Source organism: Alteraurantiacibacter buctensis, assembly GCF_009827655.1.
GTDB classification, from domain to species: Bacteria; Pseudomonadota; Alphaproteobacteria; order Sphingomonadales; family Sphingomonadaceae; genus Alteraurantiacibacter; species Alteraurantiacibacter buctensis.
On the sequence record NZ_WTYV01000002.1, the window covers coordinates 840,583 to 882,306 of the forward strand.

Genomic DNA, 41,724 nt, shown 5'->3' on the forward strand with positions numbered 1-41,724 from the left:
GACGAATGCCCGCGCGCCGACCGGCCGCGTGACGAGATTGCCGCCAGCATGGAACTGTCGATGCGCTGGGCCAGGCGCAGCCGTGACGGGTTCGACAGCGGCGGCGAGCACGCGGCGAACTCCGCCCTGTTCGGCATCCAGCAGGGCGCGCTGGACGAAGACCTGCGGCGCATCAGCGCCCAGAAGCTGACCGAAATCGGATTCGACGGCTATGCCATCGGCGGCCTGGCCGTGGGCGAGGGGCAGGAGGCAATGTTCGCCACGCTCGACTTCGCCCCCGGGATGCTGCCGCAGGATCGCCCGCGCTACCTGATGGGTGTGGGCAAGCCCGACGACCTGGTGGGCGCGGTGGAGCGCGGGGTCGACATGTTCGATTGCGTCCTGCCCACAAGGTCTGGCCGCAATGGGCAGGCGTTCACCTGGTCCGGCCCGCTCAACATCCGCAATGCACGGCACGCCGAGGATACCGGCCCGCTCGATCCGCGCTGCACCTGCCCCACCTGCGGCACCTATAGCCGGGCCTATCTCCACCACCTCAACAAGGCGGGTGAGATGCTGGGGGCCATGCTGATGACCGAGCACAACCTGAGCTTCTACCAGCAATTGATGGCCGCCATGCGCGAGGCGATCGCAGCAGGCACTTTCGCCGCTTTTGCCGCCCGCTTCCGCGCTGATTACCTGCAAGCCTGAGGCATAAAAGAAAAGGGCGGCCCTTGCGGACCGCCCCTTCGTGTCAGGCTGATGCCGGACCTTAGCGCGAGTAGAACTCGACCACCAGGTTCGGTTCCATCTGCACCGGATAGGGCACTTCATCCAGCGTCGGCACGCGGCTGAAGGTCACCTTGTCGGTGCCATCGACCACCACGTAGTCGGGGATGTCGCGCTCGGGCAGGCTCTGGGCTTCGATCACCAGGGCCATGTTCTTGGCCTTGTCACCCAGGCTGATCACGTCACCCACGTCAACCCGGCGGCTGGCGATGTTGCACTTCACGCCGTTCACGCGGATGTGGCCGTGCGACACGATCTGGCGCGCAGCGAACACGGTGGGGGCGAACTTGGCGCGATAGACCACCATGGCCAGGCGGCGTTCCAGCAGGCCGATCAGGTTCTGGCTGGCGTCACCCTTCATCGCGGTGGCTTCTTCATAGGTGCGGCGGAACTGCTTTTCCGTCACATCGCCGTAATAGCCCTTCAGCTTCTGCTTGGCGCGCAGCTGCAGGCCGAAGTCGGACATCTTGCCCTTGCGGCGCTGGCCGTGCTGGCCGGGGCCATAGGACCGCTTGTTGACCGGCGAGCTGGGACGGCCCCAGATGTTCTCGCCCATGCGGCGGTCGAGTTTGTGCTTGGCGCTTTGGCGCTTCGACATAGGTCTTCTCCAATTTGCGGGCCCGGCCCCAGTGGCAAGGCTTCAACCCGGCATCGCACCGCCCAACCGATCTGTCGGGCGCGGCCACCGCTTCACCGGGATGCGGGGCCAATCGAAAGCTCGCCTTGCGATAAGGCGGACGGTCGAAGTGAAGGCGCGCGATTAGACGATACGCCGCACAAGTCAACCCTCAGGAGTCGGACTGGCGCGGTGGCTTGACCAGGTAGCGCATGATCCCGCGCATGGTGCGCACTTCCAGGTGGTTCCAGCCGGGCCGGGTCAGCACGTTGCGCATGGTCAGGCGGCTGGCTTCGGCGCGGGCGGCGGGGCGGAAATAGCCACGCTGGTCCAGCGCTTCCTCCATCTGGATGATCAGGCCTTCCAGTTCCTCCTGCGGCGCGGGAGGCAGGATGTCCTCCACCGTCGGCTGCACCAGGGCCTGTCGCTTCGACCATTCGTAGGCGCACAGGATCACCGCCTGGGCCAGGTTCAGGCTGCCGAATTCCGGGTTGATCGGCACGGTCAGGATCTTGCGGGCGAGGGCCACGTCGGCCGTCTCCAGGCCGGAGCGTTCCGGGCCGAACAGGAAGGCACTGCGGCCAGGCTGCGTGGCCACTTCCTGCGCGGCCTGCTCTGGCGTCACGACCTCCTTGGTGACCCCGCGCTTGCGCACCGTGGTGGCATAGACATTGGCGCAATCGGCCACGGCCTCGGCAGTCGTCTCGAACACCTGTGCCCGTTCCAGCACCACGTCCGCGCCCGAAGCGGCGGGACCGGCGGCAGGGTTGGGCCAGCCATCGCGCGGGGCCACCAGGCGCATTTCGGTGAGGCCGAAGTTCAGCATGGCCCGCGCCGCCTTGCCGATGTTCTCGCCAAGCTGCGGGCGCACCAGCACGACGACCGGAGCCTTAGTCTCCACCGACATCGCGCACCTGGCTGGCGAATTCCTCGAAATCGCGCGCCTCGCTGAAGTCGCGATAGACACTGGCGAAGCGGATGTAGGCCACCGAATCGATCTGCCGCAGCCCGTCCATCACCATGCCGCCGATGCGCGAGGAGGGGACTTCGGCATCGCCTGACGTTTCCACCTGCCGCTGGATGCCGGAGACGAGCTGGTCGATCCGTTCCTGCTCGATCCCGCGCTTGCGGCAGGCAAGGCCGATGGCCTGCTCGATCTTGGCGCGGTCGAACGGCTCGCGCTTGCCGCCGGTCTTCACCACGGTGACATCGCGCAACTGCACGCGCTCGAAGGTGGTGAAGCGCCCGCCGCAGCTTTCGCACTGGCGCCGGCGGCGGATCGAGGTGTTGTCCTCAGTCGGCCGGCTGTCCTTCACCTGGCTGTCGTCATGGGCACAGAACGGGCATCTCATGGATTACGGACGGATTCGCTTGTAGAGCATGATCGTGGCCCCGGCGAGCAGGCCGATCGGCCAGGTGACCACGGGCAGCAGTGCGGCGGCTACCGCACCGGCACCGGCTGCCACCAGCACCGGCTTGGTCGACGGGTGGGCCATGCCTTCGCGGCCCATGTCCTTCACTTCGGCGATGGCATCCACCAGGATGCGGCTGTCGATCGGCTTTTCGGGATCGTTCATGGGCACTTACCTTCCGGGATAGACGGGGAAGGCGGCGCACAGTTCGGCAACCTGCCGGCGCACGCGCTCTTCCACCTGGGCGTCACCCTCATCGCCATTGCGGCTCATGCCATCGACCACTTCGGCGATCATCTGTCCCACCCGGCGGAACTCCGCCGGTCCGAACCCGCGGGTGGTGCCCGCGGGGGTGCCCAGCCTGACCCCCGAGGTGACAAACGGGGAGGCCGGATCAAACGGTATCGCATTCTTGTTACAGGTGAGGAAGGCGCGGTCGAGGCCCTTCTCCGCCGCCTTGCCGCTGACGCCCTTGGCCGACAGGTCGACCAGCATCAGGTGGTTGTCCGTGCCGCCCGAGACGATGTTGACGCCGCTTTCCATCAGGCTGGCGGCCAGCGCCTTGGCGTTTTCCGCGATCGAGGCGGCATAGGCCTTGAACTCAGGGCGCAGCGCCTCGCCAAAGGCCACGGCCTTGGCGGCGATCACGTGGACCAGCGGGCCGCCCTGCATGCCGGGGAACACGGCCATGTTGATCGGCTTGGTGAACTTCTCGTCATTCCACATGATGATGCCGGAACGCGGGCCGCGCAGGCTCTTGTGCGTGGTGCTGGTCACGATGTGGGCGTGCGGGAAGGGGTTGGGATGCGCGCCGCCGGCGACGAGGCCGGAGAAGTGCGACATGTCGGCCAGCAGCACGGCGCCAACCTCGTCAGCGATCTCGCGAAAGGCGGCAAAGTCCCACAGGCGGGGATAGGCGGTGGCGCCGCTGATGATCAGCTTGGGCTTGTGCTGGTGGGCCAGGGCGCGGACCTGGTCCATGTCGATCAGGCTGTCCTCGCGCCGCACGCCATAGGGCACGGCATTGAACCACTTGCCGCTCATGTTGACCGGGCTGCCATGGGTCAGGTGGCCGCCGCTGGCCAGGTCCAGGCCCATGAAGGTATCGCCCGGGTTGAGCAGGGCCAGGAACACCGCCTGGTTCATCTGGCTGCCGCTGTTGGGCTGCACGTTGGCGAAATTGGCGCCGAACAGCTGCTTGGCGCGTTCGATGGCCAGCGTCTCCACCTCGTCCGCATAGTCGCAGCCTCCGTAATAGCGCTTGCCCGGATAGCCTTCGGCATACTTGTTGGTGAACACGCTGCCGGTGGCCTCCAGCACGGCCGGGCTGGCGATGTTCTCCGACGCGATCAGTTCGATCCGGTCCCGCTGGCGGCCCAGTTCGCGGCCGATGATGGCGCACACTTCCGGATCGGCTTGTTCCAGCGTGTCATGCCAGAAGCGGTTGAGCGCGTCGGACTGGGCATGGGGAAGGGAAGACATCAGGCAATTTCCTGCGACTGGGGGAACTGGGGACTGGTGAGCTTGTCCACGCGGCCGGCATGGCGGCCGCCTTCGAACTCGGCGGCGAGGAAGGTCTCAAGGCAGGTGCGCGCCATGTCCGGCCCGATCAGCCGGGCGCCCATGGCGATCACGTTGGCATCGTTGTGCTCGCGCGCCAGGGCGGCGGCATAAGGCTCGTTGACCAGGGCGCAGCGCACCGCGGGGTGGCGGTTGACGGCGATCGAGATGCCGATGCCCGATCCGCACAGCACCACGCCGCGCTGGGCCGAACCATCGGCAATCGCCTGGGCCAGCTTGTAACCGTAATCGGGATAGTCGACCCGGTCGGCGTTGTCCGGCCCCAGGTCCAGCACATCGTGGCCCCAGTCTCGCAGCGCCTGCGCCAGGTCGGCCTTCAGCGCGAATGCGGCATGGTCGGAGGCGATGGCGATGCGCAAGGAATCTGTCCTGTTAGTGATCCGGGGATTCGTTCTGGGGTGCACTTAGGCCCGACCACCGGCCAATTCCACCCCTGCTAAGCTGTCAGGTGGCCAAGCCAGCCTTTTTGCCGTGTCCAGCTTGCCATCATTTGATTAGTCAGACAAATAGCTCTGCGAGGAGCCGCCGGGAACATGCGGCCGGGAGTGGGGAGAATTGACGATGGATGGCACGGGTCTGGCAGCATCGCGCCGGGTGTTCCTGGCAGGCTTTTCGGCACTTGCCGCCTCCGTGCCTCTGGGCGGTCTGCGCGCGGCTGATGGGGCTATGGTCCAGACCACTGCCGGCAGGGTGAGGGGCGGGATGGACCGGGGTGTCCACGTGTTTCGGGGCGTTCCCTACGGCGCGCCGACCGGCGGGGCCAACCGCTGGCGCGCGCCGCAGCCGCGTGCGCCGTGGCGCGGCGTGCGCGATGCCAGCATCTACGGCCCGGCTGCCCCGCAACATCCCGACCAGGCGTTCGACGACCGGCCCGATGCCGCGCGCCCGTCCGAGGATTGTCTGGTGGTCAACATCTGGACCCCCGGCCCCGATCCGCAGGCCCGCCGCCCCGTAATGGTGTGGCTGCACGGCGGCGGCACGGCGGTCGGCTCGGGCCAGGAATACGTCAACGACGGGACCAACCTGGCGAGCCGGCAGGACGTGGTACTGGTGACGGTCAACCACCGCCTCAACGCCTTCGGCTACCTGTGGTTCGATGATCTGGCCCCCGCCGGATCGGTGGACGCCAACGTGGGCCAGCTTGACCTGGTGGCGGCACTGGCCTGGGTGCGCGATAACATCGCGAACTTCGGCGGCGATCCGGGCAACGTGACCATCTTCGGCCAGTCGGGCGGGGGCGGCAAGGTCTCGGCCCTGCTCGCCATGCCGGCGGCGCGCGGCCTGTTCCACAAGGCCATCCTGCAAAGCGGCTTTTCGGTCACCGGGGGCAACAAGCTGGCTTTTCGCGAGGTCACAGCGAAACTATTTGACGCCGCCGGAGTGGCGCGGGGCAACGTCGATGGCCTGCGGGCACTGACCACCGAGCAGGTGCAGGCTGCGTACTGGACCGCCAGCAACGGCGTGCCCCTGCGCGGCAGCGGGATCGTGACCGACGGCGTGGTGCTGCCGCGCGATCCGTTCGATCCGAACCTGCCGGTGCCATCGCCCGACATCCCGCTGCTGCTGGGCCACACGGCGCAGGAGACCACGGTGCTGTTCCCGCCGCCCGAGGCCTTTACGGTTAGCTGGGAAGGCCTTCCTGCTCTGCTGGGCGGGGGCAATGCACTGAACCTCTACGGAGCTGCGCGCGAGGCCGGGCCGCTGGTCGAGGGATTCCGCCGCCTGCATCCGCAAACCTCGCCCAGCGACATCTATTTCGCCATCACCACAGCCGGGGGCATGGGCCGCAACGCCCGCATCGTGCTCGACAAGCGCCTGGCGGGGGCCACCGCCCCCACGTACCAGTACCTGATGGCGTGGAAGACCCACGTGCAGGATGGCCGCCTGGGGGCCACCCACGGCACCGAGCTGCCGATGGTGTTCGATACCGCGCAGCAGCGTTTCGGCCTGATCGGGAATGACCAGGCCCAGTTCCAGGCGATGGCCGATGTGGTCAGCCCCATGTGGGCGCAGTTTGCCCGCACCGGTAATCCCAACAGGCCGGGCCTGCCCGAATGGCCCGAATACCGGCGCGGCGAGCGGGCGGCGATGGTGTTCGACGTGCAATCGCAGGCATTCAGCGATCCACTGGGGCCGGAACTGGCACTGATCGAACGCTATTATTGAGAGGGACCAGGATGGACCGCAGGACTTTCATCGCCGGCAGCATGGCCGCAGGATCGCTGGCGGTGGCGGGGCATGCGGCGGCGGCCACGCGCGACTGGTCGGGCCTTTCGCCCGTCCGCTATCCCGACCCGGACGTGCTGGTGCTCGATCCGCGCTTCGGCAAGTACAAGCTGGGCAACGCCGCGATCGAACGGGTCCATACCGGCAACCGCTGGGCGGAAGGGCCGGCGTGGAATGGCGCGGGGCAGTTCCTGGTGTGGAGCGACGTGGCTGAAAACGTGCAGCGCCGTTGGCTGGCAGACGACGGGCGGGTGACAACCTTCCGCAACCCGTCAGGCTATTCCAACGGCAACACCTTTGATTTCGAGGGTCGGCAGATCACCTTCGAGCACGGCGGGCGGCGGGTTCTGCGCTTCGAGCACAGCGGCGCGGTGACGGTGCTAGCCGACAGCTTCAACGGCAAGCCTTTCAACGCCCCCAACGACGGCGTGGTCACGCCCGATGGCGCGCTGTGGTTCACCGATCCCGGCTATGGCAGCATGGTCGATTATGAGGGCTATGCCCGGCCGCTGGAACTGAAGGAGGCAGTCTATCGGCTGGACCTGGCAACGGGTAACCTGCGGGTGGCGACCGATGCCCTGCTGAAGCCCAATGGCCTGTGCTTCAGCCCGGATTACCGTACGCTCTATGTGGTGGACACCGGCGGCGATGTGCCCAAGCCGATCTACGCCTTCGATGTCGGCAGCGACGGGCGGCTGTCCCGCCAGCGCGTGTTCGCCACCATGGCCTACAACGGCATGGCCGGCGGGTCTGACGGGGTACGCGCCGATGTCGACGGCAACATCTGGGCGGCGGCGGGCTGGGCGGGCGAGGGGTTCGACGGGGTCCACGTGTTTGCGTCCGACGGCACCCGGATCGGGGCGATCATGCTGCCCGAGATCTGCAGCAACCTCACGTTCGGCGGCCCGCGCCGCAACCGGCTATTCATGACCGCCAGCCAGTCGGTCTATGCGCTTTATGTTGAGACGCGCGGGGCGCACGTCTGCTGACGGGTCACTGGTTCGCGCGGATCATGTCGGCCGCCTTTTCGCCGATCATCATGCAGGCGAGGTTGGGGTTGCCGCGCGGCAGGCTGGGCATCACCGAGGCATCGGCAATCCTCAGCCCGTCGATGCCGTGAACCCGCAGGCGGGCATCGACCACGGCCATGGCATCGTTGCCCATGCGGCACGAGCAGCCCGGGTGCGCGCGGTGGGTGGCGGTGCGGCGGATGAAGGCCGTAATGTCGGCATCGCTGCGCACCGCCTCGCCCGGCAGGTTCTCGCGCGCGATCAGCCGGGCCAGCGGCTCTTGCCGGTAGATCTCGCGCGTCAGCCGGACCGATTGCACCATGCCCTCCATATCTCCGGGGGCGGAAAACATGTTGAGGAAAATGCGCGGCGGGCTGGCCGGATCGGCATCGCGCAAGCGCACCCAACCGCGCGATTTCAGCGGCAGGTAGCCGGTGCGGACCGAGATGCGGCTCACCGGTTTGCGGAAGCCTGGCAGCCACAGCCGCGCATCGCCCGATAGCGGCAGGCACATCATCTGCACGTCTGGCCGATCCGCATCGGGGCGTAGGCGGGTGAAGATATTGGCCAGGGTGCCGGTAAAGGCGAAGGGGCCGGTGCCGTTGGCAAACCAGCGCGCGGCGGCAAGGGCCGCGCGGTCCAGCCGCAGGTGGCGGGTGAGGCCTCCATCCTCCTTCAGGTCCCACTCGTTGATCACCACCGGATGATCGGCCAGGTCATTGCCCACGCCGGGCAGGGCATGGACCGGCTCCACGCCCGCCTCGCGCAGGTGATCGGGGTTGCCGATGCCACTCAGCATCAGGATATGCGGGCTGCCATAGGCCCCGGCGGAGAGCACGATTTCGCTGACCGCACGGGCCCGCTCGCTGCGGCCCTGGCGGACATAGTCGACAGCCACCGCGCGGGTGCCGTCCAGCACGATGCGGGTGACCAGCGCGCCGGTGACAACGGACAGGTTGGTCCGGCCCATCGCGGGTTGCAGATAGGCGCGGGCGGAACTGGCGCGGCGGCCGCCAGCCACGGTCGATTCCATGCGGCTGATGCCGTCCTGCTCCCGCCCGTTAGGGTCTTCGTTGACCGGAATGCCCGCCGCCAGTGCCGCGTCGCGGTGGGCGTCCCACAGCAGATCGTCCCCCACCATCCGCGTGATGCCAACCGGACCGTGTCCGCCGTGCAGGTCGCTGGCCCCCCGCCAGTGGCTTTCCAGCTTCCGGAAATATGGGAGCACGTCCTCATAGCTCCACCCGGGCAGTTGCCCAGCGGCCCAGTCATCGAAATCGCGCCGGTTGCCGCGCACGGCGATCATCGCGTTGATAGATGAGGTTCCGCCCAGTGTGCGACCGCGCGGGATGCCCAGTGTTCGCCCATCCAGCGCCGGTTCGGGCTCGCTTGCGAATTGCCAGGTGCCGATCCTCCCCAGCGCCACGCGCGGGAAGGCCAGCGGCATCAGTTGCAGGGGATGGCGGTTTGGCCCGCCCGCCTCCAGCAGCAAAACCCGACATGCCGGATCCTCGCTCAACCGCGCCGCCACCACGGCCCCGGACGAACCGGCACCGATCACGATATAGTCGTAATCCCTCTCCACGCGCGGAACATGGCAGGCGGACCGGCATCGTGTCCATCGCGATGCGGCCCTGAAAGCAGTACTCAGCCTGTTTGCGGAGTAAACTGCGGTGCCGCTTCGGGATGGGACGCCAGGTAATCAGCGACTTGCTGGCGAAGGCGGCCGGACATTTGCCGGTTCAGTTCCTGGACCTGGCCGAAGTATTCGGAATTGGTTGCCGCAACGGCCGGATCGCCCACCAGCGATGTCGCGCTCGACAGGTAGCGACGGCCGCTTGGCGTGCGAGCAAAGGCATGGATGTCCTGCAGCTCAGCCAGCGTGAAGCGATTGACATAGGCCACGGCGGTTGCGCCAAGCAGGTTGGGCAGGTGATCGTTGACCGTCGGCCGCAACATTTCGGGAATGTTTGCCATGTAGTTTTCGAGGATGGCGCGCAGGCCGGCATCCTCGATCGTCTCGAGCCTGATCGATGCGGCGAACTGGCTGACCATTTCCGCCATCATGTCCTGCATCATTTCCTCGCGCTTTTCAGGCGGGAACATGACGTCGATGATGGCGCGCGCCTCGGCCATCTCCTGTGGGTCGAGGCTGGCCGATGCATCCCGCGCCGTGGCTGCCATGGCAAAAGCGGGCAGGGCGGCCAGAGCCAACCCTGCCGCCATCGGCAACAGGCGGGTGAAGAGCATCGGTCCTACTGGTCGAGGAAAGAGCGCATTTTGCGGCTGCGGCTGGGGTGCTTCAGCTTGCGCAGCGCCTTGGCCTCGATCTGCCGGATGCGTTCGCGGGTGACCGAGAACTGCTGGCCCACTTCCTCCAGCGTGTGATCGGTGTTCATGCCGATACCGAAGCGCATGCGCAGCACGCGTTCCTCGCGCGGGGTCAGGCTGGCGAGGACGCGGGTGACCGTTTCCTTGAGGTTGGCCTGGATCGCCGCGTCCACCGGGATCACGGCGTTCTTGTCCTCGATGAAATCGCCCAGGTGACTGTCCTCCTCGTCGCCGATCGGCGTTTCGAGGGAGATCGGCTCCTTGGCGATCTTCATCACCTTGCGGACCTTCTCCAACGGCATGGAGAGGCGTTCGGCCATTTCCTCCGGGGTCGGTTCGCGGCCCTGCTCGTGCAGGAACTGGCGGCTGGTGCGCACCAGCTTGTTGATCGTCTCGATCATGTGCACCGGGATGCGGATGGTGCGCGCCTGGTCGGCGATCGAGCGGGTGATCGCCTGCCGGATCCACCACGTGGCATAGGTGCTGAACTTGTAGCCGCGGCGGTACTCGAACTTGTCGACTGCCTTCATCAGGCCGATGTTGCCTTCCTGGATCAGGTCCAGGAACTGCAGGCCGCGGTTGGTGTACTTCTTGGCGATGGAGATCACCAGCCGCAGGTTCGCCTCGACCATTTCCTTCTTGGCAATGCGCGCCTCGCGCTCGCCCTTCTGCACCATGTTCACGATGCGGCGGAATTCGTTGAGGCTCATGCCGGTGGCAGCGGCAATATCGGAAATCTCGGCGCGGATGCGCTCCACCGCGTCGGCTTCCTTCTCGGCGAAGGCGGCCCACTTCTTGTCCTTGCCGGCCATGTTGGCCAGCCAGGCATCGTCCAGTTCGTTGCCGACGTAGGTTTCCAGGAAGTCCACCCGCTTCACCTTGTGCCGTTCGGCCAGGCGCAGCATCTGCCCGCCCAGCGTGGTCAACCGGCGGTTGAAGGCATAGAGGTTGTCCACCAGGTATTCGATCTTGGTGGCGTGGAACTGCACGCTCTCCACCTCGGCGGTGAGCTGTTCGCGCAGGTCCTCGTACTTCTTTTCCTTGGCCTTGGGGAATTCCTCGCCCCGGCCCAGCACGTCGACCCGCTCGGCCTGCAGGCGCTCGAAGGTCTTGAACAGGTCGGTGATGCGGGCAAAGCGCTCCAGCGCCTCGGGCTTGAGGGCCGCTTCCATCTGGGCGAGGGACATGGTGTTGTCCTCCTCGTCCTCTTCCTCGCGGCGGCGGGTGCGGGGCTCGCCGTCCTCGTCCAGTTCCTCCTCTTCCTCTTCCTCCTCTGGCTCCTCTTCCTCCTTGAAGGTGGGACCGGCGGTGGCTTCGGAGATCTCGGGCTCCTCATCGTCGTCCTCGGCGCCTTCCTCCATCTTGTCGACGGGCGGCTCCTTCGAGAGCATGGCGTCAAGGTCGAGGATTTCGCGCAGCTGCATCTCGCCGCTGTTGAGCGCTTCGGACCAGGTGATGATGGCGTGGAAGGTGATCGGGCTTTCGCACAGCCCCATGATCATCGTGTCGCGGCCGGCCTCGATGCGCTTGGCGATGGCGATTTCGCCCTCGCGGCTGAGCAGTTCCACCGCGCCCATCTCGCGCAGGTACATCCGCACCGGGTCATCCGTGCGCTCGCCCACGCCGGCGGCGCGCTTCTTTTCGGGGACGTTGGTGTCTTCGGCGGATTCGCTGCCATCATCGTCATCGGCGGCGTCGTCGGCTTCCTTCTCGCCGTCCTCGTCGGCGGCATCCTCGTCACTCTCGACGATCTGCACGCCCATTTCGGAGATGGCGGCCTGGATGTCCTCGATCTGGTCGGACGACATCTCGCCCTGGGGCAGGGCGTCGTTCAGCTCATCATAGGTGATGTAGCCCTTGCGCTTTGCCTTTGCGATCAGCTTCTTGATGGACGCTTCGTTGAGGTCGATCAGCGGGGCATCGTCGTTCTTGCCGGTGGTATCGTCAGACGCCATCTTGTTTGTTTCATTCCGTTTCTGGAGCACCGGAAGCGTCTGCGCCGCCCCCTGCCATATTGTCCTGCCGTTCCGCCGCGGCGGCACGTTTGCGAGCCATTTGCCCGAGTCGCGACTCGATTTCCAGCTTTCGTTTGCGCAGCCGCTGCTGCTCGGCGAAAGCGCCTTCGGGATCGGTAGCAAAGCGGGCGGTGGCCGCAGCTATAGCCTCTTCCAGCTCGGGCCTTTCGACCAGCAGGGCAACAGCTTCGGCCAGGTCCTGTCGCGCGTCGTCCGGGTGGGCGCCTTCATCAAGGAAGGAGAAACGGGTTTTGCCCGGCGGCGGTGGCAGGATGCCTGGCGGCAATATGGGGGGCGGCGCGCCGGGGTCAAGGGCGTGGGCCATGTCGAGCAGCGCATCGACTGAGGGGGCCGTATCCGGCACGGCGGCGGCGAGGCGCATAAGGTGCTCGGCGTGGCGGTCGATCTGGTCCGGATGGCGGGCCAGGCCGTTGAGCACTGCGGCGGTCAGCATGTCGCGGAAGGAACCTGTGGCAGCTTCCTTCAGCCGCGCCGTCATCTGCGGGCTTTGCGCCGGGGCGGGGGCGGGACCGCCGCGCTTGCCCGGTTGCCACTCGCGCTTGACGAATTCGCGTTTTGGAAAAGCGAAGGCCGAGAAGCGGTCCATCAGGTCGCGCCGATAGAGCGCCTTGATATCGGGGTGCTGGATGGCCTCGATATGGGCGTTGAGGCGTTCCTTCAGGCCCGCCTTGTCTTCCGGCGAGGCAAGGGGAAGGGCGGCCTGCTCGTGCTCCCACACCAGGTCCAGCATCGGCTTGGGACTGGCGAGCAGCGCTTCCATCGCCTTCGCGCCCTGCTTTTTTACCACATCGTCCGGGTCCTGCCCTGCGGGGAGCTGGACGATCTGCAAGGAATGGCCAGGGCGCAGCAGGGGCAGGGCGCGGGCGACCGCTTTCATCGCCGCGCGCTGGCCGGCGGCATCGCCATCGAAGCACAGCACCGGCTTGTCGGCCATGCGCCACAGCAACTCGGTCTGTTGCTCGGTCAGCGCTGTGCCCATCGGGGCCACCACGTCCTCGATCCCCGCAGCTGCCAGGGCGATCACGTCCATGTAGCCTTCCACCACCACCACCCGGTTGGTGCGGCGCGAGGCAGGACCGGCGCGGTGCAGGTTGTAGAGGGTGCGGCCCTTGTCAAACAGCGGGGTGTCCGGGCTGTTGAGATACTTGGCCACGCCATCACGGCTTTCCAACACGCGGCCACCGAAGGCGATCACCCGTTCGCGCGCATCGTGGATCGGCAGCATCAGGCGGCCACGAAAGCGGTCGTACGGCGCCTTGTCGTCCACCTTGATCAGCAGGCCGGCTTCCACCAGCATCGGCTCCTCGAACCGGGCGAGGGCGGTTTTCAGCGCGGTGCGGTCATCGGGCGCGAAGCCGAAGCCGAAGCGTTCGATGGTGCGCTGGTTGAAGCCGCGCTGCTTCAGGTAGGCGCGCGCTGCCGCACCCGCAGGCGTTGCCAACTGCGCCACGAACCACTGCTGCGCCGCTTCCATCACATCGTGCAGCCCGGCGCGCTGCTGGGCGACTTCCGCCGCGCGCGGATCGGCGCGGGGGACTTCCATCCCCGCCTGCGCCGCCAGTTCCTTCACCGCATCCATGAAGGTCAGGCCGCGCTGGTCGGTCATCCAGCGGATCACGTCCCCGTGGGCCTGGCAGCCGAAGCAGTGGTAGAAGCCCTTCTGGTCGTTGACGTAGAAGCTGGGGCTCTTCTCGTTGTGGAACGGGCAGCAGGCCTTCCACTCACGCCCCGCCCGGATGAGCTTGGTAGTTCGCATGATCACGCTCGAAAGCGTGATGCGCGAGCGCAGTTCATCCAGCCATTGGGGTGAGAGGGCCATGCGCGACCCTATCCGTTCGGATCGAGCGAAGTCGAGAGATTTAGGCCAAAGCCGCCTTCACCAGCCCGCTGGCGATGCTCATGTCTAGCTGGCTGCCGTGGCGGGCCTTCAGTTCGGCCATCACCTTGCCCATGTCCTTGATGGACGACGCGCCGATTTCGGTCTTGATCGCCTCGATCGCGGCCACGGTGGCGGCCTGGTCCATGGTCTGCGGCAGGAATTCCTCGATCACCGCCAGCTCGGCCTTTTCCTGGTCGGCCAGTTCCTGCCGGCCGCCCTGTTCGTACAGCGCAACCGATTCGCGGCGCTGCTTGGCCATCTTGCGCAGCACGTCCACCACCAGGTCGTCGTCGTTGTCCGGGGCCTTGCCGGTGCGCAGCTCGATATCGCGGTCCTTGATCTTCGCGCCGATCAGGCGCAGCGCGGCGGTGCGGCCCTTGTCGCCGGCCTTCATGGCGGAGACGGTTTCGGTCTTGATGGTATCGCGCAGCATGGTCTGGTACTTTCGGTGGATAGATCGGTGGCACGCGCAATTAGCGCGATATTTCGCACTTGCACAGGTTGACGTGAAGGGTCCGCGTCTCTAGCGGCTGGGACTTAGCACGCATCGCTGGAAACCCTTGTAACGGAGCGCCCCCCATGGCCGACACCGCCTCTACGTCTGCGCAACCAAAAGGCGCGACGGGAGTCCTCGTACTCGCCGACGGAACGATTGTCTGGGGCAAGGGCTTTGGCGCCACCGGCTCCGCCGTGGGCGAGGTGTGCTTCAACACCGCGATGACCGGCTACCAGGAGGTGATGACCGATCCCTCCTACGCCGCGCAGATCGTCACCTTCACCTTCCCGCACATCGGCAACGTGGGCACCAATGCCGAGGACGTGGAAAGCGCGGTGGAAGGCGCGGTGGGCTGCGTTGTGCGCGAGGAAGTGACCCGGCAGTCCAACTTCCGGGCCGAGCGTGAATACGTGGAATGGATGAAGGACAACGGGAAGATCGGCCTTTCCGGCATCGACACCCGCGCGCTGACCCGCCGCATCCGCCAGTCCGGCGCCCCCAACGCGGTGATCGCGCATGAGCCTTCGGGCAAGTTCGATCTCGACGCGCTGCTGCAGCGGGCGATGGAATGGCCGGGGCTGGAAGGCATGGACCTGGCCCAGCGCGTGACCCGCACCAAGCACCACAATTGGGAAGGCGGCTCGTGGAAGCTGGGCCACGGCTATGGCCGCGCGGCTTTCGACGCCCGCCCGCACGTGGTGGCGATCGACTATGGCGCCAAGGACAACATCTTCCGCAACCTGGTGAAGGCGGGGGCGAAGGTGACGGTGGTGCCGGCCAGGACATCGCTGGAGGAAATCCTGGCGCTGAAGCCCGATGGCGTGTTCCTGTCCAACGGCCCCGGCGATCCGGCGGCCACGGGCGAATATGCCGTGCCGGTGATCAAGGCGCTGCTGGACATGGACATGCCGCTGTTCGGCATCTGCCTGGGCCACCAGATGCTGGCGCTGGCGGCGGGCGGCAAGACCACCAAGATGCACCAGGGCCACCGCGGCGCGAACCACCCGGTCCAGCGCGTGGGCGGCAACTGGGGCGCAACCGAGGGGCTGGTGGAGATCACCAGCATGAACCACGGCTTCGCGGTGGATGCGGCGACTTTGCCGGACAACGTGATCGAGACGCACCGCTCGCTGTTCGATGGCAGCAACTGCGGCATTTCGATCAGCGGCAGGAAGGCCTTCGGGGTGCAGTACCACCCGGAAGCCAGCCCGGGGCCGCAGGACAGCTTCTACTTGTTTGAAAAGTTTGTGGGGATGTTGGGGTGAGCGCGATGGATTATCAGCACTTTCGCGACACTTTGATCGTCGCGATTGCTGATGCTCAATCGGATGAGCGAGTCAGGCCGGTGGTCCTTTACACATTGTGCAAGAGCCTAGGACTCGCAGAGCATCACTCTTGGATAAATTCATTACCCGCAGATCTTGAAAGTCTAGGATATGGGAAAAACTGCTCAACTCTTTCAGATCCGAAATTTTTGATCAACGGCGCCGGACTTTCGCGAGCCGTTGAAATTCGGAAGGCTAGACGACCGTTGACTATCAGGGAGCGCATTAGCTCACTTCCCCTTGGCAAAGGCGCTTGGGACATTTTCAAGATTGGCCTCGGTGTAATCCTGGGCATCCTCGCAACGAAATATTTTGGACAGGCATAAATGCCCAAACGCACTGACATCTCCTCGATCCTCGTCATTGGCGCCGGCCCGATCATCATCGGCCAGGCGTGCGAGTTCGACTATTCCGGCACGCAGGCGATCAAGGCGCTAAGGGAGGAGGGTTACCGGGTGATCCTGGTCAACTCCAACCCCGCCACGATCATGACCGATCCGGAATTTGCCGACGCCACCTATATCGAGCCGATCACGCCCGATATCGTGGCCAAGATCATCGAGAAGGAGCGGCCCGATGCGCTGCTGCCCACGATGGGCGGGCAGACCGCGCTCAACTGCGCGCTGAAGCTGGAGGAGATGGGCGTCCTCGCCAAGTACGGCGTGGAGATGATCGGCGCCAAGGCCGATGCCATCGACAAGGCCGAGAACCGCCAGCGGTTCCGCCAGGCGATGGACAAGATCGGGCTGGAGAGCGCCCGCAGCGGCGTGGCCCATACGCTGGAGGAAGCCTACGAGATCCTTGAGCGCACCGGCCTGCCCAGCATCATCCGCCCCAGCTTCACGCTTGGCGGCACCGGCGGCGGCGTGGCCTATAACAAGGCCGAGTTCGAGCACATCGTCCGCAGCGGCCTGGATGCCAGCCCCACCACCGAGGTGCTGATCGAGGAATCGCTGCTCGGCTGGAAAGAGTTCGAGATGGAAGTGGTCCGCGATCGCAAGGACAACTGCATCATCGTCTGCTCGATCGAAAACGTCGATCCGATGGGTGTCCACACCGGCGATTCCATCACCGTCGCTCCGGCGCTGACGCTGACCGACAAGGAATACCAGATCATGCGCAACGCCAGCATCGCGGTGCTGCGCGAGATCGGCGTGGAGACGGGCGGTTCCAACGTGCAGTTTGCGGTCAACCCCAATGATGGCCGCCTGATCGTGATCGAGATGAACCCGCGCGTGTCGCGGTCTTCCGCGCTCGCTTCCAAGGCCACCGGCTTCCCCATCGCCCGCGTCGCGGCCAAGCTGGCCGTTGGCTATACGCTGGACGAGATCACCAACGAGATCACCGGGGCCACCCCGGCCAGCTTCGAGCCGACCATCGATTATGTGGTCACCAAGATCCCGCGCTTTGCCTTCGAGAAGTTCAAGGGCGCCGAGCCGCTGCTGTCCACCGCGATGAAGTCGGTCGGCGAGGTCATGGCCATCGGCCGCAACTTCAAGGAATCGCTGCAGAAGGCCCTGCGCGGGCTGGAGACGGGCCTGGACGGGTTCAACCGCGTGCTGGAGCTGGAGGGCGCCCAGCGCGACGTGATCACCGCCGCGCTCAGCAAGGCCACGCCGGACCGGCTGCTGAAAGTGGGCCAGGCCTTCCGCGAAGGGTTCACCGTGGACGAGATCCACGCCATCACCCACTATGACAAGTGGTTCCTGCGCCACATCTGCGAGATTATCGACGAGGAGCGCAAGCTGGGCGAGGAGGGGCTGCCGAACGATGCGGCGGGCCTGCGCCGCCTCAAGGCGATGGGCTTCTCCGACAAGCGCCTGGCAACGCTGGCCGTGCGCTCCGTGGGTGTGGCGGGTGGTCTTGCGGAAACGCAGGCCAAGCGGTCCGGCCTGCTGCACGACGCCCTGCGCGCCATGGCCGGGGCTACCAGCGAGCAGGAAGTGCGCGAACTGCGCCACAAGCTGGGCGTGTTCCCGGTGTTCAAGCGCATCGACAGCTGCGCGGCGGAGTTCGAGGCGATCACGCCCTACATGTACTCGACTTACGAAGCGCCCAGCTTCGGCGTGGCCGAGGACGAGGCGATGCCCAGCGACCGCACCAAGGTGGTGATCCTGGGTGGCGGCCCCAACCGCATCGGGCAAGGCATCGAGTTCGACTATTGCTGCGTCCACGCCTGCTTCGCGCTGGCCGAGGCCGGCTATGAGACGATCATGGTCAACTGCAACCCGGAGACGGTCAGCACCGACTATGACACCAGCGACCGCCTGTATTTCGAGCCGCTGACCGAGGAAGATGTGCTGGAGATCCTGCGCGTCGAGGTGTCGCGCGGCACCGTGCTGGGCGTGATCGTGCAGTTCGGCGGGCAGACCCCGCTGAAGCTGGCCAACGCGCTGGAGGAAGCGGGCATCCCGATCCTGGGCACCAGCCCCGATGCCATTGACCTTGCCGAGGACCGCGAGCGGTTTGCCAAGCTGGTCAACAAGCTGGGCCTGAAGCAGCCGAAGAACGGCATCGCCCGCAGCCGTGACGAGGCCGCCGCAGTGGCCGCGCGCATCGGCTATCCGGTGCTGCTGCGCCCCAGCTATGTGCTGGGTGGCCGCGCAATGGAGATCGTCGACAGCGAAGCGCAGCTCGACAACTACATCGCCACGGCGGTCAACGTGTCGGGTGACAGCCCGGTGCTGGTGGACCAGTACCTGCGCGATGCCATCGAGTGCGACGTGGACGCGCTGTGCGATGGCGAGCAGGTGGTGGTGGCTGGCGTCATGCAGCACATCGAGGAAGCCGGCATCCACTCCGGCGATTCGGCCTGCACCCTGCCGCCCTACAGCCTGCCGGCAGAGATTGTGGCCGAGATGGAACGCCAGGCCGAGGCGCTGGCCAACGGCCTTGGCGTGCGCGGGCTGATGAACGTGCAGTTCGCGGTGAAGGACGGCGAGGTTTACCTGATCGAGGTGAACCCGCGCGCCAGCCGCACCGTGCCCTTCGTCGCCAAGGCCATCGGCCAGCCGGTGGCCAAGATCGCCAGCCGGGTGATGGCGGGCGAGAAGCTGTCCACCTTCCCGCCGTTCAAGCGTGACCTGCCCTATATGGCGGTGAAGGAGGCCGTGTTCCCCTTCGCCCGTTTCCCCGGCAGCGATCCCGTGCTGACGCCGGAAATGAAGAGCACCGGCGAAGTGATGGGCATCGACCGCAACTTCGCCACTGCCTACGCCAAGTCGCAGATCGCCGAGGGGACTCAGTTGCCCGAAAGTGGCACCTTGTTCGTCTCGGTCAAAGATAGTGACAAGGTGCATATCCTTGAGCCGGTGAAGCAGCTTGCCGCCCACGGTTTCAAGGTGGTGGCCACCGGCGGCACCGCCAAGTACCTGGCCGATGCCGGCGTGATCGTGGACCGCGTGAACAAGGTCGCCGAAGGCCGCCGCCATATCGTGGACATGATCGTTGACGGGGATATCGCCCTGATCTTCAACACCACCGAAGGCTGGCAGAGCCACAAGGACAGCCAATCGATCCGCGCAACGGCGCTGACCGGCAAGGTGCCTTACTACACCACGGCCTCGGCGGCGGCGGCGGTGGCGCAGGCGATCATTACGGTCCGGGCGGCTGACCTTGCGGTTCGCGCAATGCAGGACTATTATAACGACTGAACCGATTTCGCTCCCCCGACATCGACAGGCGCCACAAGCCACCGCACAGCGCGGGGGCGCGGCGTTTCTGACAAGGTGGCCGGGTCAAGACAGGGAATGCTATGGAACGAGTGCCCATGCTGGCGGAAGGCTATGAAAAGCTGACTGCCGATCTGAATGCCCTGCGCAAGGAACGCCCCAAGATCGTCGACGCGATCGAGGAAGCGCGCGCGCATGGCGACCTGTCCGAAAATGCCGAGTACCACGCCGCCAAGGAACGCCAGGGCCAGGTGGAAGCGCAGATTGCCGAGCTGGAAGACAAGGTCAGCCGCGCGCAGATCATCGATCCCACCACGCTTTCGGGCGACCGGGTGGTGTTCGGCGCCACGGTGACCGTGCTGGACGAGGACGACAAGGAGCACCGCTACCAGATCGTCGGCCAGGCCGAGAGCGACGCCAAGAACGGCCGCATCTCGTATGACAGCCCGCTGGGCCGTGCCCTGATCGGCCGCTCGCTGGGTGATGAGGTTGAGGTTACCGTGCCTTCTGGCGACCGGTCCTACCTGATCGAGAAGGTCGAGTTCATCTGAGTTTCCGGCAGCCGCCGGGTAATCCCGCCGGCTGCCCCGGAACCCTCAGTTGCCGGCCAGTGACGGCTCCAGCAGCTTGTGCAGGTGCACGATCACGTATTTCATTTCGGCATCGTCCACCGTGCGCTGGGCCCAGCCGCGCCAGGCCTCCTCGGCCTCGGCATAGCTGGCGTAGAAGCCTACGACGTGGATATCCTTCAGGTCCTGGAATTCGACACCAGTGGTGTCGACCACCTTGCCGCCCATGACGAGGTGGAGGAGTTGCTGGGCCATCGATATTCCCTTCTTGGCTGCACCGGTTTCTTCCGCAAATTGCTGAAACCGCCACCCGCTGCAAGTGCGAAAAGGGCGTAGCGGGCAATCAGCCGCGGGTAAAACTGCGCGTGATGGCGCGGCCGATCTGGCGCGCGGCATCCCGGGTGCTGTCAGCCGCTTCGTCCAGCTTCTCGGCTCCGGCCTTGCGCGCCGTGGCCGTGGTCTCCAGCACCTGGCTGAGGAGCGAGGCGGCCACTTCGCTGCCCACGGCGGCGAGGCCGGCGGCCCGTTCCCCGGCATAGCGGCCGGCGCGGCGGGTGGGCGAGTTCTTGAACAGGGCGCTGATCAGCACGCCCAGCGCCAGGCCGCCGGCCACCGTGGCCACCGGATGCTGCTTGGCAAAATCGGCCACCTCGTCACGGGCGACGGCGGCCTTTTCACCGATGGTCTTCATCAGGCTGTTGGCGCGCTCGGCCTGTCGTTCCTGCGCGGCGGCGATGCGGTCCTTGATTTCCTGGCGCTTGTCGGCGGTGGTCTCTTCCATGGTCAGGTTTCCTGTTCTGTTCGAATTGCTGTTTCGTCCGCGCCGTCTTCGTCCGCCCCGTCGGTCTCGTCGTCGCCGGTCAGCCCGTCGATCATGCCCTGCACCAGGTCGCCCAGCCGGTCGCGGAACAGGAAGGCGGCCAGGCCCAGCGCGGCCACGGCCACGCCGCCGGACAGCTTGCCCTTGTTGTCGTGCACGAATTCGGCGGCACCATCGGCCACGGTGTGGGCATAATCGCTTGCGGTGGCAATCACGTGGTTGGCAAAGCCGGGCTCTCCGGCACCGGCCTTGAACCAGGCGACCTGCGCCCTGACAACGCCGCGCGCTTCATCACGCATGGCGCGGTCTTCTATCAGGCGGCGTTTCATCGGCGACATTGGCTCTACTCTTCGCTTTCCCTGATCGCGCCGGCTGCATCGCGCCAGCGGCCTGCGGCGGAACGGGTGATTAGCAGTGCCACCAGCAACAGGGCGGCGGTGACCAGCAGGGTCGATCCCAAGGCACCCAAAAGGGGCATCAGAGAAATGATCAGCCCCACCGTCAGGCCTATCAGGGCCACCAGCGCCAGCACTGCCGCCACGACCAAAAGTGCGATGGCCTGCTTCAGCGAGGCAGCGACAAATCCGGCCCGGGTCTTCTGATAGGCTACTTCGGCATCGAACCAGATGCGCGCGTCGACCAGCAGGTCTTCCACATCACCCAGCAGCGAGCGGCGCGCCGCCTCGCTCTCATCCGTCACCGGCGCCGCGTCGGGCGCCGGTGCGGCACTATGCTGTTCCCCCGTCAAGGGGGCTTACCGGCGCAGGAGGCGCGAGATCAGGAAGCCGGCAAGGGCCGCCAGCCCGATGGCCTTGCCCGGATTTTCGCGCACGAACTGGCGCGCGTCCTCGGTCAGTTCGTCGACGCTGCGATCCTGCAGGGTGGTGCCGGCGCCGCGCAGCTTCTGCGAGGCGGTGCGGGCATAGTCGCCGTACTTCTGGCCCAGCTTCTCGTCGATCACGGCGGTGTTGTCGTCCACCACGCGGGCGAGCGAGCCGAGCGCTTCCCCGGCCTTGTTTTTGCCCTCAACGGCCAGCTCCGCCACCTTCACCTTGGCCTCGGCAGCCCAATCCTCGCCCCGGGCCAATGCCTCGTCGGCATAGGTGGAGGCGCGCTGGCGGGCATCGGCGCGCAGGGCCACGGCCCCGGCGCGGGCTTCCTCCAGCGCGGCGTTGAAGCGCGAGCGCGCCTCTGACGAGGTAACGGGCGCTTCCGGGCTGGTCGAGCTGGTCGTGGCCGCAGTCACCGGAGCAACTTCGCCCGCTGTTTTCGCAGCGCCGGCCTTGGTGGTCTTGGTAGCCATGAATAAACCCCTTTCAATCGTCACGCCGCCTCTCGGGCGGCCGGAAGAACCAGCGATCCTGTGGCATAGTTACCGCAGGCATTCGAATAGCTCAACGTCGCTTGCACCCTGCCGTTCCCCGGAATAGGAGGCAGCCACAGCCGATATGGGACACCCCCTGCCGTTTTCAACGCCGCCTTCCGGCGCACTTTCAGGAGCCCTTGCATGACCGCGATCCTCGACATCCACGGCCGCGAAATCCTCGACAGCCGGGGCAATCCCACGGTGGAGGTGGACGTGCTGCTGGAAGACGGCAGCTTCGGCCGTGCGGCCGTGCCCAGCGGCGCCAGCACGGGCGCGCACGAGGCGGTTGAACTGCGCGATGGCGACAAGAGCCGTTACCTTGGCAAGGGCGTGCTGAAGGCGGTGGACGCGGTCAACGGCCCGATTGCCGAGGCGCTGATCGACCTTGATGCCGAGGACCAGCGGTTCATCGACCAGGTGATGATCGAGCTGGACGGCTCGCCCAACAAGGCCAACCTTGGCGCCAACGCCATTCTGGGGACCAGCCTGGCCGTGGCCAAGGCGGCAGCCAATGCCCGCGGCCTGCCGCTCTATGCCTATGTCGGCGGGGTATCGGCCCACGTGCTGCCGGTGCCGATGATGAACATCATCAACGGCGGTGAACATGCCGACAACCCGATCGACTTCCAGGAATTCATGATCATGCCGGTGGGCGCGCCCACTCTGGCGGAAGCCGTGCGCTGGGGCGCCGAGGTGTTCCACACGCTGAAGAAGGGCCTGCACGAAAAGGGCCTGGCCACCGCCGTGGGGGACGAGGGCGGCTTTGCCCCGAACCTTGCCAGCACGCGCGATGCGCTGGATTTCATCATGGCCAGCATCGAGAAGGCCGGGTTCAAGCCGGGTGACGACATGGTGCTGGGGCTGGATTGCGCCGCCACCGAGTTCTTCAAGGCCGGAAAGTACGAGATCAGCGGCGAGGGGCTGTCTCTCAGCCCCGCCCAGATGGCCGAATACCTGGCCGACCTGACCCGCGCCTATCCCATCATGACCATCGAGGACGGCATGAGCGAGGACGATTTCGAGGGCTGGAAGGCGCTCACCGATGCCATCGGCGACAAGGTGCAACTGGTGGGTGATGACCTGTTCGTGACCAACCCGGCCCGCCTGAAGATGGGCATCGAGAAGGGGCTGGCCAATTCGCTGCTGGTCAAGGTCAACCAGATCGGCAGCCTGTCGGAAACGCTGCAGGCGGTCGATGTGGCGCACCGTGCGGGCTATACCAGCGTGATGAGCCACCGTTCGGGCGAAACCGAGGATGCCACCATTGCCGACCTGGCGGTGGCCACCAACTGCGGCCAGATCAAGACCGGCAGCCTCGCGCGCTCGGACCGGCTGGCCAAGTACAACCAGCTTATCCGCATCGAGGAAGAACTGGGCGACAGCGCGGTCTATGCCGGGCGCGGCTGCTTCGGTCGCCTGAGCCGCTGAGCTTACGGGCTGGGGCGGGTCACTCCCGCTCCATTTCCCGCTCTACCTCGCGTTCGACCTGCTCGGCCACAGGCTCCAGCCGCTCCATCACGCGGCGGTTCTTGCGGCTCAGCAGGTATTGCCACACGCCCCAGGCGTTGATCAGCAGCAGCACCGCGTTCATCGCGGCGATCGGCGTGGATCCGCTGGTGAGGCCCGAGACGATCCAGGTCAGCGATACCGCGCAGAACAGCACGAAGCCCCAGCCGGTGGCCTTGCGGCCCAAGTCTGCGGCGATAAGTCCGGCGGCCAGCATGGTGCCCAGCGCTGCGATCCATTCCAGGGGTCCATCCATCGCCTGACAGCGCAGCAGGGCGGGCGCGGTTCCCATTCGCTTGCCAAGTGGCGCTGTGCGCCGCACACTCCCGCCGGGGACATCGCGGGGGCTTGGGGGCATGGACGCAGCGGTTGATAAGGCGGGAGGTTCGGCCGAAACCGGCCGCGGCTTTCTGAACTGGGTGGAGCGGATGGGCAACCGCCTGCCCGATCCGGTGGCGATCTTCGTGGCGATGATCGGCGTGCTGGTTGCCGTCTCGGTAATCGGTTCGGCGCTAGGCTGGAGCGCGGTCCATCCGGTTACCGGTGAAGAGCTGGCGGTGAAGAGCCTGCTCTCGCAAGACTTGCTGCGCCAGCTGCTGTCGGAAATGCCCCGAACCTACACCGGTTTTGCCCCGCTGGGCATGGTGCTGGTGCTGCTGCTGGGCGCGGGCGTGGCTGAGCAGGCGGGCCTGTTCGCCGCCCTGCTGAAGAAGGCGATGGGGGGCGTGAACCAGCGCCTGCTGGTGCCATCGGTGATCCTGATCGGGATGCTGTCCAGCCATGTGGGCGATGCCGGGTTCATCATCTTCATCCCGCTGGCGGGAATGCTGTTCGCCAGCGCCGGGCGCAACCCGCTGCTGGGCCTGGTGCTGGGCTTTGCCGGGTGTTGCACGGGCCTTGCCGGCAACCTGCTGCCCGGCCAGTACGACGTGCTGATTTTCGGTGTCACGCAGACCGGCGCGCAACTGCTGGTGCCGGACTGGTCGATGAATCCGCTGGGCAATTGGTGGTTCCTGCTGGCCATCGCCGCCGCCAACGTGCTGACCGGCTGGCTGGTGGCGGTGAAGATCGTGGCTCCGCGCCTGCCATCGTGGCAGGGTAGTAGCATTCCCACTCCGGTGGTGGACGCAAGCCTGTCCGCAACCGAGCGGCGCGGCCTGCGCGCGGCAGGGATCGTGGCCCTGCTGGTGGCGCTGGCAGTAGCTTCGCTGATGGTGTTCCCGGGGTTCAGCCCGCTGTACGACCATGCCGGTGACGCCGACGTGCCGCTGCGCCCGTTATTTGGTGCGCTGGTGGGGATCCTCTTCGCGCTGATGCTGGGGGCTGGCTGGGCCTATGGCCGCGCGGCGGGCACGATTACCGGCCATCGTGACGTGATCGCCAAGATGGCCACTGGCCTTACGCCGATGCTGCCCTACCTGGTGCTGATCTTCTTCGCCTCGCACTTCGTGGCCATGTTCGGCTGGTCCAACCTGGGGCCGATCACCGCGATCGCCGGTGCGGGCCTGCTGCGCGAATCGGGCGCGCCGACGGCACTGATGCTGCCGATCCTGACCACGGCTTCGGCCTGGCTCGATTTCCTGATCGCCAGCGGCAGCGCCAAGTGGACCGCGATGGCCCCGGTGGCCGTGCCCATGCTGATGCTGCTGGACGTGTCGCCCGAGATGACGACCGCCGCCTATCGCGTGGGCGATACGGTGACCAACCTGATCAGCCCGCTCAACCCGTATTTCGTGATGACCCTGCTGTTCTGCCAGCGCTACCTGCCGCAGATGCGGATGGGCACGCTGCTGGCTGCCACCCTGCCGCTGGCCGTCGTGTTCTACCTGGCTGGCATGGCGATCACTGCCGGCTGGGTGGCGCTGGACCTGCCGCCCGGGCCGGGGGCGAGCGTGGGTTATGAGTTGCCGGCGGCGGTCAGCCGGGCCAACTGATCCTCCGCCAGGTCGAGCCGGGTGAATTCCAGCATCGCTTCCAGCTGTTCCACCGTGCGGGCGCTGGCGATGGGGGCGGGGATGCCGGGCTGGCGCACTAGCCAGGCCAGCGCGATGGCAGGCAGGCTGGCCCCGGTCTCGGCAGCTATGCGGTCCATTTCCGCCAGCACCGGGCGGCCGGCCTCGTCGAAGTCCTTCACCCGATGGCTGCGGTTGCCGTGGGTAAAGTCCTCCGGCTTGCGATACTTGCCGGTGAGGTAGCCCGAAGCGAGGCCGAAGAACGGCAGCATGGCTATTCCGCGCGCCACGCAGAAGGCCTGCAGGTCTGCGCCATAATCTGCGCGCGCCACCAGGTTATACTGGTTCTGCAGCACCGTGAACGGCGTCCGCCCCGCGGCCTCGGCTGCCGCGATCACCTCTGCCAGCCGTTCCGCCGTGAAGTTGGAGGCGCCGATCTCGCGCACCTGGCCGTTCGCGACAGGGCCGTGAAACGCCTCGGCTATCTGCGCAGGCGACACCTGCGGATAGTCGCGGTGGGCATAGTAGAGATCGATATAATCGGTCTGCAGCCGGTCGAGCGAAGCCTGCAGCGAAACCAGCACTTCGGCCGGTTCATAGAGCGTGGGATCGCCGTCCGCGCCGAAGCTGTGCTGGCCGCCGCCGCGAGGCAACATGCCGGTCTTGGTGTGGATGCGCATCTCTTCGCGCACCCCGCGCGAGGCCAGCCACTGGCCGATGAAGCTCTCCGATTCGCCGCCCTGGTGGCCGGGAATCCACGCGGAATAGACGTCTGCCGTGTCGATCATCCGCCCGCCTGCCTCATAGAAGGCGTCGAGCACGGCCAGCCCCTCGTCGCCGTGGGCGGTCCAGCCGAAGACGTTGCCGCCAAGGACCAGGGGAATGCCGGCGAGAGCTGGATGACTGGTCACGCGTACTTCTCCCTGAGGGCCAGCAGCGCCATCGCCGCCCGGGCAGCACCGGCACCCTTGTTAGCCTGTGCCGGATCGGCCCGATAGATTGCCTGCGCCTCGTTCTCGGTGGTGAGGATGCCGTTGCCGATGGCGAGGCCATCCATCGTCAGCGCCATGATCCCGCGCGCGCTTTCGCCGGCCACGATCTCGAAGTGATAGGTCTCGCCGCGGATTACCACGCCCAGCGCGACATAGCCGTCATACTCGCCGCTTTCAGACGCCAGCGCGATCGCGCCGGGGACTTCCAGCGCGCCGGGCACGGTCAGCACCTCGACCTTGTGGCCCGCCTCTTTCAGCGCGGCCCTGGCCCCGGCGATGAGCATGTCGTTGAGGTGGTCGTAGAAGCGAGCTTCGACGATCAGGAACCGGGCCATTACTGCACTCCTTCGATGGCGCGCTCGCCCACGATGGACAGGCCATAGCCCTCCAGCCCGACAAGCGAATGATGGGTATTGGTCAGCAGGATCATGTCGCGCACGCCCAGCTCGGCCAGGATCTGTGCGCCCACGCCATAGTCGCGCTGCTCGCTCGGTTCGTCGGAGGCGCCGGGGGCGGGGGCCGAGAGCGAGCGGACCGCGCGGCTGGCATAGTCCGCACCGGGGCGGCTGATCAGCACCACCACGCCCGCACCTTCCTGGCCGATGATCCGCATCGACTTTTCCAGCAGGCCGTGGCGCTCAGTATCCTGCGCATAGATGTCCTCGAACATCGACAGCGAATGCATCCGCACCAGCGTGGGGCGGGCCGGGTCGATATGGCCCTTCACCAGCGCCATCGTCTCGCTTTTCGTCGCCTTGTTCCAGAAGCTGATCGCCCGCCAGTCACCGCCCCAGTGACTGCGGAAGCGGGCTTCCTCGCGCTTTTCCACCAGGTGGTCGTGCTGGCGGCGATAGGCGATGAGGTCGCGGATGGTGCCGATCTTCAGGCCGTGCTTGCGGCCGAACTGCACCAGGTCGGCAAAGCGGGCCATGCTGCCGTCCTCGTTCATGATCTCGCAGATCACGCCGGAAGGGTTGAGGCCGGCCAGGCGGCTGATGTCCACCGCCGCTTCGGTGTGCCCGGCGCGCACCAGCACGCCGCCTTCGCGCGCCACCAGCGGGAACACGTGGCCGGGGGTGACGATATCGTCCGCCCCCTTGCTGGCATCGATGGCCACCGAGACGGTGCGTGCCCGGTCGGCCGCGCTGATTCCGGTGGTCACCCCCTCGCGCGCCTCGATCGCCACGGTGAAGGCGGTTTCGTGGCGGGTGCGGTTCTTGCGGCTCATCAGGTCCAGGCCCAGCGTGTCGACCCGCTGCTTGGTGAGCGCCAGGCAGATCAGGCCGCGGCCGTGGGTGGCCATGAAGTTGATGGCATCGGGCGTGGCCATCTGTGCGGGGATGATCAAGTCACCTTCGTTCTCGCGGTCCTCGTCATCCACCAGGATGAACATGCGGCCGTTACGCGCCTCGTCGATGATCTCCTCGATCCCCACCAGCACGGGGGTGTCATCGTTGCTGGCGATGAACCCGGCCAGCTTGGCCAGGGTTTCCGCCGTGGGGTTCCAGTCCGGCAGGGCGCAATCGCGCAGGGTGTTGAGGTGCAGCCCCGCAGCGCGGGCGAGGCCGGTGCGGGTCATCTTGCCGGAGTTCACAAGGTCGCGGACCTTGGCGATGGTATCGTCTAGCATGGTGCGCGCAATATCACATCATAATGTGATGGCAAGGTGTGTCCATCACATTGCTACATTCAGACCTTGCCCCTTGCGGTGGCGGGGCTTTGCCGCAAAGACGGGCGCGTGAGCGAATCCCAGACCCATGAAGAGCTGCTGCTCGCCTTCCGCAACGCCATGCGCCACGTGGCGGCCACGGTCTATGCCGTAACCACGCGCGACGGGGGGCAGCCCTTCGGCATCCTGGCCACTGCGGTCAGCTCGCTCAGCTTCGACCCGCCGTCCTTGCTGGTGTGCATCAACCGCACCGCCTCGCTGCACGATCCTTTGCTGCGGGCGGAGCGGTTCGCGGTCAACGTGCTGGCCGCCGGCAACCGTGACGTGGCCGAACATTTCATGGCCGCCACACCGGACCGGTTCGCGCTGGGCGACTGGGAGGATGTGCATGGCGTTCCGGTTCTGGCCTCGGCCCAGTCCAGCTTCGTCTGCACCACGGCGGGCAGCCACGAATTCGGCACCCATACCGTTGTCATCGGCACGCTGGTGGCCGCGCAGCACCGGATCGACGCCAAGCCGCTGACCTATTTCGACCGGCACTACATCGATATCAGCGAAGCGCCCCGGCAGTAGTCCACGCCAGTAATCAGCGCTCCGTGTAGGGCACCTCGCGCCCGGCCAGCAGGTGGTCCGCGCGCGAGGGCAGGGGCTTTCCCTGCAGGTGCGCGGCAATCTCGGCCTCCATCGCGGCGGCGCGCTGGCGAGGGGCGGAATAGGCGCCGCTGCGCAGGACTCCCGCATCCATCCTCTGCCCCGCCTCGGACCGCCAGAAGCGCGGGGCAAGGTATGGATCCAGGCCGGCATTGGCCAGCAGGTGGACCGAGAGCAGGTCAGCCTCGCTCTCCACCTGGCGGCGCAGGCGGCGGTTGCGGCCGAATTCGCCCAGAAAGCCGGTCTTCACGCCCGCTGCTTCCAGCCGGCGGCGGTGTTCCAGCACGCTGTGGGCCAGCTCATGCGCGACGATCGCGGCCAGTTCCTCGTCGGTCCACTGCGCCACGAAGCGCCAGCTTATCTGGATCACCCGACCATCGGAGCGGGCGATACCGTCCGCACCCGCCATCACCTCCACCAGCGCGCGGCAGCCGGGGGGCGGGGTCAGCGTGGCGGTGATATCCTGGCCAGCACGGCGCAGGCCCAGTTCCAGCGGGCGGCCGGGCCCGCTATCGGCGAGGCGGGCAAAGGCGGCATCACGCAGGGGATGGTCCTGCTCGGGCTCAAGCGCGGCCACCGCCTGTCCGTCGATCGCCACGATGGCGTCGTTGGCCTGTATCCCGGCGGCGTGGGCGGGGGAGCCGGGCAGCACCTGCGCCACCGCCAGCGGGCCATCGGCAAAGCGCACCGGATCGGGCCGACCATACTGGTCGGCGCTGAACAGGATCAGCCCGGTCAACGGCATGTGCTGGCGGCACAGTGCCACGTTGGCGGCCTGCAACCGCTCGGCCACCTGGGCCAGGCGGCGGTCGGCACTGTCGAGGCCCTGGTCCTGCGCCAGCACGGAAACAGTCGCGGGCAGGGCCGCGAGCAGCAGCAGGATCGGGGCAAGGCGGCGGATCATGGCTGCCTTGTGGGGATTGCGGCGCGCCCGATCAAGCGCCCAAGCTTGTCCTTGATGGCGCGGTAACCTGTTGCGCGGTATGGCGGCGGCAACAAGCGATGGAGCGATGATGCGGGTTCTGGTGACAGGTGTGGCGGGTTTCATCGGCTCGGCCGTGGCCGATGCGCTGCTGGCGCGGGGCGACAGCGTGCTGGGGATCGACAGCCTGAACGACTATTACCCCGTGGCGCTGAAGCAGGCCCGGCTTGACCGGGTGCGGGCCGGGGGTGGCGATCGGTTCGCCTTCAGGCAGGTGGATTTCTCCGAACACCTTGCGCTGGACGCGGCGCTGGCGGGGGAGTCGTTCGACCGCATCGTCCACCTGGGGGCGCAGCCCGGCGTGCGCTATTCGATCGAGAACCCGCGCGCCTACGTGGCGGCCAACCTGTCAGGTCATCTCAACCTGCTGGAGGTGGCCCGCCAGCGGCAGGTGGAACACATGGTCTATGCCAGCTCCAGTTCCGTCTATGGCGGGGCGGAGAAGGTGCCGTTTTCGGTGGATGACCGGGTGGACCACCCGCTGTCACTCTATGCCGCCACCAAGAAGGCGGACGAACTGATGAGCGAGACCTACGCCCATCTCTACCGCATACCGCTGACGGGCCTGCGGTTCTTCACCGTCTATGGCCCCTGGGGGCGGCCCGACATGATGGTGTGGCTGTTCACCGAAAAGGTGCTGCGGGGTGAGCCGATCCAGGTGTTCAACCACGGCGAGATGTGGCGCGATTTCACCTATATCGACGATATTGTGGCCGGCGTGGTTGCCTCGCTGGACCATCCGCCGGCGGATGATGGGGCCGAGAAGGCGGGCGGCAGCGTGAAACCGCACGCGATCTACAACATCGGCAACCACCGCTGCGAGCGGCTCCTGGACGTGATCGCCGTGCTGGAGGAAGCCTGCGGGTGCAAGGCCGAGCGGATCATGCTGCCGATGCAGCCGGGTGATGTGCCGCGCACCTATGCCAACATCGACGCCATCCGCCGCGACCTGGGCTATGAGCCGACGACCTCGGTGGATGTGGGCATCCCAAATTTCGTGCGCTGGTATCGCGGCTTCTACCGCGTGTGAATGCGCCGCTGGCCCGGCCAGCCTTGGGGCTGCCGGGGGGCGATGAGAGCAAATGACCGGCGCGGGGTTGCCGCATTCTGTGCCCGGACTCGACGACGCTTTTGGGTAGTTTAGGTACTCAGCATTCGCGTCGAGATTTGTTGCCGCCGGCCCGCGGCCATCCTCCAGCTATTGACGCGACGGAGGGCAGCACTCGCGTGGCGGCCATGCCTGGTGCGAACGTTCGACATAATGCCGGGACGCCCGCGCCGGTCATTTCCTCCGCATTCCGAAGAACCGGAGGATGGCCCATCCGCTGCACCGGCCGGATACTGCGGACGCGAATCGGGCTGCACTAAATTAGGTGCTGTAGGAAAGTGTTTTCTGCCCAAAAGCCCTCTACTTTTGGAAGAGGGTTGGGTGAGGGTGTGCTAACGCAAGCGGTGCCTTGCGGCTTTTCACCCGCCCCCCGGCTCCCTTCCATTGGAAGGAGCACACTTACGCTAATTCAATTACCTGCCGCCAATACCTGCGGCCCGACCTCATCCCAGTTGCGCGCCCCCAGCATCCCCATGGTCCGCACCACCTCTTCGCGCAGCAGGTCCAGCGTCCGCGTCACGCCAGCCTCACCCCCAGCGGACAATCCGTAAAGTGCCGCGCGGCCAACCAGCACCATGTCTGCCCCCAGCGCGCGCGCCTTCACAATGTCGCTGCCGCGCCGCACGCCGCTGTCCAGGAACACGGTCATCCGCCCGCCCACGGCCTCGACGATCGCGGGCAGGGCATCGATCGCCGCCAGCGAATGATCCAGCGCGCGGCCGCCGTGGTTGGAGACGACCACCCCGTCTGCCCCCAGGTCCAGCGCCAGCCGCGCATCGTCAGGATGGAGGACGCCTTTCAGCACCAGCTTGCCCGGCCACAGGTCGCGCAAGCGGCGGATACCCTCGGGGTCCAGGTCATCCTGCTTGAAGTGCGCCCCCGGCTTGGCGCCCTTGGCCAGCGACTGGCGCAGGCCCTGCGGCAGGTTCGATTGCGTGGGCAGGGCGCCATCGTGCAGCAGGTAGCGGCCCAGCACGCCCAGCAGCCAGCGGGGATGGGCCAGCATGTCGGGCACGTTCTTGCGGTTGGCCTTCACCGGCATGCCATAGCCGTTGCGGTGCAGGTACTCGCGGTTGGGCATCACCGGCAGGTCCAGCGTCACGAACAGCGCCTCGCACCCCGCCGCATGGGCGCGGCGGACCACGTCGTACGACAGCTCGCGATCGCGCCACAGGTAAAGCTGGAACCACTGGTTGCCGCCCTGGGCGCAGATATCCTCCAGCTCCATCGTTCCGGCGCTGGAGATAGTGAAGGGCAGGCCCGCCTTGGCCGCAGCGCGGGCCAGGTGCGCCTCGCCCTGATACCACATCATCCCCGCCGCGCCGGTGGGGGCCAGCGCCAGCGGCAGGGCGGCCTTGCGCCCGAACACCTCTGTCGAAACGTCGATCGCCGAGACATCGCGCAGCACGCGGGGGCGGAACTGCAACCGGTCGAACGCGGCGCGGTTGCGCGCCATGCCGGTTTCGTCCTCCACGCCGCGTTCCAGGTATTCCCACACGCCGCGCGGCAGGCGGGCCCGCGCGCGCTCACGCAGGTCGGCAATGTTCCAGCAGCCGAGGTCCGGCGCGGGCAAACCGATCAGCCCCGGCCCAGGAAGGGCAGCTTGTTCTGCACCATCAGCGCTTCGTAGAAGTTGAGGTGATCGGGCATGTCGCACATGTGAATGATGATCCCGGCGGCTTCTTCCGGCGTGGCGGCGAAGTTCTCCGGCAGCTTGACCGAACCGGGCATGATCTCGGTGGCGACGATGCCGGGGTGGAAGATCGACACGGCGATGTTGTGGTCGCGCCCGTCCAGCGCCAGCGCGTGGGTGAGGCCGGAGAGGCCGAACTTGCTGGCGGTATAGCTGGGGCACTCGCTGCGCGGCACCTTGGCGCTGATGGAGCCGACGTTGACGATGCGCCCGTGGCCGCCCGCCTTGAAGATGGGCCAGGCGTGCTTGGCGCACAAGAAGGCGCTGGTCAGGTTGGTGCCGATCACCTGGTTCCAGTGGTCCAGGCTGGTCTGGTCCACCGGCGTGTTCTCGGCAATGCCGGCATTGTTGATCAGCACGTCCACCGTGCCGAACCGCGCCACGGCCTCGGCAAACAGGTTGGCGACCGCGGCCTCGTCGGTCACGTCGGTGGCCACGGCCAGCGCTTCGCCGCCATTGGCCTCGATCTCGGCCACCAGGTCGGCCAGGCGCTCAGTGCGGCGCGCGGCCAGCACCACCCTGGCGCCCTTGGCCACGAAGCCGATGGCGCAGGCCTTGCCGATGCCCGAGCTGGCCCCGGTGACGACGACGACACGATTGTTCAGGATGCTCACGTTCTCTCCCCGCGTTTGCTTTTGCAGGTGCCTTAACCGGCAGCGCGGGTTTGCGGAATGGGCAAAATGGCCAGGGGCGGCCGCGCGCTCAGTGCGCCGTTGCGGCCCCGTCGATCAGGATGGTGCAGCGCAGGCCCGCGGGATCGTAGGCCAGGTCGACCGCAGCCAGCCCACTCTGCGCGCGCAGCACGGCCGAGCCAAGCCCCCGCCGCTTGGGCGCGGTGACCGGCGGGCCGCCTGCTTCCTGCCAGGTCAGCAGCACCTGCCGGCCACCCTCGGCCATGCGCCAGCTAACCTGCACACGCCCCTCCGGCACCGACAGCGCGCCGTGCTTGACCGCGTTGGTGCACAGTTCGTGCAGAGCCATGACCAGCGGGATGCAGCTATCGGTCGATACCCGGCAGTCGGGCCCGTCCATTGCGATGTTGCCGGCGCCGAGAAACGCGCTGCAGCCTTCCTCCACCAGCTTGCGGACATCGCACACCAGGCCCGGACCTGCGCCAAGATAGCGGCTGGCGCGGGCCAGTGCCTGCATCCGCTCCTCGAAAACGGGCAGAAACTCCTGCGTCGTGCGGCCCCTGGCCGATTGCCGGGCCACGGCCTGCACCACGGCCAGCGAATTGCCCACGCGGTGCTGCAGTTCCTGGTTCAGCTTGTCGGACAGGTGCACCGCATCGTCCAGCGCGCGAACGGTGTTGCGCAGCGAATTGCCGGTGGCGATGATCACCGAATCGGCCAGCAGGAAGGCGACGAACCCGCCCAGCTCGCCGGGGGCGGTGAACAGGCCGGGCGCGTTGTCGGGCGTGAAGAAGGCCACCGCCAGCAGCCCGCTGATTACCGCACACACCGCCCCCGCGCGCCAGCCCGCGAGCAGGGTGCAGATCAGTACGAGGGGGTGGAAGGTGACGAACAACAGCGTCGGGGCGAGGGTCGAGATCGACCAGCGCAGGGCCGCTCCGGTCAGCGCACACAGGACGATGATCGCGATCGCGGCGGGTACCGACGGCGTCACTCGCAAGGCGCGGCGAATGCGGGGAAAGCGGGTCATGGCGACGAAACCCTCGTAGGACAGGCCTTGCGGCAAAAACGACGATCAGTCTCACCCACTCCAGGGCGCGCAACTTGTTGCGCATTATCAGGGTGCTGTCCAGCTTGACACGGTTTCAGGCCCAGGCGGGCCTGCATGACTACAAATTGCAGGAGAATGGTGGACGCACTAGGGCTCGAACCTAGGACCCGCTGATTAAGAGTTATCGGGTCCACTCGGAGGCCGTAGCGTTTGCACAAGGGGAAAAGGCAGGGGATAGTTCCCGCTGTTCCATTGATGTTCACGGGGCTTCCCGCTATTGTGATTGCTGAAATCGGAGTTAGCAATCACATGGCTACGGCCCGGATTACCAAAACGCTGCTGTCCGACCTGCGCGCCGGGGATAAGGACAGCTTTGTATGGGATGACAAGCTGGCTGGGTTCGGTGTCAAGGTTACGCCGTCCGGCTCCAAGGTTTTCATCTATCAGTACCGACTCGGTGGGCGGGGTGCGAAGGTGCGCCGGTTCACCATTGGGAAGTTTGGCCCGTTCACGGCTGAAAAGGCCCGCCAGGAAGCGGAACACCTTGCGCGGCTGGTGGCTGTCGGCACCGATCCCCAGCGCGACAAGAAGGAACAACACCGGCAGGCAGTCGAACTTGCTTTCGACAAGTATCTGGACCGCTTCGAGACTGATTGTCTCAAGGTTCATTGGCCTGCATCGCACAAGGACGCTCGGGCCACGCTGGATCGCTTTGCGCTGCCTGTGCTGCGGTCAACGCCGTTGCCTGAAATCACCCGCCGCGATATCCGCGCGGTGCTGTCGCCCGTGAAGGGGAAATCGGCCACGGCTCGCAAGCTGTTCGCGATCCTGCGCCGCTTGTTCAATTTCGCGGTGGCGGAAGATGATTTGAAAGTCTCGCCATTCGACGGGATGGAGTCGCCGCCTCTGCCCGATAGCCGTGACCGCGTGCTGGAAGATTGGGAACTGGCGCTTGTCTGGCGGGCTGCGGGCGAGATTGGTTCGCCGTTTGGCCCGTTGGTGCGGCTCCTGATCCTTACCGGCGCGCGGCGTGAGGAAGTTGCGGGCCTGCGTTGGGATGAACTACGCGAAGGTGAAGCCATGTGGCACCTGCCAGCCGAACGGGCCAAGAATGGCAATGCGCTGGACCTGCCGCTGTCGCCACTGGCCGTTGATGAGCTTACGGCGATGAAAGGGAAGGGGGACAAGTGGCCCCGCCGTGGCCTGCTGTTCTCCACCACGGGCAAGACTGCCGTTAGCGGGTTCTCCAAGGCCAAGTCACGGCTCGATGCCAAGATTGCCAAGGCGAACCGGGGAGAGGCCCTAGACCACTGGACGCTGCACGATCTGCGGCGGACGCTGGCCACTGGAATGCAACGGCTCAGCATCCGGTTTGAGGTGACAGAGGCCATACTCAACCATGTCAGCGGCTCGCGCTCTGGCGTGGCCGGGATCTATCAGCGCCACGATTGGGCGGCTGAAAAACGCGCTGCGCTGGATGCGTGGGCGACACACTTGCAAGCGGTCCTGACCGACACGGACAAGACCAACGTGGTTCAACTCGCCGGTCGGCGGGCATGAACGGGCGGGGCGGCTAGGGTAGCTCCCGAAAGGCCGGTTTCCGCCCGGTCTGCCGCTCCGTTTTACCTGCGGATGCCCAGCGGAGGGCATATGTCGTTTCTTGGTTTAACATCAGACGAGATGCGGGAAATTGATGCGGCCATCGGGAGCAATCTCCCGGGGGCGATGTTGAAAATCATGGCATCGATGAAGCGGGCCTACGATGGCACTGCGATAGACGAGATTAGGCCTGGGATCGCCTATACCACGCTGGATGCGGCTCTCATGTTCGTGGCAACGGCATTGGGTAATGACATAATGGCGGTGGTCTACGGCGAAAGCCCGCCGGAAGACGCACCGACCGAAGAACATCTGCGGGTTTTGGCCGACAGATTGTTTCATTTGGAACCGCTGTTCCTTCATCCCGCGAAGTCTGGAGAGAAGTCGTCTATCCGCGCCTTGAGGGAAGAATTGCTAGCGCTAGCCGCTGGTGATGCTCCGCGCCTGACCAAGCCGAAGAGGGCAAAGAAGGGAAGGCCTATCAATGCCTATCGCCTTGCCTTTTATCAGATGAAGGCTCTGGCGTGGGACGTTTTCTTGCAGTCCCACGGGAACACAGCGCAGGCCTCCCAAATTGAAATCGCGCACGCCTTTGGCGAACAATGGACGACAATTGCGCGCTGGAAAACGCAAGTAATTCGCGAACTTGGAGAGGAAACATATCTCTCCTGCGTTGAGGGCGCAAAGAATGATCTATCACCGGCTCTTGGGATGATAAGAACCACTGATCAAGCGCTTTATAACTTAAAGGCAGATGGCGAGGCTTACCGATCTGAACTCAGAAGGCGGGTTGAGGTGGCTTAACAAAGAAAAGCCCTTCTCTGTTAACATGAAAAGCCGAAACCATTACATGGATTAGCCCGAGTCCATCGTGCTTTAACCACGTCCATTGAAGGCGGCACATCCCGCGCCGCCAATATGGACTGTGGAATATGGCAAACCCACTTCTCGACACGAAAGGCGCTTCACCGCTTGTAGGCGCGACACCCGGCACCTTGGAAAATTGGCGCACGCAGGGGGTCGGCCCCAAGTTCATCAAGTGCGGTCGCCGCGTTTATTACGACCCCGCTGACATTGAGGCGTGGAAGGAGGCCAACCGCTTTCAGTCCACCTCGGAAGCGGAAGCGGCGTGACCTGTGCTGGCAACACGGGATGGCCTAGCGTCCAGCCGTAAAGGACGCGAAGGCCGCACGATCCTCAGCTTGGATCGGCGGCCCTCTGATAACTCTCAGCTTCCCGGCAGCGAGTATCAGGAACATAGCGAAACCGGCTCTGACTTGCAACGGTTCGAAGCCGCATTGTGGCAGGCGCGCAACCGCTGGTCGATTGAACAGCATCGCAACGGTCTGGCCGATGGTCGCCGTCTGTCTCGGGGCGCTGCTGACCTTGCGCTGAGGGCGGGTCTGGCCGCACTCGAAGGCAACAGCTTGGCGAAGTATCGCCGGGGCGGTGGGGCATGACCTATCACCTCGAAAGCTGGGAGCAGCGCAGGCAAGCGGCGTTGCAAATCCTCGCCAATGGGCGGCTGTCTCGGGCGGCTGGCTCCTTCATGGGGCAATGCGTGGCCGATGCGTCGCCGCTTTCCGACAAGCAGATTGACTGGTTCCTGACCCTCGCTGAGCGGGCGGGCGTGGCCGTGGAGGCTGAACAATGAACGATATGAGCAATACCTTCCCGCGTTACCGTGACGGCACCGCTGCGGGTTTCAAGGGCAATTCCACGATGGCCCGCGAAAACAGCCAGGAAGCGGCTGAGCACGTGAGCAAGACCCTCGCCCGCCGTCACCGCCAGATGTTCGACGCATGGGCGCTCTACGGGCCTGCTGGGGCAATTCCTGAGCAGATTGCGGAGGCTCTTGGATTGCCGGTACATGTGGTGCGCCCGCGTGCCGGTGAACTCGTCAAGCGCGGCCTGCTGTTTGAAGTGGGGCGGCGCATGGGCGACATGGGCAAGCCGGTCATGGCTTACAGCATTGTGCGCCCGGAAGCGCAGGCGGTGGCCGCATGACCGTGCTGCGCTTCACTCAACCGCCGACGCGCAAGGTTGAACTCGTCCGCAACCGTGATGGTAACTGGTTCGCCACCTACGAGGGCGATCCTTGGGAAGATGGATGGCGCACTGAGGCGGGACCGTTGCCGCTGGTGCGTGATGCCCTTTCGTTCGACCTGACGCGGGGCCTGCCCCTGGTTAAGCGCTTGCCTGACCCCAAGCCGGGGAGGCGCGCCGCATGACTGTTGCCACCGTCACCCATGAAGCGGGCTGGTCTTGGATCGACCACGATCACAACCGCCGCCCCTTTGCTTACCTGATGCCGCTCGGCCAGCCGCGTGATGTGCTGGCTATCGAATGCCGCAACTGGTGGTCGGCCCTCGCGGTCGCGCTGGAACTGGCGCGCGGGCAATCTGCCTGCGATTTCGTGGGAGGCCCCACTGCATGACGAATGAACTGCTGAACGCGGCGCTTGGCTATGCCCGCGAAGGCTTGCCGGTGTTTCCGTGCAATCCCCGGACCAAGCGCCCGCTGATTGAACACGGGTTCAAGGGTGCCACCTTTGACGAGGCGACAATTCGCCAGTGGTGGACGTGCTGGCCCAATGCCATGATCGGCGTGCCCACTGGCGGCGCGTCGGGCGTGTGGGTTCTCGATGTGGACAGCCCTGCCGAATTTGAGGCGGCTTGCCCCGTCCCGATACCGGCAACGCAGCGCTGCGACACCCACAAGGGTTATCACCTGTATTTTGCGTATGATCCGGCGCACCCTGTCCGCAATGCCCAGCGCCACCCGCGCAACGGCTGGCCCATCAAGACCATGCCGGGGGCGGAAGTGCGGGGAGAGGGCGGCTATGTGATCGTCCCGCCCTCGGTCCACCCGGAAGGCACCTGCTACCATTGGGCGAACGATCTGCGTCCAGCATCGGCCCCTGCAAACCTGCTGACAGCCATAGAACGGGGCAAGGCAAAGGATCTTGGCGAACCCTTGCCTACCTTGGCTGTTACGGCTGGCGGCACGGCCTACGGGTTGGCGGCGCTGGTGGCGGAATGTGAGACGGTTCGCCGCGCGGGCAACGGCGAACAGGAAAGCGCGCTCAATGAGGCGGCTCTCAAGCTGGGTGGGCTTGTCGCTGGTGGTGAACTCAACCGCGAAACTGCCAGGGCGGAACTGCTGGCCGCTGGCATGGCCATGCCTTCCTACAACTCTGGCGATCCGTGGACGCTGGAAGCGGTGGAGGGCAAGGTGGAACGGGGCTTGAATGACGGGGCGCGCCAGCCGCGCAAGGCCCCCGATCCTGTGGCTGGGCTGCGGGGTGGGGTGGAGCTGGTCGATACTGCGCAGGCCAACGATAACCCGCCCTGTGCCGGTGTCGTGCCGCTGAACCTGTGGCGGCGGTATGAAGCGCCGGAAATGCCTATGGACCTGCTGCCGCCTGTTATCGCGCGGTTTGCGAAGCGCACGGCATGGGTGATGGGCGTTGATCCTGCGGGCCTAGCAATGGCGGCGCTGACGGTCTGCGCGGGGACAATCTCCGATGCTATCAAGGTGCAGGTGAAGCAATACGATACGGGTTGGCGGGAAAGCCCGCGCCTGTGGGTTGGCCTTGTCGGCACCCCCAGCATGAAGAAAACGCCGATCCTGAGCGCCGCGCTCAAGCCCCTGCGGAAGATTGATGGCAACTTGGCCCGTGCCTATCAGGAAGCCCGCGCGGCCAATGACAGCCTGCCCGCCAAGGAACGCAAGGAAGCCCCACGGCTGGTGCAGGAAAGGCGTATCCTCTCCGATACCACTGTGGAAGCGGCGCAGGAAATCATGCGGGACAGCCCGCGCGGCTTGCTGTCGGCGCAAGATGAACTGTCGGGCTGGTTCGGCGCGATGGACAAATACGCGCCGGGCAAGGGTGCGATGGCTGACCGTTCGTTCTGGCTGCAATCCTACAATGGCGGGGTCTATACCTACAACCGCATTGGGCGCGGGTCGGGTTACATCTCCAACTGTTCGGTTTGCCTGCTGGGCGGCATCCAGCCGGAACCGCTGCGGGCCATCGCCAACGATACGCAGGATGACGGCCTGATACAGCGCCTTATCCCGGTGATCCTGCGCCCCGGCCACGTTGGGCATGATGAACCGCTAGGCGAGGCGCAAAGCGACTATGACCGGCTGATTGAGCGGCTGGACCTGATGCGGCCGGAATTGACGGGCGGGGCGATTGCCGGGGATGGTGACGGGTTCGCCCGTCCCCTGATGTTTGACGATCGGGCGCGCGCCCTGCGGCAGGAACTGGAAGAAAAGCACCTGGAACTGATGCGCTCGCTCGATGGCGTGTCCCCCAAACTGGCGGCGCACTTCGGCAAGTATGACGGCATGTTCGCCCGCCTGTGCGTAATCTGGCACTGTGTCGAACATGCGGACGGCCTGCACCCGCCGCGCGAAATCAGCTTCGATACGGCCAGCCGGGTTGCCCGGTTCATGGATGACTACATGCAGCCTAGCGCGGTGGCGTTTTACGCGGGCATCCTCGGCCTGTCGGCTGGCCACGATACGCTGATGGCGATGGCTTCCTACATCGTCGCCAAGGGCGTTGCGGAAGTGAAGGCGCGCGATCTGCAAAGCTCGTCGCAGTCGTTCCGTCACGTAACCGCCGATGAATTTCGCGTCCTGTGCGAGAAGCTGGAAGCCTTCGGGTGGCTGGAAAAGGCGGACCCTGTTCTCAAGAGCAATACTCCGCGCTGGCTGGTCAATCCCGCCGTCCACGCGATGTTTGCGGAACAGGGGCGGCAGGAAAATGAGCGGCGGGCCAAAGCGAGGGAGGCAATCGACCGTGCGCTGGCTGGTTAAGTTGCTGTCAGATGCTGCTTGCGCGCGTGAGACACAAATAATGTTCCGGTCGTTCCTCTCTGGCTCTGAACCGATAGAACGGTTGGGATACGGTTGGCCCGCTTTCCAAACCGTGTCGCGCGCGCAAGCAGCAACTAGCAGCAACTGCCGGATCGTGGCCCGAATATACGGGCGGATACGGGCGGCGGGTCGCCTGATAATACAGGCGGAAAACAGGCAAAGGATCTGACAATGGCGGGAACAGCAAAGGCACCGGCCCGTAAGCGGGCTGCGAAACCTGCGGCGACGGGCAAGACTTATACGGTCCCGGTCCTGAAAGATCGCCCGGTTGAGGAAGTGAAGGCGCACCTGGCCGAACGCTTCGCGGGTTGGTCGGATATGACTGCCAGCGAACAGGACGAGTTTGCCCAACTGGCGATGGAACAGCAGCGCCAGCGCCAGCCCGTCAAGACTAGGGTTGCGAAGTCCGAGGACGGCAACACCACTATCGAGATAGCCGGGGGGCCTGAGGCGTTAGGGCTGCTCAAGCTGCAACAGGCGTTTGGCGCAACCACGATGGAGCCGGTCAATGCCCGTGGCGCGGAACTGTTGAACTACTTGAAGTCGGTGGGGCGGAATGACGCAGACCGCTACAATGCGGCGTTGGCTTTCCTCGGCAGTATGGAACCGCGCGATCAGGCCGAGGCGCTGCTGCTGGTGCAGATGTATTGCACCCATGACGCGGCAATGCGGGCGATAAGCCAGCTAGGGAATGCCGAATGGATCCCGCACATGCAGACGTTCGGCAACCTGGCGGCAAAGCTGATGCGAGTTTCACAGGGCCAGATGGAAACGCTCGCCAAGATGCGCCGGGGCGGCGTGCAGGAAGTCCGGCACACTCACTACTACGTGGACAATCGCGGCGGACAGGCCGTGTTTACCGATAACGTTACGACAGGGGGCAGGAACCCGAA

At 65.7% G+C, this 41,724-nt stretch carries 43 protein-coding genes and 1 pseudogene (1 of these 44 only partly in view); 20 read left to right on the top strand and 24 right to left on the bottom strand.

The features are described from left to right. Positions 1–690 carry the 3' portion of a tRNA guanosine(34) transglycosylase Tgt gene (gene tgt / locus GRI99_RS08605; protein WP_160771589.1) on the top strand. The gene continues 462 nt to the left of window position 1, outside the view, so 690 of the gene's 1,152 nt are visible here — the last part of the coding sequence; the start codon falls outside the window, past its left edge; its stop codon occupies positions 688–690. A 61-nt stretch (positions 691–751) separates the two neighbouring features. Here the strand turns inward: tgt and rpsD are convergent, their stop codons facing one another. The 6 genes from rpsD to rpiB form a co-directional block, all read right to left on the bottom strand. Continuing rightward, positions 752–1,366 carry a 30S ribosomal protein S4 gene (gene rpsD, locus GRI99_RS08610; protein ID WP_160771590.1) on the bottom strand — a complete coding sequence of 205 codons (615 nt, stop codon included), beginning with the start codon at positions 1,364–1,366 and terminating at the stop codon, positions 752–754. Positions 1,367–1,556: 190 nt separating this feature from the next. Next, on the bottom strand, positions 1,557–2,291 hold the full coding sequence (locus GRI99_RS08615; RefSeq protein WP_160771591.1) for an RNA methyltransferase: 735 nt from the start codon (positions 2,289–2,291) through the stop codon (positions 1,557–1,559). Continuing rightward, positions 2,275–2,736 carry a transcriptional regulator NrdR gene (gene nrdR / locus GRI99_RS08620; protein ID WP_160771592.1) on the bottom strand — a complete coding sequence of 154 codons (462 nt, stop codon included), beginning with the start codon at positions 2,734–2,736 and terminating at the stop codon, positions 2,275–2,277. The genes GRI99_RS08615 and nrdR overlap by 17 nt, the downstream gene beginning before the upstream one ends. Before the next feature lie 3 nt (positions 2,737–2,739). Continuing rightward, positions 2,740–2,961 (bottom strand): hypothetical protein, encoded by a 222-nt coding sequence (locus tag GRI99_RS08625; protein WP_160771593.1) that lies wholly within the window; start codon positions 2,959–2,961, stop codon positions 2,740–2,742. A gap of 6 nt (positions 2,962–2,967) precedes the next feature. Beyond that, complete coding sequence (glyA, locus tag GRI99_RS08630) at positions 2,968–4,278, bottom strand: serine hydroxymethyltransferase (protein ID WP_160771594.1); 1,311 nt, start codon at positions 4,276–4,278, stop codon at positions 2,968–2,970. Further along, positions 4,278–4,736 carry a ribose 5-phosphate isomerase B gene (gene rpiB / locus GRI99_RS08635; RefSeq protein WP_160771595.1) on the bottom strand — a complete coding sequence of 153 codons (459 nt, stop codon included), beginning with the start codon at positions 4,734–4,736 and terminating at the stop codon, positions 4,278–4,280. Before rpiB ends, glyA begins: the two co-directional genes overlap by 1 nt. 202 nt (positions 4,737–4,938) lie before the next feature. On the opposite strand from rpiB, the gene GRI99_RS08640 reads away from it, so the two are divergent. Both GRI99_RS08640 and GRI99_RS08645 read left to right on the top strand, forming a co-directional pair. Then, positions 4,939–6,543 (top strand): carboxylesterase/lipase family protein, encoded by a 1,605-nt coding sequence (locus GRI99_RS08640; RefSeq protein ID WP_160771596.1) that lies wholly within the window; start codon positions 4,939–4,941, stop codon positions 6,541–6,543. An 11-nt stretch (positions 6,544–6,554) separates the two neighbouring features. Continuing rightward, the gene (locus GRI99_RS08645; protein WP_160771597.1) at positions 6,555–7,592 is read left to right on the top strand and encodes an SMP-30/gluconolactonase/LRE family protein; all 1,038 of its coding nucleotides are present in this window, start codon (positions 6,555–6,557) and stop codon (positions 7,590–7,592) included. Between the two features lie 4 nt (positions 7,593–7,596). Here the strand turns inward: GRI99_RS08645 and GRI99_RS08650 are convergent, their stop codons facing one another. From GRI99_RS08650 to GRI99_RS08670, 5 genes are all read right to left on the bottom strand, one after another. Then, on the bottom strand, positions 7,597–9,198 hold the full coding sequence (locus tag GRI99_RS08650) for a GMC family oxidoreductase N-terminal domain-containing protein (RefSeq protein WP_160771598.1): 1,602 nt from the start codon (positions 9,196–9,198) through the stop codon (positions 7,597–7,599). Between the two features lie 62 nt (positions 9,199–9,260). Continuing rightward, entirely contained in the window at positions 9,261–9,863 is a 603-nt protein-coding gene (locus tag GRI99_RS08655) for a DUF2059 domain-containing protein (RefSeq protein ID WP_160771599.1), read from the bottom strand. A gap of 5 nt (positions 9,864–9,868) precedes the next feature. Then, positions 9,869–11,899: an RNA polymerase sigma factor RpoD gene (gene rpoD / locus GRI99_RS08660; RefSeq protein WP_160771600.1), complete on the bottom strand. Its 2,031-nt coding sequence runs from the start codon at positions 11,897–11,899 to the stop codon at positions 9,869–9,871. Positions 11,900–11,909: 10 nt separating this feature from the next. Next, positions 11,910–13,799, bottom strand: coding sequence for a DNA primase (dnaG, locus tag GRI99_RS08665; RefSeq protein WP_160771601.1), 1,890 nt, complete (start codon positions 13,797–13,799; stop codon positions 11,910–11,912). Positions 13,800–13,839: 40 nt separating this feature from the next. After that, a complete protein-coding gene (locus GRI99_RS08670; RefSeq protein ID WP_160771602.1) occupies positions 13,840–14,292 on the bottom strand; it encodes a GatB/YqeY domain-containing protein in 453 nt (150 codons plus the stop codon). A gap of 146 nt (positions 14,293–14,438) precedes the next feature. Between GRI99_RS08670 and carA the strand changes: the two genes are divergently transcribed. The 4 genes from carA to greA all read left to right on the top strand — a co-directional run bounded on the left by carA (position 14,439) and on the right by greA (position 19,902). Next, the gene (gene carA, locus GRI99_RS08675; protein ID WP_160771603.1) at positions 14,439–15,620 is read left to right on the top strand and encodes a glutamine-hydrolyzing carbamoyl-phosphate synthase small subunit; all 1,182 of its coding nucleotides are present in this window, start codon (positions 14,439–14,441) and stop codon (positions 15,618–15,620) included. Beyond that, a complete protein-coding gene (locus tag GRI99_RS08680) occupies positions 15,617–16,006 on the top strand; it encodes a hypothetical protein (protein ID WP_160771604.1) in 390 nt (129 codons plus the stop codon). The genes carA and GRI99_RS08680 overlap by 4 nt, the downstream gene beginning before the upstream one ends. Continuing rightward, the gene (gene carB / locus GRI99_RS08685; protein WP_160771605.1) at positions 16,007–19,333 is read left to right on the top strand and encodes a carbamoyl-phosphate synthase large subunit; all 3,327 of its coding nucleotides are present in this window, start codon (positions 16,007–16,009) and stop codon (positions 19,331–19,333) included. Positions 19,334–19,434: 101 nt separating this feature from the next. Continuing rightward, the gene (greA, locus tag GRI99_RS08690; RefSeq protein ID WP_160771606.1) at positions 19,435–19,902 is read left to right on the top strand and encodes a transcription elongation factor GreA; all 468 of its coding nucleotides are present in this window, start codon (positions 19,435–19,437) and stop codon (positions 19,900–19,902) included. Positions 19,903–19,947: 45 nt separating this feature from the next. Here the strand turns inward: greA and GRI99_RS08695 are convergent, their stop codons facing one another. The 5 genes from GRI99_RS08695 to GRI99_RS08715 all read right to left on the bottom strand — a co-directional run bounded on the left by GRI99_RS08695 (position 19,948) and on the right by GRI99_RS08715 (position 22,043). Further along, positions 19,948–20,175, bottom strand: a complete 228-nt coding sequence (locus GRI99_RS08695; protein WP_160771607.1) for a DUF4170 domain-containing protein — start codon at positions 20,173–20,175, stop codon at positions 19,948–19,950. A gap of 88 nt (positions 20,176–20,263) precedes the next feature. After that, positions 20,264–20,701 carry a hypothetical protein gene (locus GRI99_RS08700; RefSeq protein WP_160771608.1) on the bottom strand — a complete coding sequence of 146 codons (438 nt, stop codon included), beginning with the start codon at positions 20,699–20,701 and terminating at the stop codon, positions 20,264–20,266. Positions 20,702–20,703: 2 nt separating this feature from the next. Beyond that, positions 20,704–21,078, bottom strand: a complete 375-nt coding sequence (locus GRI99_RS08705) for a hypothetical protein (RefSeq protein WP_160771609.1) — start codon at positions 21,076–21,078, stop codon at positions 20,704–20,706. A 5-nt stretch (positions 21,079–21,083) separates the two neighbouring features. Beyond that, positions 21,084–21,440: a phage holin family protein gene (locus GRI99_RS08710; protein WP_160771610.1), complete on the bottom strand. Its 357-nt coding sequence runs from the start codon at positions 21,438–21,440 to the stop codon at positions 21,084–21,086. A gap of 54 nt (positions 21,441–21,494) precedes the next feature. Continuing rightward, positions 21,495–22,043 carry a hypothetical protein gene (locus GRI99_RS08715; RefSeq protein ID WP_202392988.1) on the bottom strand — a complete coding sequence of 183 codons (549 nt, stop codon included), beginning with the start codon at positions 22,041–22,043 and terminating at the stop codon, positions 21,495–21,497. A gap of 204 nt (positions 22,044–22,247) precedes the next feature. Here GRI99_RS08715 and eno point away from each other — a divergent pair, with 204 nt between their 5' ends. Beyond that, positions 22,248–23,534 carry a phosphopyruvate hydratase gene (gene eno, locus GRI99_RS08720; protein ID WP_160771611.1) on the top strand — a complete coding sequence of 429 codons (1,287 nt, stop codon included), beginning with the start codon at positions 22,248–22,250 and terminating at the stop codon, positions 23,532–23,534. A 19-nt stretch (positions 23,535–23,553) separates the two neighbouring features. Here eno and GRI99_RS08725 read toward each other — a convergent pair whose 3' ends face one another. Further along, positions 23,554–23,904 (bottom strand): hypothetical protein, encoded by a 351-nt coding sequence (locus GRI99_RS08725; protein ID WP_237438195.1) that lies wholly within the window; start codon positions 23,902–23,904, stop codon positions 23,554–23,556. Positions 23,905–23,968: 64 nt separating this feature from the next. Between GRI99_RS08725 and GRI99_RS08730 the strand changes: the two genes are divergently transcribed. Further along, entirely contained in the window at positions 23,969–25,546 is a 1,578-nt protein-coding gene (locus GRI99_RS08730) for an AbgT family transporter (RefSeq protein WP_160771612.1), read from the top strand. Here the strand turns inward: GRI99_RS08730 and GRI99_RS08735 are convergent. The 3 genes from GRI99_RS08735 to ribB are packed head-to-tail and all read right to left on the bottom strand — an operon-like array spanning position 25,510 to position 28,186. After that, entirely contained in the window at positions 25,510–26,475 is a 966-nt protein-coding gene (locus GRI99_RS08735; protein ID WP_160771613.1) for an aldo/keto reductase, read from the bottom strand. The two genes, GRI99_RS08730 and GRI99_RS08735, sit on opposite strands and share 37 nt — an antisense overlap. Further along, positions 26,472–26,891, bottom strand: coding sequence for a 6,7-dimethyl-8-ribityllumazine synthase (gene ribH, locus GRI99_RS08740; RefSeq protein WP_160771614.1), 420 nt, complete (start codon positions 26,889–26,891; stop codon positions 26,472–26,474). The genes GRI99_RS08735 and ribH overlap by 4 nt, the downstream gene beginning before the upstream one ends. Next, positions 26,891–28,186 carry a 3,4-dihydroxy-2-butanone-4-phosphate synthase gene (ribB, locus tag GRI99_RS08745; protein ID WP_160771615.1) on the bottom strand — a complete coding sequence of 432 codons (1,296 nt, stop codon included), beginning with the start codon at positions 28,184–28,186 and terminating at the stop codon, positions 26,891–26,893. The genes ribH and ribB overlap by 1 nt, the downstream gene beginning before the upstream one ends. A 108-nt stretch (positions 28,187–28,294) precedes the next feature. Here ribB and GRI99_RS08750 point away from each other — a divergent pair, with 108 nt between their 5' ends. Next, positions 28,295–28,798 (top strand): flavin reductase, encoded by a 504-nt coding sequence (locus GRI99_RS08750; RefSeq protein WP_160771616.1) that lies wholly within the window; start codon positions 28,295–28,297, stop codon positions 28,796–28,798. A 13-nt stretch (positions 28,799–28,811) separates the two neighbouring features. Here GRI99_RS08750 and GRI99_RS08755 read toward each other — a convergent pair whose 3' ends face one another. Further along, positions 28,812–29,780, bottom strand: a complete 969-nt coding sequence (locus GRI99_RS08755; RefSeq protein ID WP_160771617.1) for a M48 family metallopeptidase — start codon at positions 29,778–29,780, stop codon at positions 28,812–28,814. A gap of 109 nt (positions 29,781–29,889) precedes the next feature. Between GRI99_RS08755 and GRI99_RS08760 the strand changes: the two genes are divergently transcribed. Next, positions 29,890–30,888, top strand: a complete 999-nt coding sequence (locus GRI99_RS08760) for an NAD-dependent epimerase/dehydratase family protein (protein WP_160771705.1) — start codon at positions 29,890–29,892, stop codon at positions 30,886–30,888. 487 nt (positions 30,889–31,375) lie between these two features. Here GRI99_RS08760 and GRI99_RS08765 read toward each other — a convergent pair whose 3' ends face one another. From GRI99_RS08765 to GRI99_RS08775, 3 genes are all read right to left on the bottom strand, one after another. After that, entirely contained in the window at positions 31,376–32,539 is a 1,164-nt protein-coding gene (locus GRI99_RS08765; protein ID WP_202392989.1) for an alpha-hydroxy acid oxidase, read from the bottom strand. 5 nt (positions 32,540–32,544) lie between these two features. Beyond that, entirely contained in the window at positions 32,545–33,273 is a 729-nt protein-coding gene (locus tag GRI99_RS08770) for an SDR family NAD(P)-dependent oxidoreductase (protein ID WP_160771618.1), read from the bottom strand. Between the two features lie 88 nt (positions 33,274–33,361). Continuing rightward, positions 33,362–34,321 carry a sensor histidine kinase gene (locus GRI99_RS08775; protein WP_160771619.1) on the bottom strand — a complete coding sequence of 320 codons (960 nt, stop codon included), beginning with the start codon at positions 34,319–34,321 and terminating at the stop codon, positions 33,362–33,364. Positions 34,322–34,597: 276 nt separating this feature from the next. On the opposite strand from GRI99_RS08775, the gene GRI99_RS08780 reads away from it, so the two are divergent. The 9 genes and pseudogenes from GRI99_RS08780 to GRI99_RS08820 form a co-directional block, all read left to right on the top strand. Continuing rightward, a complete protein-coding gene (locus GRI99_RS08780; protein WP_237438196.1) occupies positions 34,598–35,902 on the top strand; it encodes a tyrosine-type recombinase/integrase in 1,305 nt (434 codons plus the stop codon). Positions 35,903–35,992: 90 nt separating this feature from the next. Continuing rightward, a complete protein-coding gene (locus tag GRI99_RS08785; RefSeq protein ID WP_160771620.1) occupies positions 35,993–36,745 on the top strand; it encodes a hypothetical protein in 753 nt (250 codons plus the stop codon). Between the two features lie 128 nt (positions 36,746–36,873). Further along, positions 36,874–37,074, top strand: coding sequence for a helix-turn-helix transcriptional regulator (locus GRI99_RS08790; RefSeq protein ID WP_160771621.1), 201 nt, complete (start codon positions 36,874–36,876; stop codon positions 37,072–37,074). A gap of 323 nt (positions 37,075–37,397) precedes the next feature. Continuing rightward, complete coding sequence (locus GRI99_RS08795; protein WP_160771622.1) at positions 37,398–37,595, top strand: hypothetical protein; 198 nt, start codon at positions 37,398–37,400, stop codon at positions 37,593–37,595. Beyond that, positions 37,592–37,948: a hypothetical protein gene (locus GRI99_RS08800; protein WP_160771623.1), complete on the top strand. Its 357-nt coding sequence runs from the start codon at positions 37,592–37,594 to the stop codon at positions 37,946–37,948. Before GRI99_RS08795 ends, GRI99_RS08800 begins: the two co-directional genes overlap by 4 nt. Next, positions 37,945–38,172 (top strand): hypothetical protein, encoded by a 228-nt coding sequence (locus GRI99_RS08805; protein ID WP_160771624.1) that lies wholly within the window; start codon positions 37,945–37,947, stop codon positions 38,170–38,172. Before GRI99_RS08800 ends, GRI99_RS08805 begins: the two co-directional genes overlap by 4 nt. After that, positions 38,169–38,378 (top strand): hypothetical protein, encoded by a 210-nt coding sequence (locus GRI99_RS08810; protein WP_160771625.1) that lies wholly within the window; start codon positions 38,169–38,171, stop codon positions 38,376–38,378. Before GRI99_RS08805 ends, GRI99_RS08810 begins: the two co-directional genes overlap by 4 nt. Further along, positions 38,375–40,771 (top strand): DUF3987 domain-containing protein, encoded by a 2,397-nt coding sequence (locus GRI99_RS08815; protein WP_160771626.1) that lies wholly within the window; start codon positions 38,375–38,377, stop codon positions 40,769–40,771. Before GRI99_RS08810 ends, GRI99_RS08815 begins: the two co-directional genes overlap by 4 nt. 231 nt (positions 40,772–41,002) lie before the next feature. After that, positions 41,003–41,724: pseudogene (locus GRI99_RS08820) on the top strand (hypothetical protein); the annotation flags it as partial.

Bases quoted from the DNA above. Each gene is read 5' to 3' on its own strand.
- rpsD (WP_160771590.1), bottom strand. From the start codon at position 1,366: ATGTCGAAGCGCCAAAGCGCCAAGCACAAACTCGACCGCCGCATGGGC.
- GRI99_RS08615 (WP_160771591.1), bottom strand. From the start codon at position 2,291: ATGTCGGTGGAGACTAAGGCTCCGGTCGTCGTGCTGGTGCGCCCGCAG.
- nrdR (WP_160771592.1), bottom strand. From the start codon at position 2,736: ATGAGATGCCCGTTCTGTGCCCATGACGACAGCCAGGTGAAGGACAGC.
- GRI99_RS08625 (WP_160771593.1), bottom strand. From the start codon at position 2,961: ATGAACGATCCCGAAAAGCCGATCGACAGCCGCATCCTGGTGGATGCC.
- glyA (WP_160771594.1), bottom strand. From the start codon at position 4,278: ATGTCTTCCCTTCCCCATGCCCAGTCCGACGCGCTCAACCGCTTCTGG.
- GRI99_RS08640 (WP_160771596.1), top strand. From the start codon at position 4,939: ATGGATGGCACGGGTCTGGCAGCATCGCGCCGGGTGTTCCTGGCAGGC.
- GRI99_RS08645 (WP_160771597.1), top strand. From the start codon at position 6,555: ATGGACCGCAGGACTTTCATCGCCGGCAGCATGGCCGCAGGATCGCTG.
- GRI99_RS08655 (WP_160771599.1), bottom strand. From the start codon at position 9,863: ATGCTCTTCACCCGCCTGTTGCCGATGGCGGCAGGGTTGGCTCTGGCC.
- rpoD (WP_160771600.1), bottom strand. From the start codon at position 11,899: ATGGCGTCTGACGATACCACCGGCAAGAACGACGATGCCCCGCTGATC.
- dnaG (WP_160771601.1), bottom strand. From the start codon at position 13,799: ATGGCCCTCTCACCCCAATGGCTGGATGAACTGCGCTCGCGCATCACG.
- GRI99_RS08670 (WP_160771602.1), bottom strand. From the start codon at position 14,292: ATGCTGCGCGATACCATCAAGACCGAAACCGTCTCCGCCATGAAGGCC.
- carA (WP_160771603.1), top strand. From the start codon at position 14,439: ATGGCCGACACCGCCTCTACGTCTGCGCAACCAAAAGGCGCGACGGGA.
- carB (WP_160771605.1), top strand. From the start codon at position 16,007: ATGCCCAAACGCACTGACATCTCCTCGATCCTCGTCATTGGCGCCGGC.
- greA (WP_160771606.1), top strand. From the start codon at position 19,435: ATGGAACGAGTGCCCATGCTGGCGGAAGGCTATGAAAAGCTGACTGCC.
- GRI99_RS08695 (WP_160771607.1), bottom strand. From the start codon at position 20,175: ATGGCCCAGCAACTCCTCCACCTCGTCATGGGCGGCAAGGTGGTCGAC.
- GRI99_RS08700 (WP_160771608.1), bottom strand. From the start codon at position 20,701: ATGGAAGAGACCACCGCCGACAAGCGCCAGGAAATCAAGGACCGCATC.
- GRI99_RS08705 (WP_160771609.1), bottom strand. From the start codon at position 21,078: ATGTCGCCGATGAAACGCCGCCTGATAGAAGACCGCGCCATGCGTGAT.
- GRI99_RS08715 (WP_202392988.1), bottom strand. From the start codon at position 22,043: ATGGCTACCAAGACCACCAAGGCCGGCGCTGCGAAAACAGCGGGCGAA.
- eno (WP_160771611.1), top strand. From the start codon at position 22,248: ATGACCGCGATCCTCGACATCCACGGCCGCGAAATCCTCGACAGCCGG.
- GRI99_RS08725 (WP_237438195.1), bottom strand. From the start codon at position 23,904: ATGGGAACCGCGCCCGCCCTGCTGCGCTGTCAGGCGATGGATGGACCC.
- GRI99_RS08730 (WP_160771612.1), top strand. From the start codon at position 23,969: ATGGACGCAGCGGTTGATAAGGCGGGAGGTTCGGCCGAAACCGGCCGC.
- ribH (WP_160771614.1), bottom strand. From the start codon at position 26,891: ATGGCCCGGTTCCTGATCGTCGAAGCTCGCTTCTACGACCACCTCAAC.
- ribB (WP_160771615.1), bottom strand. From the start codon at position 28,186: ATGCTAGACGATACCATCGCCAAGGTCCGCGACCTTGTGAACTCCGGC.
- GRI99_RS08755 (WP_160771617.1), bottom strand. From the start codon at position 29,780: ATGATCCGCCGCCTTGCCCCGATCCTGCTGCTGCTCGCGGCCCTGCCC.
- GRI99_RS08760 (WP_160771705.1), top strand. From the start codon at position 29,890: ATGCGGGTTCTGGTGACAGGTGTGGCGGGTTTCATCGGCTCGGCCGTG.
- GRI99_RS08775 (WP_160771619.1), bottom strand. From the start codon at position 34,321: ATGACCCGCTTTCCCCGCATTCGCCGCGCCTTGCGAGTGACGCCGTCG.
- GRI99_RS08780 (WP_237438196.1), top strand. From the start codon at position 34,598: ATGTTCACGGGGCTTCCCGCTATTGTGATTGCTGAAATCGGAGTTAGC.
- GRI99_RS08785 (WP_160771620.1), top strand. From the start codon at position 35,993: ATGTCGTTTCTTGGTTTAACATCAGACGAGATGCGGGAAATTGATGCG.
- GRI99_RS08790 (WP_160771621.1), top strand. From the start codon at position 36,874: ATGGCAAACCCACTTCTCGACACGAAAGGCGCTTCACCGCTTGTAGGC.
- GRI99_RS08795 (WP_160771622.1), top strand. From the start codon at position 37,398: ATGACCTATCACCTCGAAAGCTGGGAGCAGCGCAGGCAAGCGGCGTTG.
- GRI99_RS08800 (WP_160771623.1), top strand. From the start codon at position 37,592: ATGAACGATATGAGCAATACCTTCCCGCGTTACCGTGACGGCACCGCT.
- GRI99_RS08805 (WP_160771624.1), top strand. From the start codon at position 37,945: ATGACCGTGCTGCGCTTCACTCAACCGCCGACGCGCAAGGTTGAACTC.
- GRI99_RS08810 (WP_160771625.1), top strand. From the start codon at position 38,169: ATGACTGTTGCCACCGTCACCCATGAAGCGGGCTGGTCTTGGATCGAC.
- GRI99_RS08815 (WP_160771626.1), top strand. From the start codon at position 38,375: ATGACGAATGAACTGCTGAACGCGGCGCTTGGCTATGCCCGCGAAGGC.